This is a genomic window from Candidatus Polarisedimenticolia bacterium (assembly GCA_036004685.1).
Taxonomy (GTDB): Bacteria; Acidobacteriota; Polarisedimenticolia; order Gp22-AA2; family AA152; genus DASYRE01.
The window spans coordinates 1-50,131 of record DASYRE010000060.1 but is presented as its reverse complement, the minus strand read 5'-3'; the positions used below and the strand labels follow the sequence as shown (position 1 = coordinate 50,131).

The following is a 50,131-nucleotide window of genomic DNA, read 5'->3' as shown; positions in this document are numbered from 1 at the left end:
GTCGTTCGCCACGCCTCGCCCGCTTGGCTCGAAGCGAGATCATCAACACGATCTTGACGGATAGGACTCATCGGGACTCCGAGATCATGCTGGAGAGAAGAGGAACTCTCTCAAATCGCTATTGTTCCGCAGCCTGCTAACAGGCTCCACCAGGGCCGCAAAGTGGAGTTCGTACGCCGAGCCAAGGTGTTGGATCCGACTCCACACACGCTCCGGGATGTATTGCCACCGCTCATCCGGCACGGGATCTGGCAGTTCTCCTTGCGAAACAGCCGCGACCCCGACAAGCTGATCATCTGAATACGTAGAGGGATCCAGCCGGGCCAATAGAGTCATGTTGTCTCGTCCATTCGACGTCGTTCAGCGTGACCCAGCTTGCTTCCGCGCGATGCCGACGACGTTGGGGATGGGCCAGGCGACCTGGATTTGGGATTCCTTGCCGCTCGAGGCCGCGGCGGCGCCCAGGAACTCGTAGTCGCGGTCGGGGCCCTGGACGTAGAGCTGCGCCTCGGTGCCTCCTTCGGAGTACATCGCGCGGGTGAGGCTCAAGGGGAGGGCCCGGAGCATCTCGATCAGATCGTGGGTCGAGTAGGGCGAGCGGACGTGGATGAAGAGGATCCTCCCCTTGCGGTCCGTGCCGATGGCCGCCGTGCTCCACTTCCGGGGCTGCGGGCTCCAGACGTTCTCGCCCTTGCAGGAGATCATGCGGATGCTTTGCACGAAGCTCTGGTAGCGCCTTTTCAAAGCATCGAAGTCGTCGCACTCGCGATCCAGGATGGTGACGGGGGGCACGCCGTTGACGCGCGGGTCGAAGGCGAGGATCGATTTGTCCTTCGAAAGCGATGGGTTGTTCACGTGATCGCCCGTCCGCATGAGCGACACGCTCGTCCGATAATCGGTGCGGTACATGCTGGCGTTGATCGCCGCGACGAGGCCGTTGCGCCGGCACCATTCCTTGGCGGGAAGCGGCCGTCCCTGCCCGGGGGCCGAGGCGTTCAAAAGCCGCAGCTCGAAGCGCGCCGGATCGATGCGCAGGACGCGGATGAGCGAGTCTCCCCACTCCGACGGCCGCGGCGCCGGGAAAGTCCCCAGCTCCAGTCCGCGCTCGAGTTTCTGCCAGGGATTGCCCGTGAGGCGCTCCGTGCCGGCCGCGACGCGGCCAGCCCTCGCCATCAAGAGACCGAGCCCCGCGGCGAGCAGCAGGGCGAAGAGGCCGCGGCGACGGGCGAGGGTGACCCGAACGCAGTTCCGGACGATTCCCGCGGGTCTCAGAAGCGCAGCGAGATGCAGCTCAAGCCTCCGTCCATCTTCTGGAACTCCGACACCTCCAGCGGCACGACCGAGCAGCCCATGCGGCGGAGACGCTGCTCGGTTTGGGGAAACCCGGCGGCGACGAGGAGCGCGTCGTTGACCCGTACGCAGTTGGCGGCATATTCCTCACCCGGGGCGATGCGGAGGATCTCGAAGCCGCGGAAATCTTCCCGTTCCGCCAGAGCCTCGATGACCGCCAGGCGCCCCTCGCCCAGGAAGGCGAGACCGCTTTTCAGGTGGAGGATTCCCGGAGTGCCGCGGATGTCGACGAGGGTGCAGCGGCGGCCCTCCTCTTCCAAGAACGCGGCGAGCTGGCGCGCGCCCGGCTCGTTGGTCCTCTCCGACAGGCCGATGAAGAACCGGTCGCCGGCGTCGCACACGTCCCCGCCGTCGAGGGTGCCGGGCGGGACGATCCGCTCCAGCTTCGGATAGAAACGCGCCAGAGCTGCTTCGACGCTCGCCACCTCGCCCCGCCGGGTTTCGGATCCGGGACGCGTGAGGACGGCGACGCCCGGGGTCACGATCGCCGCGTCCTCCACGAACGTCCCGTCGGGATGCCGCGGATCGGGCTCGAGGCGCGTCAAGCTGAGCCCGCAGCGCTCCAGCGCCTCGCAATAGGCGCGGTGCTGGGCGAGGGCCTTCTCGTAGACCGGCGGTCCGAGCCGGGAGGTCGTGATCCCCCGGAGGAAATCGGGACCCGGAGGCCGAACGACGGCGTTTCGGAACATGGCCTTCTCCTTCGGAAGTATTTTACCCGCTCCGCGAACGACAGTTCACTGCGCCCTCTCCCTCTCCGGCCAGGCCGAGCGGACGAGGGCCGGCAGGACTTCGCCCGAGCGGCCGCGCAGGAGGAAATCCTCCGGGTCGGTGGGCCCCTGCCATTCCGGATTGATGATGGCGACGCGCGCCCCCGCGGCGCGGGCGTGAAAGGAGAACGAGGCCGCCGGCTGGACGCTTCCCGAGGTTCCGATCGACAGGAAGAGATCGCACTCCTCGAGAGCGAGCTGCGCCGCCTGCAGCGCCGCGACGGGAAGACTCTCCCCGAACCAGACGACGTCGGGCCGGAGGAGGCTGCCGCACTGTCCGCAGCGAGGCGGGACCGCGCCCTGCGAGGACCAGGTCGCCGCCGGATGGTGGCGATCGAAGCACTTGCTTCGGCCGATGTTGCCGTGCAGCTCCACGACGTCCCGGCTGCCGGCGCGCGCGTGGAGTCCATCGACGTTCTGGGTCAGAAGGGTCAGGCTCGGGACGCGCCGCTCCAGCTCCACCAGGGCGTAATGGCCCGGATTCGGGTCGGCCCCCGCGACCAGCCCGCGGCGCCATTCGTACCATTCCCAGACGAGGCGCGGATCGCGGCGGAAAGCCTGAGGGGTCGCCAGCTCCTCGGGACGGTACTTCGCCCAGAGGCCCGTCAGCGGCTCCCGGAAAGTCGGCAGACCGCTTTCGGCCGACATTCCGGCGCCAGTCAGGACGACGACGTGCCGGCAGGCTCGCAGAGCGTCGCGAAGAGCTTCGGGGATCTCAAGGGGCGGAGGCGCGGCCACGCGCGGCACTCACTCTCCGGCCTCGGAGCTTCGGCGGGATCGTCACACGCATGATCGGCCGGCTGCGCGAGCGCCTCAGGACTTCCTTGAAGCCGGCCACCGTGAAGGCGGCGGGAGTGCCGGTCCAGATGAAGGGATCCGGCATCTTCATCATGGCCGGGACGACCGGATAGCCCTCCACGATTCGCGCGCCATGCCGCGCCGCGAATTCGACGGCGCCTTGGAGCATCAGCGCGGAGATGCCGTGCCGCCGGTGCTCCTTCTTGACGAAGAGGCACGAGACCGACCAGACCGGCTCCGTATCGACCGGACTGTGGACGCGGGAATTGGCCAGGAATACGTAATCGGCGCGCGGCGCCACCGAGCACCAGGCGATCGCCTCCTCTCCGAGATAACCCAGGACTCCCGGGCTTGCGCCGTGGCGGACGAGCTTCCTCAGCGCCCGGCGATTCCCGGCCCCTTTTCCGGCCAACCAATCCTTCCTCGGAAGGCGCCAGACCATGCACCAGCAACCGCCGCAGGCACCGCGCTCGCCGAACAGCGCCTCCAGGTCGGCCCAGCGCGACTCGGTGGCCGGATGAATCTTCAGAGTGGTTTTGCTCATCGCAGCTTGTGCCTGAGCTTCGGTCCGGTGAAGACGAAGCCGGCGGCTTCATAGAACTTCACCGTGCGCTTCCAACGCTTTTCGGGCGGGGCGGTCACGTCGACGCGGAGCCAGCCTCTCCGGCGCCCGTGCTCCTTCACGGCTTCCAGCAGCCTCTCGCCGATGCCCTCGCCGCGGCGGTCGGGGACGACGTACATCTCATCGATCACGCCGTAGTGGCCGCCGGCGTAGATCGCGAACGTCTCCACGACCGTCGCCACGCCGATCGGGGCGTCCTGGCCGTCCCGCGCCAGGAAGGCGGTGAACCGCTCGGGCGCGGCATCGAGATCCCGGAGCACCTTCGCCGGGTCGACCCCCTGAAACTCCTCGGGATTGTCTTCCAGCTCTTTCAGGAGGCGCTCCACGAGGAACAGGACGGTTTCCCGGTCCGCTTCGGAGGCCTCGGTGATCTTCACTTCGCGTGTTTTCTCACGCGCGCTCATCGCTTGGCCCTCGTTCGCACTTCGACGATACGCGCTCTGACGAGCCGCCTGACGAGATCCGCCGGCAGCGGCTCGGCGAGAGGAAACCGAATCGTTCCCTTGGAGGTCCCGTAACCTTTCAGCTCGCCGGCGTGGGCGCGCCGGATCGCCGCCGTCATCGGATAGAGGCTGGTGTGATGTTTCCAGGCAGCGTAATAGACGAGCGGCCGTCCATCGAGCCGGAAGGCAGGGATTCCGTAGCCGAAGCTCTCGACGGCGCCGGGGGCCGCGGCGCGGATGGCCTGGCGCAGCTTCGTCAGGCGCCTTCGGGCGGCGGGCGGCAAGGACGCAAGATAGGTTTTCACCTGCCTCCTGGCCTGCCTGGGATCGTCCTTTGACGACGAGCGGGGTGCCACTACGACCTCCTGGATGCGTCCGCTATCCTTTCTTCCCGCCGAAGGTGCGGTCGACGTGGGCGCGGATGCGCCGCAGCGCCTCCGGCGTGGTCCAGATCTCCTCGGCGACCTGCTGGATTTCATCCTGGCCGGCGCGCATCCGCTCCAGCGCCGGAGCGCGCAGCTGCGACTTGGTCAGGCTGAACGTCTCGGGATGGACCTCCCCCAGACGGCGTGCCGCGGCGACGCCGCGATCCAACAGCTCCTCCGGCGCCACGACTTCATCCACCAGGCCGAACTCCCGCGCCTCTTCGGGATCGTAAGTGGCGCCGCCATACATGACCCGGCTCAGGTGTTGGGACGGGAGGACGAACCGCATGATCTCGAGCGGGGCCGGCGGAAACGGCACGCCGACCGACAGCTCCGGGACGCCGATCCGGCCGGAGCCGCGCGCCATGACGCGGTGATCGGCCATGCAGGCGAAGATGCATCCGCCGGCGACGGCGTGACCGTTGATCGCGGCGACGAGCGGATGGGGGAAGCTGAAGATCGTCTCGCAGAAATCATGAAGCAGCGGAAGCAGCTCCCGGACGTAGCGTGCGCCGCCGTCGAGGACCCGCAGGAGGTCGACCCCCGCGGAGAAGATCCCGTCCTCGGCGGTGACCACCACGCTCGCCGCGGGACCCCTTGCCGATTTCTCGAAGAACTTCAGGACGGCCCGGCACAGCTCCACGTCGAGCGCGTTCGCCCGGCCGTGCCGGAGCCGCAGGATGGCGATGCCCTGCCGATTTTCCACGTCCATCATGGATTGCGCTCCAGAGGATCTATCGAGTCTTGGAAACCACGGCCCGCCGGACCGAGACTGCTGCGGCTTACGACTTCCAGAGTCAATTTGTCTCGAGCCGCGAGCGCTCGCACTCCGCTTGTAAGAGATCGAAGAGGGCGTCGACGTGCTCGTCGCGGGTGCGGAAGTTGACCGGATTGATCCGGAACCACCAGCGCCCTTTGAGAATCGTCGTCGAGATCCAGAATTTTCCCGTGTCCACGACGCGCCGGGCGACCTCCGCGTGCAGCCGGGCGCGGCGATCCTCGTCGATCTCGCCGCCCCGGTATCGCAGGCAGATCGCCGACATCGGCGGCTTCACCGCCGCCTCGAAATCGGGAGTGCTCCGGCAGCCCTCGTACAGGCGCAACGCCTGGTCCACGTTGCCGTCGATCCAGCGCCCCAGCTCGGCGGCGCCGTAGCGCTTCAGCCCCATCCAGACCTTGAGCCCGCGGAAGCGCCGCGACTGCTCGAAGCCATGGACGTAGTAATTGTACTGCTCCCCCCGGTCGGCCGGATCGGTGAGGTACGGAGGCTGCAGGCCGAAGGAGCGCGTCAGACGGGTCTCGTCCTTGACCAGGATCGCTCCCGCGTCGAGCGGCGCGTAGAACCATTTGTGGGGATCGAGGACGATCGAATCGGCCAGCGCGAGGTCTGCCAGGCGGCCCGGGTATTTCTGCGACAGCAGCATCCCGCCGCCGTAGGCGGCGTCGACGTGCAGCCACGCCTTCTCCCGGTCGGCGATGCGCCGCAGGTCGGAGAGCGGATCGACCGCCCCGGTGTTCGTGCTCCCGCCCATGGCGATGATGCACATCGGCCGGATCCCCTTCTTCCGATCCTCGGCCAGGGCCGCCTCGAGGGCCTCGATCCGGATACGGAACTGATCGTCGGTCGGCAGGATGCGCAACCCCGACCGGCCGATCCCGACGGCGTCGACCGCCTTGTCCACCGAGACGTGGCGCTCCTCCGAGGTGTAGGCGGCCCACCGGCCGGTCACCCCTTCGTGTTGCGCGGCGTCTCCCGACGCCCAGTCGCGCGCCAGCTTCAAGCCGATGAAATTCGCCATCGTCCCGCCGCTGGTGAGGTTCCCGCCGCTTCCGGAGTCGTACCCCGCGAGATCGGTCAGCCAGCGGATCGTCTGCCGCTCGAGCGCCGTCGCCGAAGGGCCGATGACGTAGGCGCCGACGTTCTGGTTGAGCGCCGAAGCGATCAGATCTCCGAGAATCCCGGCGGGCGCCGGCGTGGGCGTGATCAGCCCGAAATAGCCGGGGTGGTTCACGTGGGTGCAGTAAGGCAGCAGCTTCTCCTCCAGCTCGGCAACGATCTCCGGCAGTGGCGTCGCGCGGCGCGGCAGCGGCTCGTCGAACAGGCGGGCGAGCGCGGCCGGATCGACACGGGGAAAGACCGGCCGATCGTCCACCCGCTCCAGATAGTCGGCCAGCAGGTCGATGAGGCGACGGCCCGTGTCGCGGAACTCCTGCAGGTCGCCAGGGTTCAGATCCTTCCGGTCAGCCATCGATCCACCCAGTCCCGTTTCAATTGGTGAGTCGCCGCATCGGCCTCGCAGAGCCGCCCTTCCGGATGCGGCAGATCGAGGAACGAGCCTTCCACCTTCATCGCCTCGCCGCCGCCCGTCTCGAGAAAGCAGTATCCCTTCCCGTCGAAGCGCTCCGGCGATCCTCCGCCGAGAGCCCGGGCGGCGATGTCCCGCGCCACGGCCTTTCCCTGGGCTTCCGCGAAGACTCCCGCCTTCGGGAGCGCCAGAGGGCGATCCGGCCGGAAGCGGCCGGGCAGAGGCAGGACCGTCACGTCGCCGACGGCGTAGACGGGAACCGGGCCCTGGCGCGACGCCACCCGGAAGGTCCCGGGATCGACCGGGATCCAGCCCGTCTCGGAAGTCAGGCCCGAGTCGCGCGCGGCGCGCGGCGCCTCGTGGACGGGGACGGCGATCAAGAGGTCGAAGCGCGCTTGGGTCCCGTCCTCGAACAGGACGCCGCGCTGCCCCGGATCGATAGTCGAAACTTTCCTGCCCGGATGGAATTCGATGCCGCGCGCGGCCAGCGCTTCCCGCAGCCGCTTGCCCGCCTCCGGGCCGGCCGCCCCGAGCGGCGTCTCCTCGACGGTGTGGATGCTGATCCGCGAGCGCTCCGCCAGCCCTCGCTCGCCGAGCAGGCGCTCGATGACGAAGGCGGCCTCGTAGGGCGCCGCCGGGCATTTGAACGGCAGGCGCGGGATCAGGAGGACGAGGTCGCCTCCCGCGAAGTCCCGCAGCCGGGCGGCGAGCCGTTCCGCCCCGTCCTGCGTGTAGAACGTCTCGGCCGAGTCCAGGCCCGGAAGCGCTTTCATGCTGACGTCCGCCCCGAGGGCGATGACGACGTAGTCGCCGCGCAGCCGGCCCGCGCTGGTCTCGACCTCGCCGCTTGCGGGATCGACCCGCGTCACCGCGGCTTCGACGAGATCGACTCCGGCGGGGAGAAGCGCTTCCCTCGGCCGGGCCAGCTCCTCGCGCCGGGCCCTCCCGGTCGCGAGCCAGATGTTCGTCGCCCCAACGGAGAAGTCGGCTGCCGCGTCGACGACGGTGATGCGGTGCTCTGCCGGCAGCAATCCGCGCAGGGTCCGGGCCGTGGCCAGCCCGCCCATGCCGCCGCCGAGGACCAGGCTCGTGGTCGACTGCATCGCCATTCTCCACCCCCCACATCGCTTCTGCAGAGATGCTCGCCGCAAACCCGCTCAGCACGCGTCCAGGTTCCCTACCTTCAGGGTTCTACAAGTACATCCCCAGCTCCGCCTCGAGGAAGGCGCCGGTCCCCGAGGGCCCGGACAGCTCCAGCCAGATGGGGCCGCCTCCCGGCTCGACCGTCAGGCGGAAAGTGAGAAAGGCGCAGCACTGCCGCTCCAGGCGGATCAGCTCGGAGACCTCCTCCAGAACCGGATCGCCTCCCGGAAAGCGCAGCGCCAGTCCTTCGTCGAGGCGTCGCGACTCCTCGACGCGCGCCAGAATCCGGGCGAGCTTCTCGCCGCGCTCCTGGCGCGCGACGCCCGAAAGCGTGCAGGCGATGGGGAGTTCGGTCATGTCGAGCTGCTCCCGGCGAGCCCTCCGTCACCGATGCGCTCCATGACTCGCTGGTGCCCCTCCAGGGCCTCCTTTATCGCCGAGAGGATGGCGCTCCGGAAGCCGGAGCGGATCTCCTCGTAGCCGTGGATCCCCTGAGGCGCGAGCCAGAGACGGGTCAGCAGGTCGACGTAGTAGCGGATGCGCGACAGCCATCCATATTGCACCGCCAGGGTGTCGGCGAGGTCGTAACCGAGAATCTCCGGCAGATCGCCGCTCGCGAGGGCCGTCTCCCAAGCCACCGTGCTGAGGTAGAAGCTCTTTCCCCAGTTCGTCTTCTCAAAGGCCGGCTGCACGGCCTTCAGCGTCTGGTAGTTCTCCGTCAGCTCCTGGGTCAGGATCCGGGTGAGCGTTCGGGCGCGACGTCTTTGGCGGCTCCGCGTGTTGTGATGATCGATCGCGAGCGCCGCCAGGGCCCCGATGAAGACCCCCGCGATCGACGCGAGGGTCTGGATGAAGATGGCATTCAGGATGTCGGCATCCACGCTTCAACGCCCTGCCTCTCTTATCTCCAGGTCGCCGCCGGGAGGGTGGCGGCCCCGGCGCCGCGAACCGCGAATCGCTCGCAGCGGCCCCCTTACTCCGAAGTCGTCGGGTCGAAGATCGCCCGGACCTGGGAGACACGGTTGGCCGGGAAGCCGCCCATCTGGGCGTGCTTGCGGACCGTATCCTCATCCGGCGCGATGTAGACGCAATAGATCTTGTCGTCGGTGACGTAGCTCTGGATCCATTGAATCTGCGGGCCGATTTCCCGGATGACACCGCACGATTTCTGGGCGACGGAGTGCAGCTGCTCCGGGGTGAGCTTTCCCGCCCCGGGAAGCTCGCGCTCGATGACGTACTTGGGCATGGCCGGTTCCTCCTTGGTCAGGGTTCGAATCAAATCCGTTCGGGCGCGTCGATGGTCCGCGCGTTGCGCACGTTGCCGGTGTTCAGGGTAGAAGAGGGCTCGAAGAGAAGCACGTGGACCTCCTTCTCGGCGACCGGAAGGTGCTCCACTCCTTTCGGTACGATGAGGAATTCCCCGGACTCCAGGTCGATCGTCCGATCCCGGAGCCGCATCGACAGGCGGCCCTCGAGGACCAGGAACAGCTCGTCTTCTCTATCATGTTTGTGCCAGACGAACTCGCCCTGGAACTTGACGAGCTTCATCATGAACCCATCGAGCTCGCCGACGATTTTCGGCTGCCAGTGTTCGGCAAACTGTCCGAGCTTTTCCGCCAGGTTCACTTTTTCCACGTTCCGCTCCGCCCCCGGGGGGAATTGGGCCCAGATCGCCTTGAATCAGGCCTTTCGAGCTTTGGGGGAGCGCTGAATATACTTCGAGGGGGCGGTCCGGGGCAATCGCCGCGACGCGGAATGAGCAGCGGTTTCACGAATTGAATTCGCGGGAAGAGTCAGGAGTCCCGGTGGACCGTGGCCGGGGAAAAGGCAGGGATGCAGACCGCCACGTATTCCGCCCCTTCGGGAGTGCTGTAACGGACCCATTCTCCGGCGCGCGTCTCGACCGCCTGGCCGGCCCCGACCTCCAGAAACCCCTGTTTCGTCTCGACCCGCAGGGAGCCGGCGAGCACCAGGGTGAACTCATCGAACTCCGGCGTCTGCCCCGGCTCTTCCCAGCCCGGGGGGCTCTTCATCCGAGCGACGCTCACCGCCGCCGTGCCGCTGTTGACGCGTCCGATGAACTCCTCGATCCGCTTCGGCTTGTTCCCGGCGGCTTCGATCACCTTCGGGGCGTCGATCAATCTCGCCATGGCCCGTTGCCACCTTTCCCATGCCGTCGCGCCGCCAATTCCGGCGCGAGGTCGTCGCGGAAACCTTGGGCTGTCGCCGCCGAAGGCGTCCCCGACTGCAGCGCGACCCTTCGGAGCGCCCGATAATGTAGCCGATCGAGGGCCGGGATTTCCATGGGCAAGTGATGGAATGAGGCAGGAGCCCGGGAGCCGCATGCCGCGCGCCGGCGGTCGATGCCGGTCGCAGCGGCACGGCCAACGGCACCTGAAGGGAGGCCTCTGCCTCCTCTTACCGGTAGGCCACCGGGGCGGCCGGCTGGAAGCCGCGGTGGCCCATCTCTCCCCAGCGCCGCCGGCGGAGGATGAAGTCGAAGAAGGCCTTCACTTTGAACAGGGCGAGGAGCTGGCGGAAGCCGAGGTTCTCCCAGACGGCGTACCAGATGAGGCGTGCCAGGTCCTCCCAGGCGGGATAGCGTCGGAAGGAGATCTCCTCCAGCAGGACCGCCGCGATCGACAGGAACACCCCGTAGAAGATGGCCACGAGCAGGAAGAGGAGGAAGAACTCCATGTTCAGGATCCCGAGGAAGTAGGCGAGGATGACGCTCAGGTAGCCGAGCACCTCGACGAACGGCCCCAGCACTTCGAAGAGCAGGAAGTAAGGGAGGGCCACGGTGCCGATGACGCCGTAACGCGGGTTCAGGAGCATCCGCCAGTGGCGGGAGAACGACTGGAGCATGCCGCGATGCCAGCGGTTGCGCTGCAAGAGGAGCGTCTTGAACCGCTCCGGGACCTCGGTCCAGCAGACGGGATCCGGGACGAAGACGATGCGGTATTTGGTCTTCTGCTTCTTGAGGTGCTCGTGGAGCTTCACGACCAGCTCCAGGTCCTCGGTGTCGGTGAAGGAATCATAGCCGCCCACCGCCACCACGTCGCTCTTCTTGTACAGCCCGAAGGCCCCGGAGATGATGAGCAGGGACCGCAGGACGCTCCAGCCGATCCGCCCGGAGAGGAAGGCTCTCAAGTACTCCACGACCTGGAACACGGGCAGCGCCTTGCGCGGCAGGGAGATGCGGACCACCCGGCCGTCCCGCACCTCGCAGCCGTTGACGATTCGGACGATGCCGCCCACCGCCACCATCTCCTCCGGATGCTCCATGAAGGGCTTGACGACGCGCAGCAGTGCGTTCTCCTCGATGACCGAGTCGGCGTCCACCGAGCAGAAGAGGGGGTACCGGGAGAGGTTGATGCCGGTGTTGAGGGCGTCGGACTTCCCCCCCTGCTCCTTGTCGACGACGACCAGGTTCGGGACTTCGAGCGACGCGTAGATGCCCCTCACCCGGGCCGTCGGCAGGGTCCGCCGGTAGATCCGGTCGGTCTTCCTCAAGTCGAAGGCACGGACGAGCCGCTCCAGGGTGTTGTCCTTGGATCCGTCGTTGACCACCAGGACCTCGAACTCGCCGTAGTTGAGCTGCAGCAGCGACCGGACCGTCTCCACGATGCCGCGCTCCTCGTTGTGAGCCGGAACGATGATCGAGATCGGCCAGGTCATCTCGGATTTGAGGATCTGTTGGTAGTCCGAGAAGAAGGTCCGGCGGACGAAGCGGACCACCTCGAAGAGCGAGACGATGAACAGCAGCAGGTAGACGGTGTTGAGCGTGAGGAAATAATAGAGGACGTAGCGGTTGAAGCCGACGACCGATTGCAGCAGAAGCTGGTGCCAGTCGATGGAGAGAAAGAGCGAAAGGAAGATCACGCCTTCACCTGCACTTTCACGTCGCCGGGGGCGAGAAGGCGCGCCAGCTGCTCCCGCACCTTCTCCTGGGCATGCCGCGACGCCGCCTGCATCAGGTGGTCGGTGCGCTCCGCCGCCACGATCTTCCGGATGAGAGTCAGCGCCGCCTCGCGCTCCTGCTCGTCCGCCGAGACGAGCTTCTCCACGTATTGATCGAGCACGCCGGCCCCTTCCAGGGTGGCCACGGCGGCGTGGCGGGCGTAGCGATCCTCGGAGTCGATGGCGTTCACCAGAGCGGCGAGGCCGCGGTCGCCCATCGACCGGAGCCCTTCGGCCGCGTTGATTCTCACCCACCACTCACGGTCCTTGAGGAGGTCGAAGAGCGGCGCCACCGCCTCGGGGCGCCCCAGCTTCCCGAGGGCCTTGGCCGCCATGGCCCGCACCGGCCAGGCGGGGTCCTTGAGCGCCCTCTGCAGGTCGGGCGTGAAGTTCGGGTCGCCGATCAGGCCGAGGGAATGGGCTGCGCGGGCGCGGAGGTCGCGGTCGGGATCCGACAGGAGCTTGATGAGCAGCCCCGCGGCGCGGTGGCTCTTCACGCGCCCCAGGCAGTCGACGGCCGCCACGCGGGCCTTGGCCGGAAGGGTGGCGAAGCTCTCGACCAGCTCGTCGGCCGCCTCGGGCCCCATCCCGGCCAGGATGTCGGCGATGCGCAGCGCCGACCACCGGTTGGGATCCTGGAGGGTCCCTATGAGGGGCTTGACGCTGCTGCGCGTCTCCAACTGTCCGAGGGCGCGGGCCGCCCGCATCCGGACCTCGGGCATCTCGTCGCGCATCAGGGCGATGAGCTCCGCGGTGGCCTTCGGGCTCTTCATCGTGCCGAGCTTCTCGGCGGCCTCGGCGCGCCTCCACCAGCGGGAGCTCTTGAGCTGGCGCGTCCGATCCCGCACGTAGCCCAGATCCTCGCACGCGGCAGTGATCCGATCGCGGGCGTTCCCCTTGAGGAACCGCCCGTTGTCGAGGAGCACCTCTTCCACCACCCGCCGCTCGGTCCGGCCGAGGGGAGGAAGCACGGCGCCCAGCCGCTCTCCCTTGCCGTTCAGGTACTCCAGGACCTTCGGCTCGAGCTCGCCGCGCATCCAGGCGACCCGCCGCTCCGTCGTCTCCCGCAGCGCCTTGTTGGCGATGATGTAGATCGACAGGAAGAACAGGACGCCGCCCAGGATCCAGAGCGCCCGGATGAGAATCTCGGACATGTTCTCCACCGCTTCACCCCGCCCGGCGGTTCTCCCGCTCCAGAATCTTCCTCACCCGGGCCACCAGCTCGAGCGAGTTGAAAGGCTTCACGACGTAGTCCTCGGCGCCCATGTTCAGCCCCTTGACGATCTCCTCTTCGCGGTCCTTCACCGACATGATGATGATCGGGATTTCCGACGTCGCGGGATCGTGCTTGAGGTCGTACAGGACGTCGAAGCCGTCGCGGTAGGGCATGATGAGATCCAGGAGCATCAGGTCGGGCTTCACGCTCTCCGCCACCTTGAAGGCTTGCTCCCCGTCGACCGCTTCGTGAATCTCATAGCCTCGATCGGCGAGCAGGGTGACGATGAAGCGTCGGATGGTGCTGTCGTCGTCGGCGACCAGGATTTTCGGGTGGCTCATCGGAAAAAGTCCTTTCTCTCCCTCAAAAGATGATCTTCAGGAGGAAGCCGTAGTGATGGCTTTCGAAGCCCGTCGCGATTTGCTGGGCGTAGTTGGTCTTGCCGTAGGTGGCCTCGAAGGCGAGGTGGCGGGCGGCGTTCCATCCCCCGAGCAGCTCGAAGCCGAAGACGGAGTCCCGATTCCCGCGGTTGATGGTCTGGAACCCCCCCGTCACGTCCGCGGAGTAGTAGAAGCTCCGGTGATGGAAATCGCCGGCGACGGAGGCGGTGAGAAGGTTGGCCCAGAAGCGGCGCGGATCGAAGTACCCGTCGTCGAGATCCTTGTCGTAGGCGAGCCATCGCGAGGCATAGGTGAGGCGGAGGCGCGGCCGGGGCAGCGGCACGATCCACTCGAGCGAGGTGGCGCCGACGTTCCGCTCGTTGTCGTCCGAAAACCAGGCGTGCTGGGCGCTCACGCGCCAGCGCCAGCGCGGCGTGATCCGCCAGTCGTACCGGCCGTTGAGGGCGTGCAGCCGGAGGTGCTGGTCGATCAGCCGGGCGGTGTCGAAGAGCGATTCGCGGCTGGCGCTGCCGCCGAAGCCCATGTTCTGAATCGGGTAGACGTCGAAGGAGGCCCCGCCCACCAGGCGGGTCAGGTCGTCGCCGTCAAAGCTTTCCTGGCGGTCGGCGCCGATCCGGCCGTTGAGAAACAGGATGTCGCTGAAGCGCGTGCCGTAGACCAGGGTCAGCGAGTCGCCCTGGGTGTCGGCGTCCCGGTTCACGACCGCGCCCGGGCAATGGCCCGCGACGTCGCACCGGAAGGCGGCATCGTAGTGCGACAGCACGACGTCCAGGGTGGTCTGGGGATCGGGATGGACGTTGAAATCGAGCCGGCCGATCTTCAGGTCGTTCGAATCGGTGTCGAGGATCCGGTCGAAGGAGGCGGTCAGGAAGGAACGCAGGGGATCGTGGATCTCGCGAAGTGCCTTCTTCGCCTCGCGGCTCTTCGGAAACTTCTCCACCGCCCGGTCCACTTCCATCACCGCCAACCGATCCTTGCCCTGCTCGTGGTGGACGCGGGCGAGCCCGACGCTCGCCTTCTCGTTGTTGGGATCGGCTTTCAGCACCTGGCGGTACCAGCGGGCGGCCTCCTCCAGCTTGCCCTCCCACGCCGCGACGTCGCCCATTCCGGCCGCCGCCTCGACGGCGTGGTCCTTCGCGTCGATCAGAGGCTGGTAGATCGCCCGCGCCTCTTTCATCTTTCCCTGCCAGCCGAGGATTTCCGCCAGGCTCAGCTTGAGGGAGGCGTCGGAGGGGTGCGTCTGGATCAGGCTCCGGTAGTGTTCTTCCGAATCGGAGAAGCGCCCGTCCCACGACTCGATCTTGGCCAGCTCCCGCTTCGCCTCGTCGTCCGAGGGATCGATCGACAGCAGCCGCCCATAGGCGTCGATCGACTCGTCGAGGCGGTTCTCCCAGGAGAGGACCAGCGCCAGGCGCTTGAGCGCGAAGGTGTCTCTCGGGGAGTCCGCCAGGATCTTGCGGTAGAGCTCGATCGCCTCGGCGTACCGGTCGTTCCGGAAAGCCTCCTCGGCCTGGGATTTCAGATCGCCCGCCGCGAGACCGGGCGGCGCGGCGAGGGAGGCGGCGAGCAGCAGGACCGGGAGCCACCTAATTCGCATCGTCATGCTCCGGAATGTCCTTGAGCGCCTCTTTGAGAATACCGTAGCCTTCCTTGAGCCTCAGGTGGTACGTCGGCTCCTCCCAGCCGGGCCAGCGAAACGTGGGGAAGCTCGCGAGCGCCGGCCGCGCTTCCCGCGGGAAGCGATCCACCACGCTCCAGGCGCCTCCCTTGCCTTGCAGCGAGAGCAGGTGAAACCGGAAGCTTTCGGTCCGGCGCGTGGCGACCAGCCCCGTGCGCGGCGCCTCCTCGTGGACCACCTGGTGCGACGAGGGGTCGGTCACGTTGAGGAGTCCCCACGGGATCCGCACTTCGATCAGGTCGCCGGCGGGGCTTTCGATCCAATCGGCCAGGGTGTCGTAATCGGCCGACGCGGGATCGAGCGATCCGCGCCGCAGCGGGCTGCGGCTGTAACCCTGGGGAGGGAAGTAGGTGCCGTCCCGGCCATACCGATCCCGGTTCGTGAACACCTCGATCTCGATGAAGTCGCCTCGATGCCCTTCGACGGAACGGTAGGGCCGCCGGTTCCGGTTGGTGAACAGGTCGTAGGGACGGCTCACCAGGAGGCGGCTCTTCTCTCCGGCGATCTGCAGCAGGAACTCCATCCCGGCGGGGGTGGTGACGTTCGCCGGATTGGGAAACCGGTGATCGCCGCGCTGCGCGTCGTAGGTGTCGATTCCCACCCAGTACTGTGAAGCCGACCAGTCCGGCGCGCCCGATCCGGCATCGAGGTCGAGCCTCATGTAGATGTAGGCCTCGTCCGAGGTCACGCGGAATCCGCGCAAGCGGTGGAAGCCCTGTTTCGTCGTTTTTTCGCCTGCCCGGGCTGCATCATCTATATAGAGCGGCCGCACGGAGGCCCAGTCCTCTCCCTTCCCGTCGAGCACGATCTTCCAGCCCCGCCGGCCGGGATAGGCGCCCAGGATGCCATAGTTCTCCTCGGCATCCAGAGCGTTGAGCCAGAACGGCTTACGCTCGGGCGGTGCTTCGAAGGGCATGACCAGCCAGTTGCGCTTGAACCACTCGTCCATCCACGAGAACAGGATTCCCCCGGCCAGGCCGGCGTCGTGGATGTCCCGGAACAGCCGCGCGTCGATCTTCCCCTGCTCCACGGCGTTGTGCCCGCCGTGATGCTGGCCTTCCGGCTGCAGGTGCGCGATGCCGCGCGAGGTGGGGACCCCGAACTCGGCGATCACGACGGGCTGATCGCCGTGATGCGCCTTGAGATCCTTCAGATAGCCGAAGTAATGGCTCGGCCCCTCGGCGTCACGCGCCTTGCCGTAATCGGGATCGAGGACCATGAACTCCGGATAGTAGGGATAGGCGTGGTAGGAAGCGAAGAATCCTGCCGCGAATTTCTCGGTGGCCGCGAGGTGCAGGGAATCGATGTCGACGGCGTCGTTGTCGTATTCGAGGATCGGCTCCGACATCTTCTCGCCGCGCTTTTTGCGGATCGCCGTCTCTTCCCGTGCCGTGGCCTCGGTCGGGTGGCGCAGCGGATCGAGCGTCGGCCAGGAGACATAGCCGATCGGATGCTGCACCCGGTACTGCTCGGTCTCGTAGCGCGCCGTCAGATCGCAGATCGACGCGAGCCACGCCTCGAAGGGGCGCGCCTGAGGCGAAGTCCTGACGTAGTCGCCGGAATGGGCCGGCCGCGCCGGCTTGCGCTTCTCGTAGGCGACCACGGAGTAGGGCTCCCACTCCCGTCCCAAGAGGTAGGCGAGGAGATCGCCCGAGAGATCGGCGTCGTAAACTCCATGCGCGTGGCCCGGACGGGAGGGAACCTCCAGATTGCCGTGCACGGCGTCGATGACGCGATGGATCTCGGCGCGGAAACCCTCCATGAAGCGCTCGCCGTCGTAGTCGTCGTCCTCGGGCAATTCGGTCCAGACCCCCTGGACCAGCCAGAGCTTCCGATCGGGACGCTCCTCGTTATGCTCTTTCAGCGCGCGATACAGCGACGGGGGATGGAGCGTGTAGAGCCGCACGGTGTTCAGGCCCATCTCTCCCATCTGGTCGAACCAGCGGCGGTAGAGCGCCGGATCGTCGGGGAACTCCGCCGGGAATTTCCCCGGCAGGGCGGTGCCGAGGTTGATCCCCTTGAGAAACAGGGGGACGAACTCGCCGCGCTCCCGGACTTCGAGCCTCCCCTTGCCTACCCTCGAAACCAGGACGACCGGCTTGCCTTCCGAGGCCTGGCGGCGGGCGCGCCGCTCTTCCAGGATCCCGTCAGGGCCGGCGACCTGCGCCAGCAGCGCCCGGGCCTCGGCGTCCTGCGGGTTCAACGCGACGGAGCGCTCCAGCGCTTCGTGCGCCCCCTTCCGATCGTCGCGGCTCCGGCGGGCCATCCCCAGGCCCTTCCACGCTTCGCCGCTCTGCGGATCGAGCTGCACCGCCTTCAGGAAATTCGCTTCCGCCTCCGCCATCCGCTTCTGGCGCAGCGCCACGAAGCCGAGGCCCGTCCGGCCGTCCGCCGATCGCGGCTCGGCGGAAAGGACCGACTCGAACGCGGCCCGCGCGCCCGGGAGATCGGCAAGACGCAGCCGCGTCCAGCCGAGCAGTGCGGCGAGCCCGGCGTTGCGCGGATATCGCTGCCTGCCCTTCTCGAGCAGCGCCGCCGCCTCGGGGAACCGCCCGGAGCGGTAGTGGCCCAGGGCCTGTTCGTAGAGCGCTTCTTCGGGAGCGGAGACTTTGGGCCGCGAAGGCTCGGGGCGCCCGTCGCCGGCCGGAAGGGAGGAGAGCGCCAGGAGGACCGAGAGAATCACCGCCGGCCCCCTGGCGCGCGATTTCGAAACTGGCATGCGGGCTTCCCCACCGCGGGACCCTCATCGAATCGCGTCCGGGCAGGTCACGGGCGCGCATTCCGCGAAGGCGCGGGCATCTTAACGCAGGGCACACGAATCGCGCCAGGGTCCCCGGCCCGAATCTCCGCGGAACAAATATAGGATTTGGGAGGCGGGATGCAACTTCCGGGAGGGAATCGGCCGCGCCGTTTTGTCCCCGAAACGCCCTGGAAAGAGCGGGAAGCGCGGCTCGGCGCGGCCCCGATCACGCCACGGCGCGCGGGCCGCGCCCGGAGGCGATTTCTTGACAACGCCGGGAGGCTTTCTATATTTTATCCCGCGCTTCCGCGCCCCGGACGGGAGAAGCCGTTTGGGGAATTCGAGAGTCTGGTGGGTGGCGCTGAACCTGGCGCTGTCCCGGTGTCCGTCGATCGCGCGGAGCTTGCTTGCGCGCTTCCGAGACCCCCGGGCGATCCTCACCGCGCCCGCCGAAGCGATCGCCGGGGTTCCCGCCGTCACCCCGAGGCTCGCCGCGCGGCTCCTGGATCCGCGGCTGCTCGACGCGGCCGCGGCGGAGATGGCGAGCGCGGATCGCCGATCGATCCGGATCCTGATCCGGGACGATCCCGAGTTCCCGGCGATCCTCGACCAGCTTGCGGATCCTCCCTCGGTCCTTTACGCGAGGGGCTCCTTGCGGCCGGAGGACGATCCGGCGGTGGCAATGGTCGGGTCGAGACGGGCGAGCCCTTACGGGCTGGAGATGTCCCGCTTCCTGGCGGGCGAGATCGCCGGCGCCGGAGTCACGGTGGTGAGCGGCATGGCGCGGGGGATCGACGAGGCGGCGCACCGCGGAGCGCTGGAGGCGCGGGGCAGGACGGTGGCGTTTCTCGGTTCGGGGATCGATCGGATCTATCCTCCCGAGAGCCGCCGGCTGGCCGAGGCGATCGCCGATCACGGGGCGATCCTGAGCGAGTTCCCGCTGGGAACGGCTCCCCTGCCCGGGAATTTCCCGGTGCGGAACCGGTTGATCAGCGGCATCGGCCGGGGAGTCGTGGTGGTCGAAGCGGCGCCCCGCAGCGGCTCGCTGATCACGGTGAGGATGGCGCTCGAGCAGGGGCGCGAGGTGTTCGCCGTGCCGGGCAACGTGACGGCGCGCGGCGCGCTGGGTCCGAACTTCCTGATCCAGCAGGGCGCCAAGCTGGTGATGCGAGGCCGCGACGTTCTCGAGGAGATTCCGGGCGTCCAGCTTTCCCCCGAGGCGCCCGTGATGAGGCCGGAGGATCTCGATACGCCCGAGGCGGGGGAGGCGGGACGCGTGCTGGCGCTGGTCCCGGGCGATGAAGGCGTCGGAGTGGACGATCTCGCGGCGCGAGCCAAGATGGAGCCGGGGCCGCTTCTGGCCGTGTTGCTGGATCTGGAGATAAACGATCGGGTGAGGCGGCTTCCGGGCCGCCGGTTCATCCGGAGACGAAGGAGAGCGGAGCTTGAGTAAGAGCGCAGCAGCCGGCAAGTCGCTGGTCATCGTGGAGTCGCCGGCCAAGGCGAAGACGATCAACAAGTTCCTCGGCCGGAAGTTCTCGGTCAAGGCCTCCATGGGTCACGTGCGGGATCTCCCGAAGAAGACCCTGGGGGTCGACGAGAAGAAGGGGTTCAAGCCGACCTACGAAGTCCTTCCGGGCCGCAAGAAGGTCCTGGACGATCTGAAGAAGGAGGCGAAAGGGGCCGAGGCGATCTACCTCGCCCCCGACCCCGATCGCGAGGGAGAGGCGATCTGCTGGCACCTCTCCGAGGAGCTGAAGAAGGTCAACAAGAAGCTCTACCGCGTCGCGTTCAACGAGATCACCAAGCGCGCCGTCCTCTACGGCATCGAGCATCCCGAGAAGATCGACCTCAACAAGGTCGACGCCCAGCAGGCGCGGCGGATCCTCGACCGCCTGGTCGGCTACAAGATCAGCCCGCTGCTCTGGGACAAGGTGCGGCGCGGCCTCTCGGCCGGGCGCGTGCAGTCGGTGGCGCTGCGGATCATCGTGGAGCGCGAGCGCGAGATCAAGGCCTTCACGCCCGAGGAGTACTGGTCCCTGACCGCGACGCTGGAGGGGGACCAGCCGCCGGCGTTCGACGCCAAGCTCCTGCGGATCGGAGAGGAGAAGGCGGAGCTGAAGGAGGGCGCCGTCACCCACCGGATCGCCGACGCGGTGCGCGCCGCCGACTGGGTCGTCGCCGAGGTGGAGTCGAAGGAGAAGAAGCGCACCTCTCCTCCGCCGTTCAGCACCAGCAAGCTGCAGCAGGAAGCGGCCCGCAAGCTGGGCTTCACTGTGAAGAAGACGATGACCATCGCGCAGCACCTCTACGAAGGCGTCGATCTGGGCGAGGAGGGGGCGGTCGGGTTGATCACCTACATGAGGACCGACTCCACCCGCGTGGCCCCGGAGGCGCTGGCGCAGGTCCGCGAGTACATCGAGAGGGTCCACGGAAAGGACTTCCTGCCCGACGAGCCCCGCTACTTCAAGGTGGGGCGCATGTCCCAGGGGGCCCACGAGGCGATCCGCCCCACCGCGCTCGAGAACGCCCCCGACCGCGTGGAGAAATTCCTCGGGCGCGACGAGTTCCGCCTGTACCAGCTGATCTGGAACCGCTTCGTCGCCTCGCAGATGAATCCGGCGGTTTTCGACGTCACCACCGCCGACATCACCGCGGCGGGCAACACCTTCCGGGCGAACGGCCAGGTGCTGCGCTTCCCCGGCTATTTCGCCGTCTATCAGGATCCGACTCCGGAGCAGTCCGTCCTTGCCAGGACCGAGGCGCCCGAATCCGATGACGACCGTCGGCTCCCTCCCCTGGAAAGAGGGCAGACCCTCAAGCTCCTGAACCTCGATCCGAAGCAACATTTCACCCAACCGCCGCCGCGCTTCACGGAGGCGGGCCTGGTCAAGGAGCTCGAGGAGGACGGCATCGGGCGGCCGAGCACCTACGCCACGATCCTGGCCACCCTGCAGAACCGGGAATACGCGCTGAAGGAGGAGGGGAAGTTCGTCCCCACCGAGCTGGGCATGCTGGTGACCGACCTCCTGGTCGAGCACTTCGGCGATCTGGTGAACGTCACCTACACGGCGCGGATGGAGGAGGAGCTGGACGAGATCGAGGACGGCAAGATGAAGTGGCAGGACGCGATGGAGGAGTTCTACGGCAAGTTCTCCAAGGATCTGAAGCGCGCCAGCCGCCAGATGCGCAACGTCAAGCGCGAAGAGACGCCGACCGAAGAGGTGTGCGGCAAGTGCGGCAAGCCGATGGTGATCAAGTGGGGCCGCTACGGCCGCTTCCTCGCCTGCTCCGGCTATCCCGAGTGCAAGAACACCCAGGAGCTCGCCGCCAACGGGAGCGGCGCCGAAGGGGGCGCCGGCGGCGAAGAGCCCGTTCCCGAAGTGAAGGCCACCTGCGACAAATGCGGCAGCCCGATGGTGCTGCGCAAGGGGCGCTTCGGCCAGTTCCTCGCCTGCAGCACCTACCCCGAGTGCAAGAACACGAAGAAGATCCACGTCGACAAGGAAGGGAACATCACCCGCAAGCCCGATCGGATCCTCGAGGAGAAGTGTCCGACCTGCGGCAAGAACCTGGCGGTGAAGGACGGCCGCTTCGGCGAGTTCACCGCTTGCAGCAGCTATCCGACCTGCCGCTACATCAAGCTGAAGGAGGTCGGGGTGGGCTGCCCCAAGTGCGGCGGCCAGATCGTCGAGCGCAAGTCGCGCCGCGGCAAGACCTTCTTCGGCTGCAACCGGTATCCCGAGTGCGATTTCGTGACCTGGTACCGCCCCCTGGCCGAGAAGTGCCCCAACTGCGGCAAACCCTACCTGCTGGAGAAGATCACGAAGCGGGACGGCGTGACGCACTTCTGCGACGCCGAAGGGTGCCGCTACAAGATCGCCGTCAACTCCTGAGCCTTTCTTCCCCGCGACCTATGCTTCTGCAGAAAGCCCGGAAAGCGCCTCGCCGGCCTTGCGTGCCAGCGCATGACGGGCTTATAGTTTCATCTAGCACCCGCCCCCACATCCGAGACAGGAGAGCCGTTTCCGGGAGTCTTTATGAAAGCCCGTCCCGCCCTCCCACGCGGCCCTATTTTTTCGTACAGGTCAGCCTATTTCGGCGGAAGACTCCGATGAAAGAGCGCTCTCGCATCGTATGTCCTTGGATTGCAAGGAGCTTTCCCGAAAAGACTCTTGCAGCACTATTTTTTATCCTCGCCGTCCGTGCAGCTCTATCAAATAATGGGGATCGGCACAAATCGGTGGGAGGCGATCGGGGCGACCAGCTCCTTTCGCATGTAGCTCTGCGCTACGTTGGTCGTCCGACCCGCAGCGTAACCTTCGACGCTGCGAATCGGAGCCGGTCGTTCCATTGTGACTAGTTAGACCGCCTGCGAACAGAGGACACGAGATGCACAAACTCCGCATAGGGCTCGCAACCATTCTTCTTTTCACCGCTACTGCCACTGCTGCCGGAAAGGTCGAAGGCATCGGAGCGTTCCCACTTTCGGAAAGTACAGTGTCGATGTGGCTTAATGAAGTCGTTGACGGCAAACCTCGCGCCCTTGCTATCGTCTACTTCATTGGTGCTCCCGGTTGGCACAACCGAAAGTGGAAGACCGATTTTAATTATCATCGAGATGGTGGCAAGGATGCGTCCTACAAGCTCATCTCCGACGACCTTGTGCTGAGCCTGACGATATCAGCCGATATGAAAACTGCGCTTGTTCAAGGCAAGTCATTCCCGCTGGAGAATAGCAACGTATTCCTTGTAAAGGGTGCAGACGGCGGTGCTAAGAAGGAGACTGTTCAAGCCGTGGGCCACTTTGTGCTCGAGGCGACGGCCGGTAACCCGGCATCTGTTGATGCGCTAAACAAGAATCCTGATCTCGCTACTGCTGTTCTTGGAGCACCAAAATGAAGCGGTCTAACCCGCCCTTGCAGCCGACCGGCAAAATCAGCCGGCGGCTGAATGGCAATCGTTAGGCCGCACCCGTTCCGACGACTCGACCATGCGACACGAGACTGTGACGCGTTGTCGATGAATTACGACGTAAGGCACTCCGGCAAATGCGGGCTCGCTACATGCCCGGCGCGAACCCTAATGCCAACCCACCGGCCGTTGGACGCAGCCATCTCTACCCGCAGTAGCTTACGATCCGGCTCCTATGGAGGGTCTAATGAAACGAACGTCGATCATCGCTGCGCTCGTGCTGTCGGCCGTCTCGAGCACCATCGCGCAGCAGCAGAGCGCACGGACACGGGATGCGGCGAGTACCAAGCAGGCCGTTCAGCAGCAGGATCAGGAGCGGATTCGCGCGCAGATCGCTGCCGACACCATCGCGCTTCGCCGCATCTATGCCGATGACTTTCTCGGCATCGGACCGACCGGCGTCGTGCGTAACAAGGCAGAGGTCATCGCTGACTTCACAACGCATGCGCTGACGTACCAATCCATCACCACCGCCGAGGTTCGCGTGCGCGTGTATGGAAATACCGTGGTGGAGACCGGTCGTTCCACGATGGTCGGACAGGACAAGGGCAAGGACGTCCCGCGCGAAAACCGTTTCACGCGCGTCTGGGTCATGACGGACGGGAGGTGGCAGCTGGTGGCGAATCACTATTCGCTGATGACCACGCAATAGGAATCATGCGGTTCTGGCAGAAATTACGGTACGTCGAGGGTGAGCGCGAGGGCGAGGCCGTGCTCCTGGGAGCGGTTTGATATCAACCTTGAAGTGCAACAAAAGGGTTCAGGGGACATAGCATTCCTCCGGGGTGCGGAACCCAAGGCGTTTACGGGGTCGGCGGTTTAGTGTCATCCTCAGAATTAACGGCTATCCCCATGCCGCTTTCGACTTCGTGAAAAGTCGAGGCTACTGCCGCACGGGGTTTACCGAAACCTGCTGCGGGCGGGTTTTCGTCGGCAGGTCATGAGTGGTCAGATGAGGTATTGGGCTTCTTCGACTGAAGGTGAGCGGCCCAACCAGCGCATTAAGCTGACGGCGTGCGGCACGCTCACGCACGGCAGGATGCGTCGGCGCTCGCACGCCGCATCTTGACCATGCGTTATGCTTCCGATCAGGAGAGATGCACATGAATCTCGGCTACGTCCCTCACTCGACGTTATTAGCCTGGATCGATCAGCATGGTTGTGTCGGAAAAGTAAAGCGCGCGTGGACTTGGTGGCAGAACCCCGACGGAGAAAGGGGATTAGCGCCGTCGCATGGAATCCGATACTTGTACAGGGGCCAGAGTCGCCGATACTGGTCCTGCACAGCATCTATTGCCCGTGGGATGACTACAAGGGCAAGGGCTCTTGGCGAACTGGAGCCGCACGAACAGCTGCGCCTTGTTGCTGACCTGATTCGCGTCAATTGGTACGCAGAGATACTGAAGTCTCATCCCGTCTTCGAATGGGCAAGGGGCGAACGATATGCACTCGACCGGACGGCGCTTGCCCAGCACTACGAACTGGCTACCGGCTACATCGACTTGACCGAATCGATGGAAGTCGCGTTGTTCTTCGCGTGTTGTGAGCTACGCGATGGCCGGTGGGAGCCAAGGACCAAGGGCCGGGGAATCCTCTATCGCGTCGACTGGGTTGGCTCCAATGAGGCGATCGGATTCGGTCGGATCAAGTGGATTGATCTGCAACCATTTGCGCGACCACATGCCCAATGGGCATGGACAATGGAGTTGATGCTTGGGGAAGATTTCGAGGACCTTCCTGTGGTCGAAGCCGTTTCATTTGATCACTCGGCTGCACTCGGCGAGCGCTTGCTGGATCTGTTTGATGGCGGCGAGGCATTGATGCCGGTTGATCCGCTGCAAGAGTGGGCGACGGCGATAAAGCACTCTCGCCTTCTTCCCGTTGCAAATGGCATCGCGACCATCGAAGATCTGTCGCGCAACGGGCTCGATATCGGCACGAAAGACATGCAGGAGGTACTGCGTCAAATTGAGGCGGAGAATGACGTCAGGTTCGAGTCAGAAGTAGCATCGCCTGCCGATCCGGCCACGCTCGCAAAGATGCGTGACGATTGGGAGACAAAGAAGCAGGCGTTCATTGAGACCCTCAAGGGAGTAGTCATCCTTGTACGAACTTCCAAGGAGGAGGATGCCGCTCGCTAACGGATCAAAGCATAACCTTGCGTTGCAGCCGGCGCCGGAGAACGGCGCTGGTGAACGCGCACGTTAGGCAGCCAAGATATGATGATGCTTTATGGATAACGGAACGAACTCCCTCCTCTTTTTCTATGCGTTCTTCTGGGCGCTTGCTCTCGGGGGGGCGTCGCGGTTTAGGGCATTCGATACAGCATCGCTCTGGCGGAAAGGCGAGGATCGCCAGCGGGTCGCCTGGAGAATCGCCGTGTCCATGCTTACCATCACAATCGCTCCAATTGGCTGGCTGATCGTTCTAGGCAATTATGTGGTCCCGTCATCCCCGGGTGTGCCCGCCGCAGTTAGCGCTGCCGTCAGTTCACTTTCTGTATTCGGATTCTTGCGGATCCTGCATGCCCTCATAGCGAGCAATCGCACGTATCACTGGTTTTACACGGTCGAGGAGGTCGACTTGGTTCGGAGTGCTAGCGCCTTTCCCGGGCAGCCTCAGACATTGGCCGCCCATTTAATACCCGGGATCGCTTACCTGGTGCTTTTTGCAGGCACTGGATGGATCATTGGCAAGTGCACCTGCTGCCTAGCCCGCCCTTAAAGGCGACCAGCCGCAGAACGGCCGACTCCTTAACGGGGCAATACGCTAGCCTCACGGCTGGTAATCGGATACATCACCTCGGCCCTGGTCAATCATGAGTAGGCGGACTAAGCGCCTTCATCCATCCGTGAGTGAGGCACTCGGGGCCGCCCCAAACGCTGGGCCGCGCGGCCGCTTGGCATGACGGAGACCCAGACTCCTTGTCCCATCCACGTTTGAGCCGGCGCGACCTGCTGGCGGCGCTGCTGTCGGCGGGCGCCCTGCCACTCTTATCTGCCTGCGCCCACTCCCGCGGGCCGCGCCCGGCAACGCCGGCAACACCGGGCGACGCCCGGGCCGTCGCTCTGCTCGATCGGATCGCCGAGGATCTGCTTCTCCTCTTCCCCGAAACCGCGACCTCCCTCGGGATCGATACCGGCTCCCGGGCGGCTCTCAGGTCGCACCTGACCGATCGCTCGGCGGAGGGCGTTCAGCGCGTGGCGGGGCAGGTTCGCACGGCGCTTGCGCGCCTCACCGCCCTCACCACTGCCGATCTCTCGCATCCGGTGCGCACGAGCATCGCCGTGGTCCGGAGCGCGTTCGTTACCGCACTCGAGGGCTTCGCGCTTCCCTACGGCGACATCAGAGTTGGGGGTTGGCGCAATACGCCCTACGTCGTGATCCAGAATGTCGGAGCGTATCTCGACGTCCCCCGCTTCCTCGACAGCGAGCACCCGATCGAGAATTCCGCCGACGCCGAGGCCTATCTTGCCCGACTGGAATCGTACGCGCGGCAGCTGGACGGAGAGCTGGGTCGCCTGCAGGCGGCACGGATGATAGGGATTGTTCCTCCAGGCTTCCTACTCGACAAGGCGCTCACTCAACTCAAGTTGTCGGCCCAGAATGCGCGCGCCGGCGGGTCGCTGGTGGAATCGATAACCCGACGCACCAAGAACATCCCCGGGGGATGGGCCGACCGTGCCCGGCGCATCGCAGCACAACAGATCGCTCCCGCGCTCGAGCGCCAGATCCATGAGCTCGAGACCGAGCGAGCCGTCGCGACGGACGACGCCGGCATCTGGGCACGTCCCCGAGGAGAGGACTTCTACCGGTGGGCGCTCAAAGCCTCGACCACGACCACTCTTTCGCCGGACGAAGTGCACGAATTGGCCCGAAGCGAGCTCGAGCGCCTGCACGCCAGGATGGACACGATTCTCAAGCAACTCGGGCTTTCGCAGGGCTCCGTCGGAGACCGGATGCGGGGGCTGGCCCAGGACCCGCGATACAAGTTTCCGGAAGGCGACAAGGGCCGAGCCGAAATACTGGCGTTCATCGAAGGCCGGCTCCGGTGGATTCGGCGGCAGATGCCGCGAGCTTTCCATCATCTGGTGAAGCCCAACCTGGAGGTGAGACGGCTCCCCCCGGAAGAAGAGCCGGGAGCGCCCGGCGCCTATGGCGGCGCCGGGTCGATCGATGGCAAGATCCCGGGCCGGTTCTGGATCAATCTCAGGACCACCGATCTGCACAGCCGGTACAGCCTCGCCGATCTCACCTTTCACGAGGCGATTCCCGGTCACATCTGGCAGGGTGAGTATACCCATCAAATGCCGCTGATCCGGCAGATGCTTGGCTTCAACGCCTACTCGGAGGGCTGGGCTTTGTACGCCGAGCAGCTCGCCGATGAGCTCGGCGCCTATGAGAGCGATCCGATCGGAAGGCTCGGCTATCTCCAGTCAATCGCTTTCCGCGCCTGCCGTTTGGTGGTCGATACCGGGATTCACGCGAGACGATGGACCCGGGAGCGAGGCGTCCGCTATTTCGTGGAGGTAAACGGCTCAAACCCTCTGGAAGTCGCCGGCGAAGTCGACCGCTATTGCTCCTGGCCGGGCCAGGCCTGCGGGTACAAGGTCGGCCACAGCGAGATCAATCGGCAGCGCGACAAAGCGACGGCGGCGTTGGGATCGAGCTTCGATCTGAAGGCGTTCAACGATGCCGTGGTACTTGGCGGCAATGTGCCGCTCGACGTGCTGGCGACGAACGTCGACTCCTACATTGCGACCGCCAGCGGCGCGGGGGCAAGCTCCCGTGGCCCGGCGACATAGGTTCACGGCAAGGGATCGCAGCCTTGCCATCAAGGCGCGACGGCTTCACACTAACCCTGTGTTAAGCCGATGCCCGAACCGGCCTTCGCTCGAGCCGGCCTCCCTGCCGGCGCGGCTTGGCGGCTCAACCTAGCGCGATTATCTAGGAGGGAATACGGAATCTCCAGGGTCGGCGTGCGCTACATGATTGACGACGTCCCAGCGGCGGCGCGTTTCTATACGACACTCCTCGGTTTCACCATAGAGCATGACGCCTCGCCGGCTTTCGTCTCGGTCGTACGGGACGGCGTGCGGCTCCTTCTCAGCGGTGATGGCAGCTCGGGGAAGCGTCCGTTGCCAGACGGTCGCCGCCAGGTGCCGGGCGGGTGGAACCACGTCCATCTCGAGGTCGCTGATCTCGCCGCGGAAGTTGCGCGGCTGCGTGCGGCGGGGGTATCGTTCCGCATGAATGATATCGTGACCGGGCCGGGCGGCGCCCAGATCATTCTCGACGATCCGTCGGGCAACCCGGTGGAGTTGTTCCAGCCGCGGGCCTGAGATCCATCGCGGCTCCGGGAAGACTGCTCCGCAGCGGCAAGGGGCGACCGCGTCGCGATACCCATGGGCCGGCAACGGCGGGGGGTTGGCGAGGCGAGCGCCGCGTCGAGCGTTCGGTCGCCCGCCTGAGCCGAGACGCACGGGGGGCATCGGTGTGAATCGGGCTTTCATTTCCATCGTCATTTACATTGCCTTGAGTAGCCTTGCGTGCATGGCTCACGAATACTCAGCGCATTATCAGGTCCCTGGCTCGACCATCGTCATAGGCGTTGCCTTGCATCAACACAACCCTCCGCTCGCCGAATACCATCGAAGTGTATTTATCGTGAATGGCGGCAAGGGTCGGAAAGAGGCCGAAATAGAACCTTCGGACACCGGCGGTCGTTGCCTAGTCAATCTCTATAGAAAAAGTGACGCAATTTATACGCTCGCAGTCGATGGGAGATACGGAAAGGACGTGGACCTGAGAAGATGGGCAATTGCCAACCGAAGTGAGTTCCAGCCACCGCTCGATTCGCCGCCAACCGAATATGTTGGTGCATTCGACTTCGATACAAGGGGCGATTGGAGGTTTTTCAACGCAGGTGAGCACGAGGAAGAGGACACCACAACACTTCATCCACACGAATAGGCCGCCGGACAGACGCCGCAGCTCCCTGAGCAGCGAGGCCATTGCCAATCACGCTTCAGCTTGCACCCTTCCTGCGGAAACTGGTCTTGACGATACTCGGTGTCGCCAGTCTCAACGATTGGAGGAGGCGAGATGACTCGCAGGACCAGCGCTCGGGTCGCCGGCTTCACGTTCCTCTTCTACATCGGGGTCGCCTTCCCAAGCATGGTCCTGATGAGCCGCGCGACCAACGCCGAAGGGTTCGCCGGCAAGCTCGCGCGCGTCGCCGAGCACGTCTCCGACGTTCGCCTCGTCATCCTGCTCACGCTTCTCAGCTGCTTCTCGGCCATCGTGCTGGCCGTGACGCTCTATGGGATCACGCGTGACGAGGACCACGAGCTGGCGCTCCTGGTGATGGCCTTTCGGCTCGCCGCTGGGCGCGATCGGCATCCCGAGCATGCTGGCGCTGCTGTGGGTCGCGACGGGCGGAGCCGGGCCAGCGGCCGCGGAAGGCGTGTCGGCGAATACCCTCGGCGCTTCCCTGCTGATACCACCCCAGAGCGTCATGCTGGGCGCGCCGTTCTTCGCCGTGGGGAGCTTGATCTTTTCATATCTCTTGCTGCGCGGACGGTTGGTCCCCGCCGCGCTCGCCTGGATCGGCGTGCTCGCGTCGGTCCTCGTGGTGGTTGGCACGCCCCTGCAGGTCGCGGGCTGGCTCATGGGACCGGTGACTGGTTACATGTGGCTGCCGATGCTCGCGTTCGAAGTCCCGCTCGGGTTTTGGCTGCTCTTCAAGGGGGTCGCCGAGGCCGGCGCGCGAAGCGGCTCAGGAGTGAAGTGACCGACAACCAGCGGAACCCGCCGGCGCGCCGCAGGCTTGGAGCCCAACGATGAAGAGAGTTCTAGCGGCCTTCCTTCTCGGTATTGCCACCGTCCCGCTCCTGCTGATTCTCTCCGCCTGGCTTGGGCGCCTTCCGGTGTCCGCGACGGGCCAGCCTCCCGGGTGGGAGGAGGAGCTTGCCGAGCTGGCTCTCGACAAGTCCCTGGCCAGGAGCGCCAAGGGCCTCACCGCTCCTCTGGCGCCCGACGATCCGACCATATTGGCGGGCATGAAGCTCTACCGGAACAACTGCGCCGGTTGCCACGGCGGTTCCAAGGGTCCGAGCCTTTGGGGCTCCAAGAACTACTACCCGCGCGCGCCGCAATTCTCCCACCATGCTCCGGATCTGACGGTGCCGGAGATCTATTGGGTCACCAAACACGGCATCCGATATTCGGGGATGGGGGCCTGGAACGGCATGATGGAGGACGAGGACATCTGGCGCATCGCGCTGTTCCTCTCCCGCCTCGGGTCGCTGCCGCCGGAAGTCGACGGGGTGTGGCGCAACCCGGCGAGAGCAGCCGCAGGGCCTTCGTAGGTGAAGAGAGCCGGAAATCGTGGCAATAGAATCCTGCTCCCGCTCTACTCCGCCAGGCTGACGGAGGGACGCTCCGGCTCCGGAGTCCTTCTCGCCTCCGCCGACTCCGCGGGTTCTTGGTAGAGCTCGATGTAGCGGCGCGCCGCCATCTCCCAAGAGAATTCCTCGGCCATGGCGCGGCGCTGCAGCTCCCGCCACGCCGCCGGACGCTTCTGGCGCAGCGTCATGCCGCGACCGCTGGCCTCCACGAGCGCCTCCGCGCTCGGATCCCGCATGATGAACCCGGTGCCGGCTCCGGGTGATTCCGTTTCGTCTTTCACCGTGTCGGCGAGGCCGCCGGTGCGGGTGACGATCGGCGGCGTCCCGTAGCGCAGCGCGTGCATCTGCACCAGACCGCAAGGCTCATAGCGCGACGGCACGAGGACGAAGTCGCTTCCCGCCACCACCAGGTGGGCGCAGCGATCGTCGTACTGGATCTTCAGCCCGAGGCGATGCGGCTGCTCCTCCTTGAGGCGGCGGAGTCGATCGACGAGGTCGGGATCGCCGGTTCCGAGGACGGCGAGGTCGGCCCCCTCCTTCCAGAGCGCGGGCGCCGCCTCGGCGAGGAGATCGATCCCCTTCTGGTGCGCGAGGCGGCTGACGACTCCCAGGAGCGGCCGCTTGGCGGGCCGCAGGCCGAACTCCCGGCGCAGGGCCTGGCGCGCCTCCTCCTTCCCGGAGGGGTCGGCTGCGCGCCCTTCCAGGGAATCGGCGCCGTAGCGGCGCGGCAGCGCCGCGTCGGTCTCCGGGTTCCACAGGTCGTAGTCGGCGCCGTTGAGGATGCCGGTGAGATGGTCGCGCCGGCCGGCGAGCACTCCTTCCAGTCCGCATCCGAATTCCGGCGTCAGGATCTCGCGGGCATAATTCGGGCTGACGGTCGTGATCCGATCGGCGAAGAGGATCCCCGCCTTGAGGAAGTTGATCCCGCCGTAGAACTCGATCCCCTCCGGATGGAAGAGCCTGGCTTCGAGATCGCGTCCCAGGGAAAGCCACTGCATCTCCGCGGCGGGGTACTTCCCCTGATAGCCGAGGTTGTGGATCGTCAGGACGGTCCGCAGCGAGCGCGAGGGCGGAGGAGCGAAGCGGACGAAGAGGGGCGCCAGCGCGACGTGCCAGTCGTGAACGTGGAGCACGTCGGGAGGCCGCGCGACGCGACCCGCCCATTCGACGATGGCCCGCGCCAGGAGCGTGAAACGGCGCGGGTTGTCGGGGAACTCGGCGCCCGGAGGGCCGTAGAGCTCCCGGCGCCCGAACAGCTCGTCGCACTCCACCAGCGTCGTGACGACGCCGTCCTCGCCCAGGCGCGACAGGAACCGGACCGGCACCGCGTCCGTGCCGAGCGGCACGCTCAGCGCCGGCGGCTCGGGGACGAAGCCGGCGCGATCGACGCCGCCATAGGCCGGAAGGAGCCGGCGCACGCGGTGGCCGAGACGCGCCTGGGCGGCGGGCAGGGCCCGCAGCACGTCGCCTAATCCGCCGGTCTGCGCGAGCGGCCGCGCCTCCGAAGCGGCCTGCCAGATCTCAATCGGCGGCATCGCCGGAGCCCTTCCCCGCGAGGAGGTGGCCCGCCGGGATGTCCATGAAGCGGTGCAGATCGCGCAGGTGCTCCGCCGCTTCCTCGGGCGGCATCGGATTGATGTAGAAGCCGCTGCCCCACTCGAACCCGGCCGCCTCGGAGAGCTTCGGGATGACCTCGACCTGCCAGTGGTAATAGGCCGGCCGGCGGTGCCCCGGCGGAGCGGTGTGAAAGATGTAGTTATAGGGGGGGTCCTTGAGAGCCAGCTTGTAGCGCCGCAGAACGTCCTGGAGGATCTCCGCCAGGCTCTTCATCTGCGCATCGGAGATCTCCCAGAAGAACGCGTTGTGGACGCGCGGCAGGATGCTGACTTCGAAGGGGAACCGGGAGGCGTAGGGAGCGTAGGCGACGAAATCGTTGTTCTGCACCACCAGCCGCCGGGTGTCGGAGAGCTCCTGGGAGAGGATGTCGCAGTAGATGCATCGTCCCCGGTATTCGTGATACTTCGCCGCGCCGGCGAGCTCCGAGACGATGCGTGCCGGGACGATCGGCAGGGCGATGATCTGGGAGTGCGGGTGGGCCAGGGTGGCTCCCGCGGCGGCCCCCTGGTTCTTGAAGACGAGGACGGAGCGAAAGCGGCTGTCGCGCAGCAGATCGATCACCCGCTCCCGGTAGGCCCGGATCATCTCGCTCATCTGCCGGGGCGGGTAGCTCGCGGGGTCGGAGTCGTGCTGCGGGATCTCGATGACGACCTCGTGGGCGCCGATGCCCCGCATCTTGTCGTAGAGTCCCTCGCCGCGCTGGTCGAGCTCGCCCTCGATTCTCAGCGCCGGAAACCGGTTGGGCACGACCCGGACGCTCCATCGGGAGGGGCCCGCCTCGAAGGCGGGATAGGCGAGGATCTGCGGCGGCGTCTCCTCCTCGTGGCCGGGGCAGAAAGGGCAGGGCTTGGTCTCCTCCACTTTCATGGGATAGTTCCGAAAAGGATTCGGCCGCTTGCTGCGCTCCCCGGCGATGATCACCCAGCGGCCCAGGACGGGATCTTTCCTCAGCTCCGACGACATTCAGGCTCCTTCTTCCGCGGCTCGCCTCGCGGGCTGGAACAATATAGACGCCCAGGATTCCGGCGCCAAGCCCTCCCTCCAGCTATGTCAGCCTTCCATCTATGTCAGCCCTCTACTCAAAGCGCGTTCCAGGGGCCGGAGCCCGAGGAGAAGGCCGGCACGCGGATGCGAATCTCGCGCAAGGTGATCGGCTCGCCACCCAGTCCGAGGGCGATGCGGATCTCCGCTTCCTCTCCCGGCTTGAGACCCGTCTCGCCGCCGGGAACGGCCATCTCGAAGATCTTGCGGGCCATCGCCGTGGCGCCTGAGGGCCTCCCCGAGCCGGCGGCGGCGACACCCACCTCGCGGGGAAGGTCCTCGCGCAACGCCTGGCGGAGATTCCCGGCCTCGTCGAGGTCGAGCGCCACCGCCTTCATCGCCCCGCTCCCCTTGAGCTCGAGCGTCAGCCAGAGATTGCCGAAATAGCCGGAGTTCGCCGCGGCGGGAGGATCGATCCGGAGAAAGAAATCGCCGGTGCGGGAGAAGCCGAGACGAATCGCCTCGAACAACGCTTTGGATCGCTCCAGTGTCGAGGAGGGGCTGAGCCTCGGCCAGCGAAGCGTCGCGGCCCCCTCCCATTCGAAGAAGTCTCCCTCATACCCATCCAGCTTCGGAGCCAGCCAGGCGGGGGGCTCGACGATCGATCCCTCGGCGCCGGCCGGCGCCGGCCGCGGAATGGGCAGGGACAGAGATGCAGGTGCGTCGCGGCCGAGAGACTCGTAGGCCTGGCGAAGGTGTCCGCGGAACAGCTCATCGAACTGGAGACGGTGGTCGGTGCTGAACTGCCCGTCCAGCCACCAGAACCAGTCGCTTCCTTCGGCGGCCCGCAGCGACCCCCACGCCTCGCCGCGACGTTCCGCGTCGATCCGGGGATCGTCCAGAGCCGCCGAGAGGTCGGATCGGGCGCCGCCGAGGATCGTCCACGCCTCGTTCTTCTCGGGACCGCCGATCCACGTCCCGAAGTCGGCCCGAATCCAGCTTCCCGCGTGCAGGCGGCGAATCTCCCCCGTTTGGGCCGAGGCCTCGACGGCCTCGCTGACGGTCGAGCCGGCGAAGCGCGGGCTGGCGAGAATCGAGGCGTAGAGCCGGCGAAGAAAATCGGCTCCCGATCCCCTAAAGCTCTCCCAAGGGTTCTCGCCGTCGAGCGCGACGAAGAGAAGATTCCCCTCCCGGCCGGCCATGCGCTGCTCCGCCCCGCCGAGGAAATCCTCCACGGCGCGGCCCGCCTCCATGCCGGAGTAGACAAAGCCAATCCGATCGGAGAGATCGTGGTCCCGAAAGACGAGGCTTATTTTTTCCCGGCCCGCGCCGGAGCGCCACGGCATGCTGATGTCGGCCGGCTCCCGCCGATCCGATCTCGCCAGGACCTCTTCGTCGCTTCCCGCCCACCGCACGCCGCACGAGGCCAGGATCTCGGCGGTCTCCTGGCTCAACGAGCCTTCCGAGGGCCACACGCCGCGAGGACGCATCCCCAGCTCCCGCTCCATCCGGTCGAGAGCGTTCTCCACCTGGGCGCGGGCGTCTTCCGGGCGGCGGAAGCGCGGCGGCAAGGAACCCTGAGGCATCGCCTCCTTGGCGGAATCGGTGTCCAGGAGCAAAGGCAGGATCGGGTGGGCGTAAGGGGAGGCGCTGATCTCGATCTGCCCCCGCCCGGCGGCTTCCCGATAAAGCGGCAGCACGGACTTCAAGATCTCACGCTCGACCTCGTGGATTCGCCGGATGTCGTGCTGCGCGAATTTCCCCCCCTGGCGGGCCAGGGCCTCGATCTCCGGGAAGTCCTCCCGCGCCTTGAACCCGAGCCACGAGAGGTCGAAAAGCGCCTGGAGGTCGCGCAGGTCGTCGGTCGAGAATTCCTTCCAGGCCTCCGCCGGCCCGCGAAACCGCAGCGCCCGATCCCGGCGCGTCTTCAGCTCCGCGAAGCGGGGAAACGCGCCGATCATCTCTCTTTCATGGGCCGAGAAGAAATGCTCCAGAAGGAAGGCCCGCCGCCTTTCGTCCAGATCCTCCGCCGGGACGGCGCCCGTCTCGAGGAAGAGATCTCCCGCTCCCGATTCGTAGGCCCGGATCTGCTCCACGAGGACCGGGACGAGGTTGAACGTCACGCGCATCTCGGGAAACTCCTCCAGGACCCGGATCATGTCGTAATAGGAGCGGATGGCATGCAGGCGGACCCACGGGAGAAAACAGGTCTTCTCGCCCCGCAGCCGGTAAAGGGGCTGGTGAAGGTGCCAAAGCAGCGCGAGAGAGGTCTTTTTCATGATTTTCCAGGCAGATGGTACAACAAGACAGGAAGGGCGGGGGGTGGAGCAAAAAGTGGCGGGGCGGAACGGATGGAATCTCGCGACAGGTCCGGAAATCGATAGTCGGTTATGATCCCTGAGGCGATCGTGGGAGCTTTTCGCGGCCGCCCGATCCGGAAGGCGCTGTGCATTCTAGGTAAAGAAGTGGTGATCCTGGCGGGGGACGTCGGCGGCACGCACAGCCGCCTCGCTCTCTTCGACGACGGCCTGCGGCTGCTGGAAGAGCGCACCTATCCGAGCGCCCGGCATGCCGGTCTCGGAGAGGTGATCGCGGCGTTCCTGGCTGCAACGGGCGCGGCCGTGGACCGGGCCTGCTTCGGCGTCGCCGGTCCGGTGCGCGACGGTAGAAGCAAGATCACCAACCTCCCCTGGAGGGTGGACGCCGGCGAGCTGGCGCGCCAGCTCAACCTCCCGAGCGTGGCACTGCTGAACGACCTCGAGGCGACGGCCCACGGCATTCCGGCCCTCACGCCCAGCGACACGGAAGTCTTGAACGAGGGGGATCCGCAGCGAGGGGGAAACGCCGCCCTCATCGCCGCCGGAACCGGCCTTGGCGAGGCGGCGCTCTTCTGGGACGGCCAAGAGCACCATCCCTGCGCCACGGAGGGAGGCCACGCCGGCTTCGCCCCGCGTGACGCGCGCGAGATCGCTCTCCTCCAGCACCTCCTGGTCCAACATCGAACCGTGAGCTGGGAGCGCGTCGTCTCAGGGCCGGGTCTTCACCACATCTATCTGTTCCTGCGCGCCGGCGGCGGGGAAGAACCGGAATGGCTCGCCCAGGAGCTGCGCGAGGGCGACCCGGCGGCGGTCATCGGCCGGGCAGCTCTCGCCGGAGGCCCACCGCTTTGCACCGAGACGGTCGAGCTTTTCGTGTCGCTCTTCGGGGCGGAGGCGGGCAACCTGGCGCTGAAGATCATGGCCACGGGAGGCGTGTACGTCGGCGGCGGCATCGCGCCGAAGCTCCTTCCCAAGATCAAGGAAGGCGGTTTCCTCGAGTCCTTTTTCGGCAAGGGGCGGATGCGTCCCCTGCTCGAGACGATGCCGGTGCGCCTGATTCTCGATGAGAAGATCACCTTGAAGGGCGCCGCTCGCTACGCCTCGCGCCGGCTCTCCGAGTCGGATTGAATTACCGAAGAGACCTTCTTCACATTGACTGCCGGCCGGACATCCTCAGTTTCAGCTCGATGGCTTCTTCACCGCAATCCAGTCGGGCATCGGTAGGATGGTACGGGTCCGGGCGAGTCAACGGCTTTCTTACCTGCAATCCGGGCGAAATGGTGGATTCCGATCTCGATATAGCTAGAATGGATAAGGTCTTGCGCCGTAATGAGATGTGGGAAATCCGCCTGGTCCGAGCCTGGAGCAAGTGCCCCATCAGGGGTGCAGGCTTTCGCCAGGGTCGAGCCGCGGCATAGGAACCCGGCTGTTTCCAGATAATTCCGAAACTTCTCGAGGCGCGGAGCATCCAAAGAGGGCCGATTAATCCAGTCTTACTAATCCAGGCCAATTCATGAGAGGTGCGATGCGACGCAGGGAGTTCGTTCATGGCGGGATGGCCGCGGCGCTGGGATGGCTTCTCTTCCCGGCGTCCGACTTCGGAAAGGAGGGCGCGAAAATGCCCGAGAAATCGGGAGAGAAGAGCGAATCGGCGGGAAAGATCGAGAAGCTGAGCAAGCCTTTGGCGGAGTGGCGGAAGCTCCTCACGCCGCAGCAGTACGCCGTCCTGTTCGAGGAGTCGACCGAGCGGGCCTTCACGAGCCCCTTGAACGAGGAGAAGCACCACGGCACGTTTCTTTGCGCGGCCTGCCGCCTTCCCCTGTTCAGCTCGGAGGCCAAGTTCGACAGCGGCACCGGCTGGCCAAGCTTCTTCCGGCCGCTTGAAGGGCACATCGGAACGAGGCGGGACTTCAAGCTGTTCTTGCCGCGGACCGAGTACCACTGCATCCGCTGCGGCGGCCATCAGGGACACGTCTTCAACGACGGCCCCGCACCCACCGGGCTGCGGTACTGCAACAACGGCGTCGCGCTGGAGTTCGCGCCCGAGGGGACGCCGCTGCCGGCGCTCAGGACGTGACGATGAAGCGCTGCCATGCGGCCGCCAGCGCCGCGAACCCGAGCATGAAAACGAGGGTAGGGCGCTTCGCCGCGATCCTGGCCCTGCTGGCTCTAGCCGGATGCGGAGGCAACCAAGCCGTCGGACAAGACGCGAAAGGAAAACCGATGGACAAATACGAAACCGCCACATTCGCGGGCGGGTGTTTCTGGTGCATGGAGCCGCCCTTCGACAAGATCGACGGCGTAATCTCCACGACCTCGGGATACACGGGCGGGCGCACCGTAAACCCCACCTACGAGCAAGTCTCGTCCGGGACGACCGGTCACGCCGAAGCGCTCCAGGTTCTCTTCGATCCCGCCAAGGTCGGCTATCGAAAGCTCCTGGAGGTGTTCTGGCACAACGTCGACCCGCTGGCGAAGGGCCGCCAGTTCTGCGACGTCGGAGAGCAATACCGCAGCGAAATCTTCTATCACAACGACGAGCAGAAGAGGCTCGCGGAGGAATCGAAGAAGGAGCTGGAGAGCAGTGGGCGCTTCAAGCAGCCGCTGGTCACCGAGATCGTTCAAGCCACGGCCTTCTATCCCGCCGAGGATTATCATCAGGACTACTACATGAAGAACCCCGTCCGCTACAAGTTCTATCGATTCTCCTGCGGCCGCGACCAGCGGTTGAAGGAGCTGTGGGGCTCGACCGAGACTCACTGACGGCGAACGCGGCGGGCCCCTTCTTCGACGCGCATCGCCCTAATTGGCCAGGCTCGGGTGCGGCTTATCCCCCGCGTTCGCCGCCGTGGGCGTCCGACCCGTCCTTGCGCCAAAGCCTCCGGCGGCGTATAGTTTCACCAACGCGCCCCCATTCCGAGCCAGGAGAGCCATTTCCCCGGGGGTTCGAATGATCGCCCATCTCGACTCCCCCGACACCACCGTGCCGATGCCCCTGGTCATCACTCCCGACTCGCGGCCCTCCGCGGACAAACCGAGGTTCCTCGACGAAGTCCGCAGGCGCCTGCGCGCCGAGCATTACAGCCCCCGGACCGAGGAGGCCTACGTCGGCTGGATCCGGCGGTTCATCCTCTTCCACGGCAAGCGCCATCCCTCCCCGCTCGGCCAGGAGGAAGTGACCCGTTTCCTGACCAGCCTCGCCATTCACCACAAAGTGGCGTCCTCGACCCAGAACCAGGCGCTATGCGCGCTTCTGTTCCTTTACGGCACGGTGCTGCGCCGCGACCTCGCCTGGCTGGAAGGGTTCGTCCGGGCCCGCGGGCCCCGGCGGCTTCCAACGGTCCTCGCCCGCGACGAAGTGCGGGCGATCCTCGGGCATCTCGGCGGAATCCCCTGGCTGGTCGTGACGCTGCTCTATGGCGGCGGGTTGAGGTTGACCGAGGCTCTGCGCCTGAGGATCAAGGACGTCGACTTCGGTGCCAGCCAGATCATCGTGCGGCGCGGCAAGGGGAACAAGGATCGCGTGACGCTGCTCCCCGCCATCGCGCAGGAGAGGCTGAGGCGGCACCTGGAGTTCGTCCGGTCACAGCATCAAGCCGATCTCCTGCTCGGCGCCGGCTGGGTCGAGCTACCCGAGGCCCTGGGGCGGAAATATCCCCAGGCCGGCCGGGACTGGAGCTGGCAATGGGTCTTCCCCGCCTCGCGGCGGTACGCGGAACCGCGGGCCCGGCAGGTCCGGCGCCATCACTTCCACGAATCGGCGATCCAGCGGGAGGTCTTCAAGGCCGTCCGCCGGGCCGGGATCACCAAGCCCGCCAGCTGCCACACCTTCCGGCATTCCTTCGCGACCCATCTGCTGCAAGGCGTTGCCTTTTTGCCATGTCACCCTCCGGGGACAGAAGCGGCTGCCGACGGGCTACCCTCGTGAAGTCAGGACCCTTGGGGACCGGATTCGGAAGCGCAGGATGGACTTGGGGCTGAGTCAGAGGAAGCTGGCGAAGGTGCTGGGCGTCGACAAGAAGAGCGTGGAGAACTGGGAGCGTCGTGGAATTGCTCCGGCGCGGTGGGTAGCGCCTAAGCTCAACGAGTTCCTGGGGGTTCAGGCTCTTGAGAAGATTGAAGACCTAGGCGAGAGGCTGACTGCCTGCCGGAGATCCCTCGCGATTTCACAGGAACGGCTGGCCATTCTGATCGGCGTGGATCGCTGCACAATAGCCCGTTGGGAAACCGGGGCAACGAGCCCCCCAAAGCGATTTCGTGAAAAGGTGAAAATGTTCCTGGAACGGAAATCTCCCAAGCCGGTCCGATCGGAACTTGAGTAGCGGCGTTCAGGGCGCCCCGGCATGATAGCCACTCGCCCGAAATTCGAGGGCGCGGAAATTCGCTTCCGAGCCTTATGAACACGAAGGAACCGGCGGGATGCGAAATACCCGCGGAGAGGGTTAGTATAGGCAGCAAAGGAGGTGCCAAGATGGAGTTCGACCGGATCACCTTCGACCCTCAGATCCTGGGCGGGCGAGCGTGCATCCGCGGGATGCGAATCCCCGTTTCGGTGATCGTAGGGCAGATCGCCCATGGAGCCACTTTCGAGGAAATCCTGGCCGGATACCCGGACCTTGAGCGCGAGGATATTCAGCAGGCTCTCGGATACGCTGCATGGCTCGCTCAAGAGCAGGTCCACGTCACCCAGTAGACAGCGGAGAAGATGGTGAGATTCCTTGTGGATATGGGTGTGGACGTTCGCGTCGTTACGTGGCTTCGCGAACACGGTCACGAGCCGGTTCACCTCCGCGATGAGGGTCTTCACCGACTTCCGAACGGCGAAATCTTCGCGAAGGCGATTGCCGAGAGTCGAATCGTACTTACCTTCGATCTCGACTTCGGCGAAATCGCGGCACTTGCGCGCGGGCGCACCGTGAGCGTGGTGGTTTTCCGTCTCCACAACACCCGCACCGCACACGTCATCGATCGCCTGTCCGTCGTTCTTGACAAGTGTTCAGAAGCTCTGGGAAGGGGCGCCGTCGTCGTGATCGAGGAGGGTCGCCATCGTGTGCGTCCACTTCCGATCGGAGATGGTGGCGCAACTTAATCCTCCCGTTGGGAAATGCACCTTTAGAATGTCCGTCGGTGCACTGCCTTCTTGGATACTGGCAGATGAAGCTCCTGCGAAAGCTGAAACCATGAGAAGGCGACCGGCGGACTGCGAACGAACGCCCCCGGACGTACGTCCCTGAGACATTTCGCACGCTCTTCCTGACACGAGTCGATAGGAGCCGGATCGTCGCACCGGCATGGGAATCGAATGAAGTCCACGAGGGCGGATCTGCTCTCGCTCATCGCCCAGGAAGAGGGCCGCCTCGCTAAACTCAATTCTGAACGAAAAGAATCTTGTGAGCGTCTGAAGGCACTACGACGCGAGCTGGAGGCCACCATCCGTCTCCAGGTTCCGGGCAGCCACGTTTCGGCCGTGAATCGCCCTTCGGGTCCGATCTCAGCTGTGGAGAAGGTGGCGCTTTTCCGATCCCTCTTTCGCGGGCGTGACGATGTCTTCCCAACCCGCTTCCTAAGCAAGAAAAGTGGCCAGTCGGGCTATGCGCCCGCGTGCGCGAACAAGTTCGTGAAGGGTGTTTGCGAGCTTCCCAAAATCCGATGCGGGGAGTGTCCGAACCAAGCCTTCCTCTCCGTAAACGACCAGGTCGTTCTGGGTCACCTCCGGGGTCGCCATGTAATGGGAGTGTACCCACTGCTCCGCGACGCTACATGCTGGTTTCTTGCTGTCGATTTCGACAAGGCTTCTTGGAAGGAAGATGTGGCCAGTTTCATCGAAACCTGCCGAATCATGGGAGTTCCTTGTTCCCTGGAGCGATCCCGGTCGGGCAATGGTGCCCACGCCTGGTTCTTTTTTGCATCCCCCATCCCGTCGGCCCTCGCCCGGAAAATGGGATCCCACCTTCTCACCGAGACAATGGCCCGTCGACACCAGCTCAGCATGGATTCATACGACCGGCTCTTCCCAAACCAGGACACAATGCCACATGGGGGCTTCGGGAACCTCATCGCCCTGCCCCTTCAGTATGAAGCTCGCCGACGCGGGAATACCGTCTTCCTCGATGCGGGGTTCGAGCCTTACCTCGATCAATGGGCCTACCTCGCGGCGGTCCCGAGGCTTGAACCTGAAGGGGTCGAGGCGATCGCGCGGGAGGCTGAGCGTCGGGATGCGGTCGTAGGTGTGAGGATTGCCGAACCTATGGATGATGAGGGGACCGAACCACGCAGGCAGTTGCCAATGGGCAATTCCGGCCGCTCGTCCATTCCCGGGCCGCTGCCAAGCGAAGTGAACGCCGTCCTCGCCCAGCGGCTTTTTATCGACAAGGATGCCGTCCCGTCACCGTTGCTCAACGAGATCAAGCGCCTTGCCGCCTTCCAAAACCCTGAGTTCTACAGAAGGCAGTCGATGCGACTTTCGATCGCGAAGACGCCGCGCGTAATCTCCTGCGCCCAGGAGTTGCCGCGCCACATTGCGTTGCCACGCGGCTGCCGCAGCGCGGTCGAGGGGCTCCTGAAAAGGTATGACATCAAGCTCTCGCTCGATGATCAGCGTCACGAGGGCCAACCATTATGCTTCCAGTTTCGCGGCGAGCTCACACCGCTCCAGGAGCGCGCAGCAAAGGCACTCCTTCCCCACGACATCGGCGTATTCGTCGGACCCCCCGGGATCGGGAAGACCGTTCTCGGGGCTCACCTGATCGCTCAACGGGGTCGCAGCACCCTCATCCTCGTTCACCGGAGGCCGCTGCTCGACCAGTGGGTTGCCCAGATTTCAGCCTTTCTAGGCGTCGACGAGAAGGAAGTGGGACAGATTGGAGGCGGGAAACGCAATGCCAACAGTATCTTGGATGTGGCGATGATTCAGAGTCTGGTCCGTGGGGAACACGTCGACGATATCGTCGCCACCTACGGACATGTCATCGTGGACGAGTGCCACCATGTCCCGGCTGTGTCGTTCGAGCGTGTTCTTTCGGAGGTCAAGGCACGATACGTCCTGGGGCTCACAGCGACGCCGAATCGCCGCGACGGTCATCACCCGATTCTGGAGATGCAGCTCGGACCCGCACGTTTTTGCGTGGAAGCGAAGAGCCCCGCTGCGAGGCAACTGTTCAAATATGAGCTCGTCGTTCGTGAGACAAGCTTTTGGCTGAAAGCAGTGCCGAATGAGGTCGGGATTCAAGACATTTACGGGGCTCTGGCGGCCGATGAGCAGCGCAACCGCCTCGTCCTCGACGACGTGATTCGGGCTGTCGAACTTGGGGCGTCTCCGGTCCTGCTGACCGAGAGGCGTGATCACCTCGATTATTTCGCGGCGAAGCTGCGTGGCTTCGTCCGCAACCTTATCGTGCTCCGAGGTGGTGGAACCCCCAAGCAGCGGCAGAAGCTCGTCACCCAGCTCGCCGAAATACCGGAGGACGAGGAGCGACTTATCCTTGCGACCGGGCGGTACATCGGTGAAGGGTTCGACGACATCAGACTCGATACTCTTTTCCTTGCTATGCCAATCTCGTGGAAGGGAACGCTGGCACAGTACGCAGGTCGCCTGCATCGGATCCGCCCCGGGAAGACAACCGTGCGTATTTTCGATTATGTCGACGGTTCGGTGCCTGTGCTGCGGCGCATGTTCGAGAAGCGGCTGCGAGCATACCGGGCCCTCGGTTATGTGCGCGGCGAGCCGCCCTCCAACTATTCGGACCCTGTCGACGAACCCCACGTCGAATATGACGAGAAGGCTCCTTGTCACTTCGACGACCTGGGGGGAGAAGGCCCATGACGCGAAATCGTATAAGGAAAGGACGACGAGCCTCTGAGAAAGGAGATCGTCGCTGGCCACCAAAAAAGATTCTCTTAGAAAAGCTCGTCAAAGAAGCCACCGTCGACGCCTATGGTGAATCTGAGCAGAAGACGGGGTTCCTGACGATGTTGGAAGACAACCTGGGGCTGCCGTTCGAGACCTTGGTGCTGGGAGTGACGGTTACTGTGGAGCGGATCGACCTCACGCAGGCTGACGAGATCGTCGCAATCTGCCGCCGAGGCAGGAGCCGGCAGGCCATCCCCATCCTCGACATGCCACTGCCTTTCCCGCCACCTGGAGGTGCCGAATGGATCGAGGCCTATCGCCACTGGGCATTCCCAGGAGGTGTCCGGCTCAAGGTCAGGTCCGTCCCGCGCAAACGATAGGTGATCGATGCGCATGGGTGTCACGTTTTGGACCATCCGGCAGCGATAAAGCGACTCGAGGACGGCTACGACATCCGGACCGTGCAGGAGCTCCTCGGACATAAAGACGTGAGCACCACGATGATCTACACCCACGTCCTCAACCGCGGACCCGCCGCGGTCCGCAGCCCGATGGACCGGCTCGGGTGCCCGCCGACGTCACCCACCGGAGAGGTCAAGCCATGACTCCCCAGCCCGCCGCTCGCAGCCATATTTTTTCGTACAGGTCAGTCTATTTCGGCGAAAAGTCGTCCCCGAAACCGGTCGCGCGCGCTCTATCGCGTTGCATTCAGGCGGCTTTCCGAAACGCTCCCTCGCAGCACTATTTTTTATTCTCGCCATTCCCGCCGCCCTATCAAATAATGGGGATCGGCACAAAGCTAGTTAGCGGGACATTGTCATGGACCGAGCATTGTCCTATGAAGTCGAGCGGATGGGGCCTGATTTGAGGTCAGAAGTGGAGCGCCAGCTTCTCAATGACCTGCTGCCCTATGGGCTCACCCCCTCCGGTCTCGCCATTGACTGGTCTCAATCCTGTCAGGAAGGTCACTGTACGAGTCTTGCCGATGCGATGCTGGAGAGTCTTTCTGGAGTACGGGTGCTCAACACGGCAGGTGAGGTTCAGGCCGAAGGCTGGATGGATTTTGTCCACGGTGGGGAGCCAAATCCGCTATTCGTCTTCTGGTTGTTTCTTACTGTCCAATCTGCCGGCCGAGCGGTAAGGGTCAAGGGCGAGCCAACGATCCCACCACATGTCTGGAGTTTGCTACCGATCGCGAGCAGGGACAATTGCACGGCTGAGGGAAGGTATGACGCAACGTGGGCCAAGGACCCTCTTGTCGTCGCGTGGAAGGGTGAACGTGCCCGCTAACCCCGGCTTGGAGCCGACGGCGAAAAGCGCGCCGCGGCTCAACCCGCATCGTTAGCCGGACCTGGAAATCGAGATAGGGATTATGTCGAGGGCAATGCTGTTGACGGTACTATTCTGGGCCGTGTTAACGGTTGGCTATGGATACGCGACCGTCAGCACCAAACTTGCCCTGCCTGAGACACCCGAGTCGTACGCGAACGGGGTCGGATTCCAAGTTTGGCAATTCATCTACTTCAAATTACCGGGCCTGCTGATTCTTTTACTACTGGCTCTGTCCACACAGCTCTTCCTGGAAAAACTCCGCCGCAGTCAGCTCCCGTCGTGGGGCAGGAAGTTGCTGCGGTATAGCCTCGTCGCAGGCATTGGTATGGCGCTCTTGTTCGCGGTCTGGCACAGTACGAGTTTCACGACAACCTACAATCCCTACTTTGAGCCAGAGGAGCAGGTTGCACTGCACTTCATCACCTCGTGGCTTCCTCTCCTCGCTATAGTAATGGTAGGGATCTTGGTCAGTGAATATCGCGGTTGAAGCGAACGGCCGGCTAACCTCGGCTTGGAGCCGACGGCCAAAAGCTGGCCGCGGCTCAACCCGCATCGGTTAGGCACACCCGAAGGAGCAAACGGCAAGGTGTCTGCATCTGCTTGTAGGCCAAAAACGTCCATGCGATTCCTTAGCTTCGTGGCACTCCCGCTAATGCTTGTGGGAATGATCTGGGGTGGTGAGCCGGAATGTGGCCAAGTCTACGTGCCCGCTAGTCAGGCGATCATCGCACTGGTAGGCTCTGACTTCTATGGGAAGTACATCAGTCCGCAAAGTGCAAAGTACTTTCCACCGTCTGCCCATTGCATCGAGCACCCGGAAGCCTGTGCCGAGTATATGCAGCGACCTTACTGCATGGTAACGTTCAAATTCCGCATGCCCGAAACCCACTTCGTTGACGAAGTCATTAGTTGCGTTGTCGATCCTGACGGCAAAGTCTCAGACTTGTCTGGCGTGCCACCGTGCATCGCCAGTCCACTTGAATGCGTTTTTCCCTACAATGACGCTACTGCGCGCGAGGTTTCTGGGAAGGCCGGCTTGGAGCCCGGCATCAAGCCATGGAGTGTGGGTTTTACTTGGAATCGCCAATTCGGCTATGTATGGGGCGTGTCGAATACCCTTCACGAAAGTAAGTACGGGGCCGATGGTAGAAGTGTCCTAATCGACGCGAATGATGGCCGGGTTCTGGGTGTCTTCGAATGGGTCGCAGGGGGTTAACGGGTGCCTAACAGGCTGCGGAAAAATAGCGATTTGAGAGAGTTCCTCTTCTCTCCAGCCTGATCTCGGAGTCCCGATGGGTTCTATCCATCAAGATCGTGTTGATGATCTCGCTTCGATCCAAGCGGGCGAGGCGTCGCGGACGACTTCATCCGGTTGCCGCCGCCAGGTTTTTCATTCGAACCAAGTTGTAGATGGCCGTGGCGAAGGTGAACATCCAGCCGACACGCGCCAGGCCCCGGTGCCGCGTCTTCCGCAGCAGCGCGACGGTCTTAAGCCAACCGAAGATCTCTTCGACTCGCTTGCGCTTCCTCTGGCTCAAGACGTACCCAGCAAATCGTTTCGTTCTTCCATCGATGGCGCTGTAGCTCGCATTCTTCCCGGCAATGTGAGGCGTCACCTTCATTACCCGGAGCGTGCCAACGAACTCGCGAACGTCGAACGCCTTGTCCGCGCCCAGGGTCACCCGCTGGAAGCCGCCAATCCTTCCCGCCATTCTCAGGGCCGCTTCGCGCTCCGAGAGGCCCGTGGCCTGGGTCAGCTCGACGTCCACCGCCAAGCCGTGCCGATTGTCCATCAAGAGGTGGCCCGCGAAGCACAGCTTCGATTCGGTCCCAAAGGATTTGCGATAAAGAAGAGCGTCCTTATCGGTCGTCGACGCATGGGTCTTGTTCGAGCGCTTCTGCCCGGTGAAGTCCACCGTCGGATTCCCCGGATCCTCCGGCGGCTTCCTCGCAGCCTCGTCCTTCGGCTTGAAGCTCTTGTGGCCGGCCCAAGCCTCCACCAGCGTCCCATCCACCGTGAAGTGCTCATCCGAGAGAAGCCGGCGATCTCCATCATGGCGAGTATTCGCACATCCCACCGTGGAGCGAAGTGGAAGTGTACGGAACAGAGTTAACCCCAACGCTCCAACGCGCGATGGTCGAATTAGGGTTCTCGAAGTTCGACGTGACGACTGAGGGTTTCGTTGGCGTACGTGAGGCGGACCGCTCCGGCTAACAACCGGCTGAAGCTGGCGGCGCGCGAGAGGTCGGTGCCGGATTGAGTGGCTGAGCACGCGCGCCGCAGCTTAGCCGGAACGTTATACGCACTGGATGGCACTGAGAGAAGCTGAAGGGTCATGAAACTTCCAAACGCAGAGCGGGCTATCGTCGACGAGCGGAAGGTTCGAGAATATCTGTTATCGAAGTCCCACCCCATCGGCCGTTTCAAAGCCGCATTCCTCGCCCGGGCGGGCTTCGACGCTGCGAACTGGGTCGATCTGAGGTCCGCCATTCTGGACCGGGCTCGGAATGGAGAAGCTATCCTGGGCGAAGCCAGCGAATATGGCCAGAAATACTCGATTTCGGGTATTCTTAGAGGACCGAGCGGAATTGCCTTGGAGGTTACAACGGTCTGGATTCTTCCAACCCCTGGGGCACCCCCGCGACTCGTGACGGTTTTCCCGAGGTAGCCATGGACTACCAAGCGCTCGACACCGTTGTTCTTATCCGGGACCTCCCTGCTCATGGACTTAAGGCTGGAGATCTTGGCGCCGTGGTTGAGCTCTACCCGCCTGATGGCCTCGAAGTCGAGTTCGTGACAGCGTCTGGCCGCACAACTGCTCTCGTTACGCTCAAATTCTCAGACGTCCGTCCAATCTCTGACTCCGATCTCGTTGCTGTACGTCCGCTCACCCGTACGGCCTGAACGAGAGCACGGCGTATAACATGCGAATTAAGCTGCCGGCGTGCGGCACGCGCTCACACGGCAAGAACCGCCGCCGCTCGCACGCCGCAGCTTTATACGCACGAGGAGCAATGGAAGTCCTGTCACTGAGCAGCGGCCGGTGGGTTGAACTACACCATGCATTTGGCATCGCGAGCGATGTGCCAGATATCTCCGAGTACTGGAACGAGCTCCGCACCACGCAGATGAGGAGACGTGGGAGTTCTTATGGGGCACCGTTCATCATCAAGGCACCGTGTATGACGCGTGTTATGCCACGGTCCCTCATATCGTTCGAATCGCGCTGGCAGTCGACGGCCCGTGCGCTTGGCATTTCTTTGCGTTTCCTGCGTCTGTTGAGGTTCACCGCCAGGGCAGCAGGAATGCACTGCCTATACCTGAAGATTTGGTAGGTGGCTACGTGAAAGCAATCTCACTTCTTGCGGATGCCGTGCATCGGCAAAGTCGCTACGCCTGGGATCATGTGTTTGGTCAGGCGGCCGCAGCCGCACTCTTGGTCTCGCGGGGTCAAACGCGCCTCGCCGAAGCCGTGCTCGAGCTTGGCCCAAAGGCTGTTGAGGAGTTTTTCGGATGGTGGTATCCGGAAGCCGGCGACGCCGGCGTATAACTTCGGCTTGGAGCCGAATACGTTCATTCATTGGCGCATAACAACCGGTTGCAGCGGAGCGTTGCCCGCTTCAGGAGCACATAGTGCGGCCCCTTCGGTATTCCATCAACGTCACATTGGACGGGTGCTGCGATCATCGTGCAATACCCACGGACAAAGACTTGCATCGTCACGCGGCCGAGGACCTCGCGCAGGCTGATGCCCTCCTCTTTGGCCGGGTAACCTACGAAATGATGGAGGCAGCGTGGAGGTGGCCGGCGGGTGCGAGGCCTGATTGGATGGCCGATTGGATGGAACCCTTCGCCCGGACGATCAACGCGGCAAAGAAGTACGTCGTGTCCAGCACCCTGGACCGGGTCGATTGGAACGCGGAGCTCGTGCGCGGGATCTGGGAAAGGCCGTTGAGCGGCTCAAGCAGGAGCCGGGTAAAGAACTGTTCGTGGGAGGCGTGAAGCTCCCGCAGGCGTTGGCGGAGCTGGGGTTGATCGATGAGTACGAGTTCGTCGTGCACCCCAGGCTAGCGGGGCATGGGCCGACGTTGTTCGCAGGCTTATCGAAGCATGTCGACTTGAAGCTCGTGAGCCGGCTGGAGTTCGGCTCGGGGGCGGTGGCGATGCGGTACGAGCCGAGAGGTAGCCATTGGGACTGAAGTCTATGATTCCCAGGTCGTCGTTCCTTCTACATCGGGCCGCCAGCGGTCGCTTGGCGTGTCGTACTTAGCATGCGAATTCGCGCTGCCTAACTAGGGGCTGGAGCTGACGCCGCGCGTAAACTGTAGGATGGCTCTTTTACCAGCGCGGCGCAGCTCAGCCGCGGCCGTTAGCCTGAACTGAATGATGGCGACCCAACAAGTTCGACAGGCAACTGGGTTCGAGGCTGGGTTTTCCGGCGACGAACAGATCCGAGTCGCGCTCAGACGGATCATCGAGCGCAGCGGCGAAGCGCAGATGGCTGACCTGTACGATGCCCTTGAAGTACAGGTGCGCCCCCTCGGCTTCACCCTTTCGGACCAGGGTCGCGCGAGCCTCCGCTTCTTCGTGAATAGCGTGGCGGTCGAAGCGGGCTATGTCTATCCACACGACAAGAATCGTCCCGGATGGCGTGTCACCCCGGAAGGCCGTGAGTTCGCCGGATCAGCTCCCCAGGCATCGGAAGTCGCCGTCAACGTCGACACGGGTAGCGAGGAGGGAGTTCCACCGAACGCCGCGAAAGGAACCGCCTTCGAGAAGTGGGTGCTCCGGTTCCTTCGCTCGGCGTACCCTCACTACGCCTGGTACCACCAGGTGTGCACAAGAGCACCGAGCGAGGCCTCGATTTCGTCGGCTCGCGAATCGGCGACGCGAGCGATGAACCACGAAACATTGGCGTGCAGGTGAAGCTGCACCAAACGAATAACGCTCCAACTCAGACCGAATGGCTGAAGTTTCTAGCGGGTTGCTTCGCTCGCCGAGTCGGTTCAGCCATCTTCGTTACGACCGGTCGCCTTACGAGTGAGCAACGACGGGAAGCTCAGGAAGGCGCCGTCACTGTGATCGAAGGGACTGAAGAGCTCCGCAGCCTCGCAGAGCTCCATCATATAGAACCATTTGATCTCGGTGAGAGAAGCGACGGGTTTGGCTAACTCTTATAAGGCCCCCGGCCGTCAATAGGCACACTTCTTCTGAAGTGGTGTTGGTGTTCCTTTCGATGCCGCCGTTGTTTCTTCTCGGTCTCGGGCTTCGTTGCGCGGTTTCGGGTCAGGTTCCCGCCGCAGCTTATACGCGTCGTTAGGTGCCAGAAGAAAATGGCTTTTACTGATATAGAGATCGCACAAAACAAGCGTGTTCTGAATGCGTGGCTGGAGGCGAACCGTCCACCTGTGCACATCAGGTCAAAGCTGGATCTCGGTTATCGCATTATGGGACAAGCGTTGAGTTGTTTGAGATTCGACCGGCATTTCAGCGTCCGAATGAAAGGCATGAGGACGCAATTGCCAAGGCCACATGGAACAAGCGGCTGGGGGTTTGGAGGATTTATTGGCAGAGAGCAGACTTAAAGTGGCATTCATACGAGCCGGTCAAAGCGGTGGGCACGCTTAAGCTGTTCCTGAAGACGGTGAAGGAGGACAAGTTTTCGTGCTTCTTCGGTTAGCAGGCTGCGGAAAAATAGCGATTTGAGAGAGTTTTTCTTCTCTCCAGCATGATCTCGGAGTTCCGATGAGTCCTATCCGTCAAGATCGTGTTGATGATCTCGCTTCGAGCCAAGCGGGCGA

The 50,131-nt window shown here is 64.4% G+C and carries 47 protein-coding genes and 3 pseudogenes; 25 read left to right on the top strand and 25 right to left on the bottom strand.

Features of this window, described 5'->3' with window-relative positions:
• Positions 1 to 360: 360 nt before the first annotated feature.
• The 19 genes from VGR67_16190 to VGR67_16100 form a co-directional block, all read right to left on the bottom strand.
• Entirely contained in the window at positions 361 to 1,173 is an 813-nt protein-coding gene (locus tag VGR67_16190; protein ID HEV8337951.1) for a phosphodiester glycosidase family protein, read from the bottom strand.
• 95 nt (positions 1,174 to 1,268) lie between these two features.
• Complete coding sequence (locus VGR67_16185; GenBank protein ID HEV8337950.1) at positions 1,269 to 2,039, bottom strand: N(G),N(G)-dimethylarginine dimethylaminohydrolase; 771 nt, start codon at positions 2,037 to 2,039, stop codon at positions 1,269 to 1,271.
• A gap of 45 nt (positions 2,040 to 2,084) precedes the next feature.
• Entirely contained in the window at positions 2,085 to 2,864 is a 780-nt protein-coding gene (locus VGR67_16180; protein ID HEV8337949.1) for an NAD-dependent deacylase, read from the bottom strand.
• The gene (locus VGR67_16175; GenBank protein ID HEV8337948.1) at positions 2,833 to 3,459 is read right to left on the bottom strand and encodes a GNAT family N-acetyltransferase; all 627 of its coding nucleotides are present in this window, start codon (positions 3,457 to 3,459) and stop codon (positions 2,833 to 2,835) included. Before VGR67_16175 ends, VGR67_16180 begins: the two co-directional genes overlap by 32 nt.
• Positions 3,456 to 3,941, bottom strand: a complete 486-nt coding sequence (locus VGR67_16170; GenBank protein ID HEV8337947.1) for a GNAT family N-acetyltransferase — start codon at positions 3,939 to 3,941, stop codon at positions 3,456 to 3,458. The genes VGR67_16175 and VGR67_16170 overlap by 4 nt, the downstream gene beginning before the upstream one ends.
• Positions 3,938 to 4,285, bottom strand: a complete 348-nt coding sequence (locus VGR67_16165; protein ID HEV8337946.1) for a DUF1801 domain-containing protein — start codon at positions 4,283 to 4,285, stop codon at positions 3,938 to 3,940. Before VGR67_16165 ends, VGR67_16170 begins: the two co-directional genes overlap by 4 nt.
• A gap of 73 nt (positions 4,286 to 4,358) precedes the next feature.
• A complete protein-coding gene (locus VGR67_16160) occupies positions 4,359 to 5,120 on the bottom strand; it encodes an enoyl-CoA hydratase/isomerase family protein (protein ID HEV8337945.1) in 762 nt (253 codons plus the stop codon).
• A gap of 82 nt (positions 5,121 to 5,202) precedes the next feature.
• A complete protein-coding gene (locus VGR67_16155; protein HEV8337944.1) occupies positions 5,203 to 6,654 on the bottom strand; it encodes an aminotransferase class I/II-fold pyridoxal phosphate-dependent enzyme in 1,452 nt (483 codons plus the stop codon).
• Positions 6,633 to 7,814 carry an FAD/NAD(P)-binding oxidoreductase gene (locus VGR67_16150; protein HEV8337943.1) on the bottom strand — a complete coding sequence of 394 codons (1,182 nt, stop codon included), beginning with the start codon at positions 7,812 to 7,814 and terminating at the stop codon, positions 6,633 to 6,635. The genes VGR67_16155 and VGR67_16150 overlap by 22 nt, the downstream gene beginning before the upstream one ends.
• Positions 7,815 to 7,902: 88 nt before the next feature.
• A complete protein-coding gene (locus VGR67_16145) occupies positions 7,903 to 8,211 on the bottom strand; it encodes a hypothetical protein (GenBank protein HEV8337942.1) in 309 nt (102 codons plus the stop codon).
• On the bottom strand, positions 8,208 to 8,735 hold the full coding sequence (locus VGR67_16140; GenBank protein HEV8337941.1) for a hypothetical protein: 528 nt from the start codon (positions 8,733 to 8,735) through the stop codon (positions 8,208 to 8,210). Before VGR67_16140 ends, VGR67_16145 begins: the two co-directional genes overlap by 4 nt.
• A 92-nt stretch (positions 8,736 to 8,827) precedes the next feature.
• Complete coding sequence (locus VGR67_16135) at positions 8,828 to 9,100, bottom strand: DUF4242 domain-containing protein (GenBank protein ID HEV8337940.1); 273 nt, start codon at positions 9,098 to 9,100, stop codon at positions 8,828 to 8,830.
• 29 nt (positions 9,101 to 9,129) lie between these two features.
• A complete protein-coding gene (locus VGR67_16130) occupies positions 9,130 to 9,489 on the bottom strand; it encodes a cupin domain-containing protein (GenBank protein ID HEV8337939.1) in 360 nt (119 codons plus the stop codon).
• 158 nt (positions 9,490 to 9,647) lie between these two features.
• Complete coding sequence (locus VGR67_16125) at positions 9,648 to 10,004, bottom strand: cupin (protein ID HEV8337938.1); 357 nt, start codon at positions 10,002 to 10,004, stop codon at positions 9,648 to 9,650.
• 268 nt (positions 10,005 to 10,272) lie between these two features.
• Positions 10,273 to 11,736 (bottom strand): glycosyltransferase family 2 protein, encoded by a 1,464-nt coding sequence (locus VGR67_16120; GenBank protein HEV8337937.1) that lies wholly within the window; start codon positions 11,734 to 11,736, stop codon positions 10,273 to 10,275.
• Positions 11,733 to 12,968 carry a HEAT repeat domain-containing protein gene (locus VGR67_16115; GenBank protein HEV8337936.1) on the bottom strand — a complete coding sequence of 412 codons (1,236 nt, stop codon included), beginning with the start codon at positions 12,966 to 12,968 and terminating at the stop codon, positions 11,733 to 11,735. Before VGR67_16115 ends, VGR67_16120 begins: the two co-directional genes overlap by 4 nt.
• Positions 12,969 to 12,981: 13 nt before the next feature.
• Positions 12,982 to 13,371, bottom strand: a complete 390-nt coding sequence (locus VGR67_16110) for a response regulator transcription factor (protein ID HEV8337935.1) — start codon at positions 13,369 to 13,371, stop codon at positions 12,982 to 12,984.
• A 22-nt stretch (positions 13,372 to 13,393) separates the two neighbouring features.
• A complete protein-coding gene (locus tag VGR67_16105) occupies positions 13,394 to 15,028 on the bottom strand; it encodes a tetratricopeptide repeat protein (GenBank protein ID HEV8337934.1) in 1,635 nt (544 codons plus the stop codon).
• Positions 15,018 to 17,828: a tetratricopeptide repeat protein gene (locus VGR67_16100; protein HEV8337933.1), complete on the bottom strand. Its 2,811-nt coding sequence runs from the start codon at positions 17,826 to 17,828 to the stop codon at positions 15,018 to 15,020. The genes VGR67_16105 and VGR67_16100 overlap by 11 nt, the downstream gene beginning before the upstream one ends.
• 352 nt (positions 17,829 to 18,180) lie before the next feature.
• On the opposite strand from VGR67_16100, the gene dprA reads away from it, so the two are divergent.
• From dprA to VGR67_16060, 8 genes are all read left to right on the top strand, one after another.
• Positions 18,181 to 19,302, top strand: coding sequence for a DNA-processing protein DprA (dprA, locus tag VGR67_16095; protein ID HEV8337932.1), 1,122 nt, complete (start codon positions 18,181 to 18,183; stop codon positions 19,300 to 19,302).
• Complete coding sequence (gene topA, locus VGR67_16090) at positions 19,295 to 21,745, top strand: type I DNA topoisomerase (protein HEV8337931.1); 2,451 nt, start codon at positions 19,295 to 19,297, stop codon at positions 21,743 to 21,745. Before dprA ends, topA begins: the two co-directional genes overlap by 8 nt.
• Before the next feature lie 496 nt (positions 21,746 to 22,241).
• Positions 22,242 to 22,751 carry a hypothetical protein gene (locus VGR67_16085; protein HEV8337930.1) on the top strand — a complete coding sequence of 170 codons (510 nt, stop codon included), beginning with the start codon at positions 22,242 to 22,244 and terminating at the stop codon, positions 22,749 to 22,751.
• 259 nt (positions 22,752 to 23,010) lie between these two features.
• On the top strand, positions 23,011 to 23,475 hold the full coding sequence (locus VGR67_16080) for a nuclear transport factor 2 family protein (GenBank protein HEV8337929.1): 465 nt from the start codon (positions 23,011 to 23,013) through the stop codon (positions 23,473 to 23,475).
• A 133-nt stretch (positions 23,476 to 23,608) separates the two neighbouring features.
• Positions 23,609 to 23,767 carry a DUF2251 domain-containing protein gene (locus VGR67_16075; GenBank protein HEV8337928.1) on the top strand — a complete coding sequence of 53 codons (159 nt, stop codon included), beginning with the start codon at positions 23,609 to 23,611 and terminating at the stop codon, positions 23,765 to 23,767.
• 159 nt (positions 23,768 to 23,926) lie between these two features.
• Complete coding sequence (locus VGR67_16070) at positions 23,927 to 24,964, top strand: FRG domain-containing protein (protein HEV8337927.1); 1,038 nt, start codon at positions 23,927 to 23,929, stop codon at positions 24,962 to 24,964.
• A gap of 783 nt (positions 24,965 to 25,747) precedes the next feature.
• Positions 25,748 to 27,628: a DUF885 domain-containing protein gene (locus VGR67_16065; protein ID HEV8337926.1), complete on the top strand. Its 1,881-nt coding sequence runs from the start codon at positions 25,748 to 25,750 to the stop codon at positions 27,626 to 27,628.
• 183 nt (positions 27,629 to 27,811) lie between these two features.
• The gene (locus VGR67_16060; protein ID HEV8337925.1) at positions 27,812 to 28,165 is read left to right on the top strand and encodes a VOC family protein; all 354 of its coding nucleotides are present in this window, start codon (positions 27,812 to 27,814) and stop codon (positions 28,163 to 28,165) included.
• Positions 28,166 to 28,907: 742 nt separating this feature from the next.
• On the opposite strand, the gene VGR67_16055 is transcribed toward VGR67_16060, so the two are convergent.
• On the bottom strand, positions 28,908 to 29,234 hold the full coding sequence (locus VGR67_16055) for a hypothetical protein (protein HEV8337924.1): 327 nt from the start codon (positions 29,232 to 29,234) through the stop codon (positions 28,908 to 28,910).
• On the opposite strand from VGR67_16055, the gene VGR67_16050 reads away from it, so the two are divergent.
• Positions 29,233 to 29,616, top strand: a complete 384-nt coding sequence (locus tag VGR67_16050; GenBank protein HEV8337923.1) for a DUF4386 family protein — start codon at positions 29,233 to 29,235, stop codon at positions 29,614 to 29,616. The genes VGR67_16055 and VGR67_16050 overlap by 2 nt on opposite strands.
• A 49-nt stretch (positions 29,617 to 29,665) precedes the next feature.
• Entirely contained in the window at positions 29,666 to 30,193 is a 528-nt protein-coding gene (locus VGR67_16045) for a cytochrome c (protein HEV8337922.1), read from the top strand.
• 44 nt (positions 30,194 to 30,237) lie between these two features.
• Here the strand turns inward: VGR67_16045 and glgA are convergent, their stop codons facing one another.
• The 3 genes from glgA to VGR67_16030 form a co-directional block, all read right to left on the bottom strand.
• Positions 30,238 to 31,767 carry a glycogen synthase GlgA gene (gene glgA / locus VGR67_16040; protein HEV8337921.1) on the bottom strand — a complete coding sequence of 510 codons (1,530 nt, stop codon included), beginning with the start codon at positions 31,765 to 31,767 and terminating at the stop codon, positions 30,238 to 30,240.
• Entirely contained in the window at positions 31,754 to 32,812 is a 1,059-nt protein-coding gene (gene galT, locus VGR67_16035) for a galactose-1-phosphate uridylyltransferase (GenBank protein HEV8337920.1), read from the bottom strand. The genes glgA and galT overlap by 14 nt, the downstream gene beginning before the upstream one ends.
• Positions 32,813 to 32,928: 116 nt before the next feature.
• Positions 32,929 to 35,109 carry a glycoside hydrolase family 57 protein gene (locus VGR67_16030; protein ID HEV8337919.1) on the bottom strand — a complete coding sequence of 727 codons (2,181 nt, stop codon included), beginning with the start codon at positions 35,107 to 35,109 and terminating at the stop codon, positions 32,929 to 32,931.
• Positions 35,110 to 35,220: 111 nt separating this feature from the next.
• On the opposite strand from VGR67_16030, the gene glk reads away from it, so the two are divergent.
• The 11 genes and pseudogenes from glk (at position 35,221) to VGR67_15975 (ending at position 44,287) form a co-directional block, all read left to right on the top strand.
• Positions 35,221 to 36,276 carry a glucokinase gene (gene glk / locus VGR67_16025; protein HEV8337918.1) on the top strand — a complete coding sequence of 352 codons (1,056 nt, stop codon included), beginning with the start codon at positions 35,221 to 35,223 and terminating at the stop codon, positions 36,274 to 36,276.
• Between the two features lie 490 nt (positions 36,277 to 36,766).
• The gene (gene msrB, locus VGR67_16020; GenBank protein HEV8337917.1) at positions 36,767 to 37,225 is read left to right on the top strand and encodes a peptide-methionine (R)-S-oxide reductase MsrB; all 459 of its coding nucleotides are present in this window, start codon (positions 36,767 to 36,769) and stop codon (positions 37,223 to 37,225) included.
• 146 nt (positions 37,226 to 37,371) lie between these two features.
• Entirely contained in the window at positions 37,372 to 37,911 is a 540-nt protein-coding gene (gene msrA / locus VGR67_16015; protein ID HEV8337916.1) for a peptide-methionine (S)-S-oxide reductase MsrA, read from the top strand.
• Positions 37,912 to 38,098: 187 nt separating this feature from the next.
• Entirely contained in the window at positions 38,099 to 39,076 is a 978-nt protein-coding gene (locus VGR67_16010) for an integron integrase (protein HEV8337915.1), read from the top strand.
• On the top strand, positions 39,015 to 39,470 hold the full coding sequence (locus tag VGR67_16005; GenBank protein HEV8337914.1) for a helix-turn-helix domain-containing protein: 456 nt from the start codon (positions 39,015 to 39,017) through the stop codon (positions 39,468 to 39,470). The genes VGR67_16010 and VGR67_16005 overlap by 62 nt, the downstream gene beginning before the upstream one ends.
• Positions 39,471 to 39,619: 149 nt before the next feature.
• Positions 39,620 to 39,841, top strand: a complete 222-nt coding sequence (locus VGR67_16000) for a DUF433 domain-containing protein (protein HEV8337913.1) — start codon at positions 39,620 to 39,622, stop codon at positions 39,839 to 39,841.
• A gap of 12 nt (positions 39,842 to 39,853) precedes the next feature.
• A complete protein-coding gene (locus VGR67_15995; GenBank protein ID HEV8337912.1) occupies positions 39,854 to 40,237 on the top strand; it encodes a DUF5615 family PIN-like protein in 384 nt (127 codons plus the stop codon).
• Positions 40,238 to 40,450: 213 nt separating this feature from the next.
• Entirely contained in the window at positions 40,451 to 42,970 is a 2,520-nt protein-coding gene (locus tag VGR67_15990) for a DEAD/DEAH box helicase family protein (GenBank protein HEV8337911.1), read from the top strand.
• 68 nt (positions 42,971 to 43,038) lie between these two features.
• Complete coding sequence (locus tag VGR67_15985; protein HEV8337910.1) at positions 43,039 to 43,377, top strand: calcium-binding protein; 339 nt, start codon at positions 43,039 to 43,041, stop codon at positions 43,375 to 43,377.
• Between the two features lie 3 nt (positions 43,378 to 43,380).
• A pseudogene (locus tag VGR67_15980) lies at positions 43,381 to 43,602 on the top strand (tyrosine-type recombinase/integrase).
• A gap of 214 nt (positions 43,603 to 43,816) precedes the next feature.
• Positions 43,817 to 44,287, top strand: coding sequence for a hypothetical protein (locus VGR67_15975; protein ID HEV8337909.1), 471 nt, complete (start codon positions 43,817 to 43,819; stop codon positions 44,285 to 44,287).
• Positions 44,288 to 45,693: 1,406 nt separating this feature from the next.
• Here VGR67_15975 and VGR67_15970 read toward each other — a convergent pair.
• Positions 45,694 to 46,374, bottom strand: a pseudogene (locus VGR67_15970) (IS5 family transposase).
• A 626-nt stretch (positions 46,375 to 47,000) separates the two neighbouring features.
• Between VGR67_15970 and VGR67_15965 the strand changes: the two are divergent.
• On the top strand, positions 47,001 to 47,234 hold the full coding sequence (locus VGR67_15965) for a DUF4926 domain-containing protein (protein HEV8337908.1): 234 nt from the start codon (positions 47,001 to 47,003) through the stop codon (positions 47,232 to 47,234).
• Between the two features lie 451 nt (positions 47,235 to 47,685).
• Here VGR67_15965 and VGR67_15960 read toward each other — a convergent pair whose 3' ends face one another.
• On the bottom strand, positions 47,686 to 47,907 hold the full coding sequence (locus tag VGR67_15960) for a hypothetical protein (protein ID HEV8337907.1): 222 nt from the start codon (positions 47,905 to 47,907) through the stop codon (positions 47,686 to 47,688).
• A gap of 56 nt (positions 47,908 to 47,963) precedes the next feature.
• Here VGR67_15960 and VGR67_15955 point away from each other — a divergent pair.
• The 3 genes and pseudogenes from VGR67_15955 (at position 47,964) to VGR67_15945 (ending at position 50,010) form a co-directional block, all read left to right on the top strand.
• Positions 47,964 to 48,529 (top strand): annotated as a pseudogene (locus VGR67_15955) (dihydrofolate reductase family protein).
• A 184-nt stretch (positions 48,530 to 48,713) separates the two neighbouring features.
• Positions 48,714 to 49,256 carry a hypothetical protein gene (locus VGR67_15950; GenBank protein HEV8337906.1) on the top strand — a complete coding sequence of 181 codons (543 nt, stop codon included), beginning with the start codon at positions 48,714 to 48,716 and terminating at the stop codon, positions 49,254 to 49,256.
• Between the two features lie 457 nt (positions 49,257 to 49,713).
• The gene (locus VGR67_15945) at positions 49,714 to 50,010 is read left to right on the top strand and encodes a DUF3024 domain-containing protein (protein ID HEV8337905.1); all 297 of its coding nucleotides are present in this window, start codon (positions 49,714 to 49,716) and stop codon (positions 50,008 to 50,010) included.
• The last annotated feature ends 121 nt before the right edge of the window (positions 50,011 to 50,131 follow it).

Bases quoted from the DNA above. Each gene is read 5' to 3' on its own strand.
- VGR67_16085 (HEV8337930.1), top strand. From the start codon at position 22,242: ATGCACAAACTCCGCATAGGGCTCGCAACCATTCTTCTTTTCACCGCT.
- VGR67_16110 (HEV8337935.1), bottom strand. From the start codon at position 13,371: ATGAGCCACCCGAAAATCCTGGTCGCCGACGACGACAGCACCATCCGA.
- VGR67_16030 (HEV8337919.1), bottom strand. From the start codon at position 35,109: ATGAAAAAGACCTCTCTCGCGCTGCTTTGGCACCTTCACCAGCCCCTT.
- VGR67_15990 (HEV8337911.1), top strand. From the start codon at position 40,451: ATGAAGTCCACGAGGGCGGATCTGCTCTCGCTCATCGCCCAGGAAGAG.
- VGR67_16010 (HEV8337915.1), top strand. From the start codon at position 38,099: ATGATCGCCCATCTCGACTCCCCCGACACCACCGTGCCGATGCCCCTG.
- glk (HEV8337918.1), top strand. From the start codon at position 35,221: ATGATCCCTGAGGCGATCGTGGGAGCTTTTCGCGGCCGCCCGATCCGG.
- VGR67_16045 (HEV8337922.1), top strand. From the start codon at position 29,666: ATGAAGAGAGTTCTAGCGGCCTTCCTTCTCGGTATTGCCACCGTCCCG.
- VGR67_16160 (HEV8337945.1), bottom strand. From the start codon at position 5,120: ATGATGGACGTGGAAAATCGGCAGGGCATCGCCATCCTGCGGCTCCGG.
- VGR67_16100 (HEV8337933.1), bottom strand. From the start codon at position 17,828: ATGCCAGTTTCGAAATCGCGCGCCAGGGGGCCGGCGGTGATTCTCTCG.
- VGR67_16170 (HEV8337947.1), bottom strand. From the start codon at position 3,941: ATGAGCGCGCGTGAGAAAACACGCGAAGTGAAGATCACCGAGGCCTCC.
- VGR67_16050 (HEV8337923.1), top strand. From the start codon at position 29,233: ATGCTGGCGCTGCTGTGGGTCGCGACGGGCGGAGCCGGGCCAGCGGCC.
- VGR67_15975 (HEV8337909.1), top strand. From the start codon at position 43,817: ATGGACCGAGCATTGTCCTATGAAGTCGAGCGGATGGGGCCTGATTTG.
- VGR67_16000 (HEV8337913.1), top strand. From the start codon at position 39,620: ATGGAGTTCGACCGGATCACCTTCGACCCTCAGATCCTGGGCGGGCGA.
- VGR67_16135 (HEV8337940.1), bottom strand. From the start codon at position 9,100: ATGCCCAAGTACGTCATCGAGCGCGAGCTTCCCGGGGCGGGAAAGCTC.
- VGR67_16190 (HEV8337951.1), bottom strand. From the start codon at position 1,173: ATGGCGAGGGCTGGCCGCGTCGCGGCCGGCACGGAGCGCCTCACGGGC.
- VGR67_16070 (HEV8337927.1), top strand. From the start codon at position 23,927: ATGAATCTCGGCTACGTCCCTCACTCGACGTTATTAGCCTGGATCGAT.
- msrB (HEV8337917.1), top strand. From the start codon at position 36,767: ATGCCCGAGAAATCGGGAGAGAAGAGCGAATCGGCGGGAAAGATCGAG.
- VGR67_16055 (HEV8337924.1), bottom strand. From the start codon at position 29,234: ATGCTCGGGATGCCGATCGCGCCCAGCGGCGAGCCGAAAGGCCATCAC.
- VGR67_16145 (HEV8337942.1), bottom strand. From the start codon at position 8,211: ATGACCGAACTCCCCATCGCCTGCACGCTTTCGGGCGTCGCGCGCCAG.
- galT (HEV8337920.1), bottom strand. From the start codon at position 32,812: ATGTCGTCGGAGCTGAGGAAAGATCCCGTCCTGGGCCGCTGGGTGATC.
- VGR67_16060 (HEV8337925.1), top strand. From the start codon at position 27,812: ATGATTGACGACGTCCCAGCGGCGGCGCGTTTCTATACGACACTCCTC.
- VGR67_16080 (HEV8337929.1), top strand. From the start codon at position 23,011: ATGAAACGAACGTCGATCATCGCTGCGCTCGTGCTGTCGGCCGTCTCG.
- VGR67_16105 (HEV8337934.1), bottom strand. From the start codon at position 15,028: ATGCGAATTAGGTGGCTCCCGGTCCTGCTGCTCGCCGCCTCCCTCGCC.
- VGR67_16185 (HEV8337950.1), bottom strand. From the start codon at position 2,039: ATGTTCCGAAACGCCGTCGTTCGGCCTCCGGGTCCCGATTTCCTCCGG.
- VGR67_15995 (HEV8337912.1), top strand. From the start codon at position 39,854: ATGGTGAGATTCCTTGTGGATATGGGTGTGGACGTTCGCGTCGTTACG.
- VGR67_15965 (HEV8337908.1), top strand. From the start codon at position 47,001: ATGGACTACCAAGCGCTCGACACCGTTGTTCTTATCCGGGACCTCCCT.
- VGR67_15950 (HEV8337906.1), top strand. From the start codon at position 48,714: ATGATGGCGACCCAACAAGTTCGACAGGCAACTGGGTTCGAGGCTGGG.
- glgA (HEV8337921.1), bottom strand. From the start codon at position 31,767: ATGCCGCCGATTGAGATCTGGCAGGCCGCTTCGGAGGCGCGGCCGCTC.
- VGR67_16175 (HEV8337948.1), bottom strand. From the start codon at position 3,459: ATGAGCAAAACCACTCTGAAGATTCATCCGGCCACCGAGTCGCGCTGG.
- msrA (HEV8337916.1), top strand. From the start codon at position 37,372: ATGGACAAATACGAAACCGCCACATTCGCGGGCGGGTGTTTCTGGTGC.
- VGR67_15960 (HEV8337907.1), bottom strand. From the start codon at position 47,907: ATGAACGTATTCGGCTCCAAGCCGAAGTTATACGCCGGCGTCGCCGGC.
- VGR67_16125 (HEV8337938.1), bottom strand. From the start codon at position 10,004: ATGGCGAGATTGATCGACGCCCCGAAGGTGATCGAAGCCGCCGGGAAC.
- VGR67_16155 (HEV8337944.1), bottom strand. From the start codon at position 6,654: ATGGCTGACCGGAAGGATCTGAACCCTGGCGACCTGCAGGAGTTCCGC.
- VGR67_16115 (HEV8337936.1), bottom strand. From the start codon at position 12,968: ATGTCCGAGATTCTCATCCGGGCGCTCTGGATCCTGGGCGGCGTCCTG.
- VGR67_16150 (HEV8337943.1), bottom strand. From the start codon at position 7,814: ATGCAGTCGACCACGAGCCTGGTCCTCGGCGGCGGCATGGGCGGGCTG.